Origin of the sequence: Actinoallomurus acaciae (assembly GCF_042429965.1) — a bacterium.
GTDB lineage: Bacteria > Actinomycetota > Actinomycetes > Streptosporangiales > Streptosporangiaceae > Actinoallomurus > Actinoallomurus acaciae.
This window is the reverse complement of record NZ_JBHLZP010000005.1, coordinates 1-54553: the sequence shown is the minus strand read 5'-3', so window position 1 is coordinate 54553 and position 54553 is coordinate 1. Positions and strand designations below refer to the sequence as shown.

Genomic DNA, 54553 nt, shown 5'->3' with positions numbered 1-54553 from the left:
GGAGGCGGCCGAGCGGCTCGGCGAGGACGACCGGGAGGCACGGGCGCAGGCGGCCGCCCGCGCGCGGGCGGCGGCCGAACGCCGCGAGCAGATCGCATACGCGCAGGGCGTGCTGGACATCACGGTCGGCTCGCGATCCAGCGATCTGGAGGAGGGCGAGACTCCGGAGATCCTCACCGCCGCCGACCTGCTGGGCGCCGAGGCGCTGGCCGGGCGGCAGGAGACGGTCACCCACCGCACCATCGCCGAGCGGGCCGCCGCCGACCGTAACTGGGCGTTCGGGCACGTGATCGTGGATGAGGCACAGGAGCTGTCCGCGATGGCTTGGCGGCTGCTCATGCGGCGCTGCCCGAGCCGCTCGATGACGATCGTGGGTGACGTGGCGCAGACCGGCGACGCCGCCGGCACCTCCTCGTGGGAGCGGGTCCTGCGCCCCCACGCCGATGACCGGTGGCGCCTCGCACAGCTGACCGTCAACTACCGGACCCCGGCCGAGATCATGGCCGCCGCCGCGGAGGTGCTCGCCGCCCTCGACCCCGGCATGCGGCCGCCCCGGTCCGTACGAGAGACGGGTGTGCCGCCCTGGCGCCTGGCCACCACCCCCACGGGTCTCCCGCATGCCCTGGCCGAGCACACCGCGCGGGAGGTGGCGCGCCTGGAGGAGGGCCGCCTGGCGGTGATCGTCCCGGATGCCCGCCTTTCGGAACTGGCCGCGGCCGTCACCGCGGAGGTCCCCGGCGCGGCCTACGGCGCCGACCCCGACCTGGAACGCCCGGTCGTGGTTCTCAGCGTCCGGCAGGCGAAGGGACTGGAGTTCGACTCGGTCCTCATCGCCGACCCGGCGGCCATCCTGACCGCCTCCCCGCGCGGCCGGAACGACCTGTACGTGGCCCTCACCCGTGCGACCCAGCGCCTCGGCGTCCTCCACCCGGGGCCGGCTCCGGCCGAGCTCGCCGGGGTCTTTGAACAATCCGTTGACAACGGATCGTTTAACTTTCTAGGGTGAGCGCATGACCGATGATCCGTTCATGGCTCCCGATCCGGCCGACTCCCGCGCCGAGCGCAGATATCTGGCGCTGACGAGGATCACCGAGCGGCACGCGCGCGGTGACCTACGGGAACGCTGGGAGCGGTCCCGGATGCCCATGGGCCCGCTGGACGCCTGGCGGCAGGTCGTCGACGTCGCGGGAGGTGGGCTGGCACTTCGGGAGCAAGAGCCCGGCGCGGACGTCGACGACATCGCCGCGGCCCTGACCCTGGTCCACTCGGCACGGGCGGAGGTGGACGAGCTGGAGATCGGGCTGCTGGAGATGGCGCGGGGACGCGGCATGACCTGGCAGCAGATCGCCTTCTCGATGGGGTTGGGCTCGGCCCAGGCGGCCCGCCAGCGCCACCAGCGCCTGACCGCCCGTACGGACCTGGATTGACCGGTGCCTATTGGCGGGTGCCTCATCGGGCGGCCCGGAGGCGGCCAGGGAGACGTTGACGATCGCCCCTGGCCCGGCGCAGGTGGGGCAGGGCTGCCCGGGCGAGCATGACTATGCCCGAGGCACCGATCGCCGTCCGGTCTGAGACCAGACGGCTCCGCCGTCCGTGACATTCGTCGTGCCTGTCACGAATACGCCCCTCGTCTGGTCATAGCTGGCATAAGGGCGGTCAATCGACTCGATGCCAGGCGCGCATCCCCCCAGGTGCACGCCATCCGGGCAGGCCGCGGCGCCGGTCCCCCGGCCTCGCGCCGCGGCCTGCCAACACTCCCGCCCGGCCGCCCTCGGTAGGCTTGAGGAGCAGGCGACGGACGGTATCGGGCGGGCGGTGGATGCGCGCAGAACAGCCGGGAACGGACAGCGGACTCGACCAGGCCGCCGCTGCCTTCCTGGAGGTGCGCCCGCGCCTGTTCGGCATCGCCTACCGCATGCTCGGCAGCGTTACGGAGGCCGAGGACATCCTCCAGGAGGTCTGGCTGCGCTGGCAGAAGACCGATCGCACCGCCGTGATCGACCCGCCGGCGTTCCTCGCCCGGATCACCACCCACCTGGCCATCAACCTCGCCCAATCCGCCAGGGCACGCCGCGAGACCTACGTCGGCCCCTGGCTGCCCGAGCCCGTCGACACCAGCGCCGACCCGGCGGTCGGAGCCGAGCGCGGAGAGGCCGTGGAGGTCGCGGTCCTGCTCCTGCTGGAGAAGCTCAACCCCACCGAGCGCGCCGCGTACGTCCTCCGCGAGGCCTTCGACTATCCGTACGGCGAGATCGCCGACATCCTCCGGCTCAGCGCCGTCAACACCCGCCAGATCGTCAGCCGCGCCCGCAAACGCCTGTCCGCCGAACGACGCGAACCCGTCGACACGGCCGAGCACCGGCGGCTCCTGGAGGTGTTCCTCGCCGCCGCCCGGGCCGGCGACGTCGCCGCGCTCGAGGACCTGTTCGCCGCCGACGTCGTCAGCTACACCGACGGCAACGGCATCAGGGGAGCCTCGAAGTTCCCCGTCGTCGGCCACACCCGCGTGGCGAGGTTCATCGCCGCCTTCGCCCCGCGTTTCTGGCCCGGCACGCACCTGGAATGGGTGGAGACCAACGGCAACCCCGGCGTCCTGATCTCGCGCGGCGGCACCGACCTCGCCCTGCTGAGCCTCGACGCTCGCCCGGACGGCATCCACACGCTCCTGTGGATGATGAACCCGGTGAAGCTGGAGGCCTTCGCGCGATCGCGCTCCCCCGCGAAGCCCACGTAGAACGGCCGGCCGCGGTCATGCCGGCTCGGCGACGATGATGTAGAAGGTCACGGCTGCGAGGAACGGCCCGCGGGCGAGGTGGTCCAGCCAGCGTCGCGCGTCCTCGGCGGTGAGGTACCCGGCGGCCACGGCCCGCCGGGTGGTGCGCTCAAGGCCGAGCACCCTGTCGGCGGCCTGGACGTCCCGGAACACCGGGGTCACGGGAATGACCACCGGCACGGAGAATCCGGCATCGGCCGCCAGCCGGGCGAGCTGCCTGCCGATCCTCGCGTTGCGGATCACCTGATCGGTGACGTGGCGGGTGTAGGCGCTGGAGAGCCCGCTGTCGGGATGGTCGATGGCCAGGGTGTCCCAGTCGGGTTCGCCCATGGCCAGCCGCCCGCCCGGCCGCAGCACCCGGCGGATCTGGGTCAGCGCCCGGGCGGGATCGGCCACGTGTTGCAACACCCGGTCGGTACGGGCCCGGTCGACGGTGCCGTCCGCCAGCGGCAGGTCGTGGACGTCGCCGAGACAGACCTCAACGGCGGGAAGGCCGGCGGTGCGCTCCCGGGCGGCGTCGACCATCTTCTCGTCACTGTCGACGCCGATCACCGCTCCGGCCGGGGTGACCGTCTCGGCGAGAGATCCAAGGTCAGTGCCCGGACCACAGCCGACGTCCAGGACCTTCTGCCCGGCGCGGACGTCGAGTTCTTCGAACATGCGCCGCTTGTACGAGCGGCCCGCGTCGGTCCCGGCGAGCCGGTCCAGGTAGGAGACGTGGTCCGGCGTGGTCGTCTCGAATGTCGATGAGGTCACGAACATCAGTGAACCAGCCACGCGCAGGCTCGGCCGGGAGACCGGGACGATCGGGGCGATTCACCGACGCGGCGAGCGCTCGGGGCGATGCGTCGCCGTGCCGAGGGTTCGCCGCACCTACCGTTTGCGCATGAGCAGATGGCCTCGGCGGAACCGCTCGTCCTCGCGAGGCTCGCGCAGCATCCGGCCGACCTCCACGAAGTCCGCCTTGCGGGCCAGTGCGGCCAGGTCGTCGATCGGCCACCGGTAGGCCGGCGTCACCTTGTGGTCGAACACCTCCACCGGCCCGCCCTCGGACTCGAAGAAGCCGAGCAGGAGATGGCCGCCCGGAGCCAGCACCCGGCGGAACTCGGTGAAGTACGGCGGCAGCTCCTCCGGAGGGGTGTGGATGACGGAGTACCAGGACACGATGCCGCTCAGTTCTCCGTCGGCCAGGTCGAGGGCGTCCATCGAGCCGACCTCGAAGCGCACATCGGGATGGGCGGCACGGGCATGGTCGATCATCGCCGGTGACAGGTCGACGCCGAAGGCGTCCAGGCCCAGGCCCCGCAGGTGTGCGGTCAGGTAGCCGGGGCCGCAGCCGAGCTCGGCGACGGTTCCGGCGCCGTCGGCCGCCACGAAGGCGGCGAACGCGGCGAGCACCGCGCGGTCCAGCGGCAGCCGGCTGAGCGAGTCTCGGACGAACTCGGCGTAGAGGGCCACCACGGCGTCGTAGGCCTCTGCTGTCGTGCTCAGGTGGGCAGGTCGTTCGATCACGGCGGACGACTCTAGTTCCTCGTCTCGCTACCGCATCAGGTGATCGCACTCTTCGGTGGCGCTCTCGTAACCGCCCCGGAGGAAGGCGTGGATCGCCGCCAGCTGGTCGGCGGAGAAGGTGGCCGTCAACCGGCGGCTGCGGGCGTCCATCCCTTCGTAGAACGACGCGATCCGTTCGAGTGCCGGGGCCGAGGCTTCGACGAGGACGCGGCGGCGGTCCCCCGGGTCCGGTCTGCGCCGGACGTATCCCGCCTTCTCCAAGCGGTCGATCATGTGCGTGACCGCGCCGGTGGTGCGGCCGAGCCGAGCGCTGAGGGCGCCGGCGGTGGAGGCTCCGGCCCGGTCGAGTACGTGCAGGCAGAGCAGGTCGGTCTGCGCGATGCCGAGATGCCGGGCGATCAGGTCGTTCAGGCGCCCCAGCGCCCCGGCGAGGTCTGTCATGGCCGCGATGATCCGGTCGGCCGGTTCGTCGGTCTGGTCGTCCTGCGGTTTGACGGGCATGCGCGATTCCATTTACCTTCACGATTAAGATACTTAGCTATGCAGCTACTGTATCGGATGCTTACGGGTCGGTTCCCCTTGGAAGGAGTCCTGGTATGGACGGCTGGTACGTGGACGACCGTTGCGTCAACTGCGATGCCGCCCGGCAGCTCGCGCCCGGCCTGATCGGCGAGGCCGACGGCAGGTCACGGGTTCTGCGCCCGCCGCACGATGATGCGGAGGCACGGCGACTCCACGCGGCCGCCTTCGCCTGCCCCACACGCTCGATCCACCCGCCGTCCGGTCGTCTGGACCAGGCGCTCGACCCTTTTCCGATGGCCTTGGACGACGGCGTCCTGCTGTGCGGGCACAACTCCCGGCACACCGCCGGGGCCAATTCCTACCTGCTGCCGCGGCCGTCGGGCACGGCGATGATGATCGACACACCTCGCTGGAGCCGTACGCTCGCCGAGCGCTACGCGGCGCCGGGCCGCGTCACCGACGTGCTGCTCACGCATCGAGACCACGCCGCGCACGGCCGCCGCTACGCGGACCATTTCGGCGCCCGCCTGTGGATCCACGAGGGCGACCTCGACGCGGCACCGGACGCGGACCACGTGATCCGGGGCCTCGAACCCGCGGAGATCGGCGACGGGGTCACCGTCCATCCGCTGCCCGGCCACACCAGCGGCAGCGTGCTCTACCTCGCGGATGACCGCTACTGCTTCAGCGGCGACAGCTTCTACTGGTCACGCACCACCGGTGATCTGGAGGTCGCGGACAGCGTCACCTGGTACTCCATCCAGGAGCTGGCCGCCTCCCTGGCCAGAACGGTCGGGCGGGCACGCTTCGAATGGGTCCTGCCCGGACACGGTGACCGTCACCGCCTGACCGCCGACGAGATGTCCCGGCGGTTGCAGGCGCTGGCGGAACGCACCCGGCTGCTGCGGCCCAGGCCGATCGACTTCACGGCCGTCCGATGGTGAGGGCCGCCGACGTCATGGGGGGCGGACGGGTTCCGTACCCTCCGAGTCAGAGGCAGCCCAGAACCGGGAGACGCGATGAGCCACCGGCACCCCCTGTTCGCCCGCTATTACGCCCGCACCAGCCAAGTGCTGGAACGCGGCGTCGGCGCGTACCGCGCGAAGCTTTTGAACGGCCTGTCCGGCAGGGTGATCGAAGTGGGAGCCGGCAACGGCCTCAACTTCGCCCACTACCCCGACATGGTCACCGAGGTCATCGCCGTCGAGCCCGAACCACACCTGCGTTCCATCGCCGAGACCTCCGCTCGCCAGGCCACCGTCCCGATCACGGTCGTCGACGGTCTGGCCGACCATCTCCCCGCCGCCGACGGCTCGTGCGACGCCGCGGTCGCCTCTCTGGTCCTGTGCAGCGTCCCGGACGAGGACACCGCACTCGCCGAGATACACCGCGTCCTCAGACCCGGCGGCGAGCTGCGCTTCTTCGAACACGTCCGGGCGGCGACGTCCGGGCGGCGCCGCCTGCAGAAGGCTCTCGACAGCACCGTCTGGCCCTGGTTCGCCGGCGGCTGCCACTGCGGCCGTGACACCCGGGCGGCGATCGAACGCGCCGGGTTCGTGATCGACCGCATCGACCGGCTCACCACCGAGGACACCCAGATCCCGTTCCCGGCCACACCACAGATCCTCGGCACCGCCCTCCGCCCCCCGGTGGAATAGGTGACCCGTCTCCCCACGCTCGTCGTCGTCAGCGGCCCTCCCGGAGCGGGCAAGACCACTCTCGCGCACGCGATCGCGCGGGCGGTGGGGTGCCCGGCGATCTGCCGTGACGAGATCAAGGAGGGCATGGTGCATGCCGCCCCTGGATTCGAGGCGGGCCCGGGCGACGCGTTGAGCAGGCGGACGCTGCCGACGTTCTTCGGCGTTCTCCACCTGCTGGTGAACGCCGGTGTGACCGTGGTGGCGGAGGCGGCGTTCCAGGACCGGCTGTGGCGGCCCGGGCTGGCGCCGTTCCACGGGCTGGCGCGCATCCGCATCGTCCACTGCCTGGTCGACGCGGACGTCGCGTACTCGCGGCGGCTACGGCGCTGGGAGGACGATCCGCTGCGCCGGGCACATGAGAGCACCCGGCCGAAGGACGCGGCGGCACGCCACGACGCGTTCGATCGAATCTCGGTGGACGCCCCCGGGATCGAGGTCGACACAACCGACGGCTACACCCCCGGCCTCGACAAGATCGTGGCATTCGTCAACGGCTGAGGCGTCAGAGGAGGCCGGCGTCGCGGATCTTCATGGCGACGTGGACGCGGTTGTCGGTCTCGAGTTTGGTGAAGATCCGGGTGATGTTGGCCTTCACGGTGGCGACGCTCATGTAGAGACGTTGGGCGATCTCGGCGTTGGACGCGCCGCGGGCCACTTCGACGGCGACCTCGCGCTCCCGGTCGGTGAGCCGGGCCAGTTCGCGTTGCGCGTGGGTACGGGGGAGATCGTGCCGGGTGGCGGCGGCGATCAGCCGGCGGGTGACGCTCGGTGAGAGGACCGGCTCACCCCTGGTCACGTTACGGACCGCCTCGATCATCTTGGCCGGCGGTGTGTCCTTCAGCAGGAAGCCCGCGGCGCCGAGTCGCAGGGCCCGGAGCACCATGTCGTCCGCGTCGAAGGTGGTGAGCACGAGGATCCGAGGTGGAGCCGGGCGCGTCAACAGGTGCTCGGTGGTGGTCAGGCCGTCCTGGACGGGCATCCGGATGTCCATCAGGACGACGTCGGGCCCGAGTTCGTCGATCACCCGCATGGCCTCGCGGCCGTCGCCGGCCTCGCCGACGATCTCCAGGTCGGGCTCGCCGCCCAGGATGAGGCGCAGCCCGGTCCGTACCATCGGGTCGTCATCGACGATCACCAGTCGGTTCACGATCTCGGAATCTCCCAGGGCAGGCAGGCGTCGAGGACGAAGCATCCGCTCCGGAGGGCATGGCTGAGGCTACCGCCCGCCATGCGGGTGCGTTCGGCCAGGCCGACCAGCCCCAGCCGCCCGCCCGGTCCGGGGGACGCCCCGGACGCCGGGTTGCTCACCCGGATGCGCAGGCCCTCTCCCGGCCGCCCGTCGAGTTCGGCGGTCACCCGGCTGCCCGGTGCGTGCTTGCGCGCGTTGGTGAGGGCCTCCTGGAGGATCCGGTAGGCGTGCCGGCCGGTCTGTTCGGGGAGCAGGTCCCGGTCGGCGATGGTGTCGGCCACCTCGACCCGCTGGCCGGCGGCCCGTACCTCGTCGACCAGGGCGCCGAGGTGGGCCAGGGTCGGCTGCGGAGCCGCGACGGCGCCATCGGACCGTAGCGTCCCGAGCACGGTGCGCAGCTCGTTCAGCGACCGGTGCGCGTTCTCCTGGATCGCCTGCGCCGCCCCGCGGATCTCCTCGGCGGTGAGGTCGGTCCGGTACGCCAGGCCGCCGGCGAGCATCGACAGCAGCGAGAGCCGGTGCGCGAGGATGTCGTGCATCTCCTGGGCGATCTTGGCGCGCTCCGCCAGTCTCGCCTGCTCGATCCGGGACAGTTGCTCACGCTCGGCGCTCACCTCCGCCTCGCGGCGCGAGGCCGCCAAGTCGCGGCGTCCGCGCAGATAGAGGCCGAAGACGGTGAGTCCGCCGAGGACAGCGGTGCCGGTCGTCAGGGAGACGACGGTCGCCTGGTCGACGCCGAACCGGACCGAACGCGCCACCAGGCACAGCCAGGACACGATCGCGACGGGAATGAGCTCACGCCGGCGCCGACGCGTGCTCAGGGAGACGTACGCCACCTGCGCCGGGCCGGACGCGATGTCGGAATAGCCGGTCAGCAGGCTGGTCGCCAACGCGATCTGCCAGGGCCGGCGTCGTCGCCAGCGCATCAGGACCAGCCCGATCAGGCCCAGCGTCAGGTCGACCAGCGCCGGAACGAGCCGGTCGTGGTCGCGGGAGACGGTCGCGGCCCACGTGGACGCGTAGAACATCATCGGAAGGACGGCGCACAGGTAGCGCAGCGCGACACCCGTACGGTCGAGGGGCGGCTGGTTCTGCGTGTGGTCCTCCACAGCTCGCAGCCTAGGGACGTCCTCGCCGGTGGCGTTAGCGACTCAGGTCGATCGCCGGCCGACCCAGGTCTACGCATGTCGGCGGTGAGCCAGGCCTGCGCACGGCCGCGTTCGACCTGGGTCCGATGATCCGTCGTACCGCCTCCGATGGACTGAACGCATGATCGAATTCAGTCACGTCAGCAAGGCGTACCGAGGCGTACAGGCGCTCGACGACGTGTCCTTCACCGTCGGCCCGGGGTGCGTCACGGGCTTCCTCGGGCCCAACGGCGCCGGGAAGTCGACGGCTCTGCGCATCCTGACCGGGCTCGCCCGCGCCACCTCCGGCTCGGCCACCGTGTTCGGCCGGGCGTACGCCGAACTGGACAACCCCGGAGCGCGCGTCGGCACGCTGCTGGACGCCGGCGCCCTGCACCCGGGACGTACGGGACGGGAGACCCTCACCCTCGGCGCGATGATGATCGGCCTGCCGAGGGCACGGGTCGGCGAGGTCCTCGATCTGGTCGGACTGACCGACCGGGAGGCCGGCCGGACCGTCGGCGGCTACTCGCTGGGGATGCGGCAACGCCTCTGCATCGGCCATGCGCTCCTCGGTCGGCCCGAGGTCCTCATCCTCGACGAGCCCGCCAACGGCCTCGACCCCCAGGGCATCCACTGGATGCGCGTGCTGCTCCGCGGGCTCGCGGACTCGGGATGCTCGGTGCTGCTCAGCTCGCACCTCCTGCATGAGATCGAGCAGGTCGCCGACCGCGTCGTGATGATCGGACGCGGCCGGATCCTGACGCAGGGCACCGTCGCCGAACTGGGCCGAAACCTCGAAGAGACCTTCCTCGAACTCACCGCGAACGCCGACCGGAGCGCCTCATGACCGATACTCACGGCTCTTCCGTCCCCTTCCACCGGCTGCTGGGAGTCGAGACGCGCAAGCTCTTCGACACGCGCAGCGCCAAGGTCATGACCCTGGTCCTGGCCGGCCTCACCGTCGCGGCCATCACCGCCCGCGGCGTCGAGGCCGGTCCGCGGCCCCAGACACTGGCCGGCACCGCGGGGGTCGGCTTCGGCACGCTCCTCCCGATACTCGGCATCCTCACGGTGACCGGCGAATGGAGCCACCGCACCAATCTGACCACCTTCACACTCGAACCTCGACGCCACCGGGTGTCGGCGGCCAAGTGCCTGCCACCGTTGATCACAGCCGTGGCCGCCTCGCTGTTCGCCCTGCTGGTGACGGTGCCGGTGACGATCGTCGTGGCCCGGGTCGAGAATGCCCCGGCCGACTGGAACTTCGGACCGCTCGCCATGCTGGGCTGGACCGCGACGAACGTTCTGATGGTCGCGATGGGACTGGCCATCGGCATGCTCCTGCTGAACGCCCCGGCCTCGATCGTCTGCTACCTGTCGACACCCGCCCTGGGAAACCTCGTCGGCCACCTCGGCGGCACCGGCGAACTCCTGGTCCGCTGGCTCGACCCGAACACCACGATCGGCCCGCTGGCAAAGGGCGACATGTCCGGACCCGACGCCGCCCGCCTGGGCGTGTCGATCATCTTCTGGATCGTCATGCCGATGACGGCCGGCCTCATACGCACGATCCGCAAGGAGGCGAACTGACTCTCCACGCTGCGCGGGCGGTGGATGCATGAGCGCATGGCGTACCGGGAGGCCGCGAGCATCGGCGCCGATCAACCCGCGGTGGCCTGGGTCAACGCTCTGCCGATGCCTTGGCCGCGGGCGCTCTCATCCACCACGACGTCTTCGATCCGGCCGCGCAGCCCCGATGGGATCGGGAACATGACGAGTGTCAGCATGCCGACGACGCGATCCTCGCCGCGAGCCATGAACACGGTGTTCGTCGGGCACTCGACGATGCTCGTCACGGCGGCGTGATCGAGCGGCTCGGCCGAACGCCTCGGTGTAAGGCTCGACGCCGTCTGTCTGGACCATCCGCTCGGCCATCAGGTGGCTAGTGGATGCCATCGCGCCAGTGCTCGGCCGTCATTCGCCACAGGACGTGCGGCCGGAGCGGGTGGTCTTCGTCCAGCAGGGGGTGGTCGAAGTCGTCGGCGGGGTCATTGGTCATGCCGATGCGCCTCATCACCTTCTGGGATCGCAGGTTGGTGCGGCTCGTGAATGAGACCACCTCGGCGAGTTCGAGGTCGTCGAAGGCGAAGGTGAGCGCGCGTTGGGCGGCTTCGCTGGCGTAGCCATGGCCCCAGCTGGATCGGCTCAGCCGCCAGCCGACCTCCACCGCGGGGGTGAAGTGCGCCTTGAAGCCCGGCACCGAAAGGCCGGTGAACCCGATGAACTGCCCGGTCTCGGCGATCTCCAGGGCCCAGAGCCCGAACCCGTACTCCTCGAAGCGGGTCTCGATCCGGTCGATCATCGTGTCGCTCTCATCCCGGGTGAGCGTGGCCGGGAAGTGCTCCATGACCTCGGGGTCGGCGTTCAGCGCGGCGAAAGGCTCCCGGTCGCCGTCTCGCCAGCGCCGGAGCACGAGTCGTTCGGTCTTCAGCATCGATGTTTCAGGCACCGAGTGACCGTACAAGATGCCCGCCCTCGGGTCGGAGCGGTTCGGCGGGTTCTGTGACGGTGCGGTCCTACGCCTGCGAAGGGATCGCTCCCCAGTGAAGGGACAGTCCGGTGGCGGCACGATCCGCGGTGATCTGCATCATGCTGCCGAGAATCGTCGCCCGGTCCGCGACCAGGGCCGTCCCGTCCGGCCCATAGGTGATCCGGTCGCTGACCAGCACCGGCGCGCCCTCGTCCTCGTCCAGGTGCCGGGCCATGTCCGCGTCGAGTACGTCAGGCCGGATCGTTTCGGATGCCCGGGCCACCACGATCCCGATGTCGGCCAGGGCCGCGTACAACGAGGTGGTGGTGAAGTCCACGTCACGCAACAGGTCCGCGTGCGGCGCGCGTACCCAGGAGATCTGATGAATCGCCCGGCGGCCGGCGAAGGCGCGGACCCGCTCCAGCCGCAGCCCGGTCTCGGTCTCGCGGGCCCGCAGCCGCGCCGCGATGGGCGCGGGCACGCGGCGCTGCGCACGGGCGACCACGATGGTGCGGACCTCGTGACCCTGCTCGCGCAAGTCGTCGGCAAAGCTCCGCAAGGATCCCAACTCGTACGCCAAATGGGGCGGTGTGACAAAGGTGCCCTTGCCGGGGCGCTGGACGATCAGCCCCTCGGCGCCCAGTTCCCGCAGCGCCTGGCGCAGCGTCATCAAGGTGACGCCGTACGCCGCGCTCAGCTCGCGCTGTGCGGGCAGCGCCTCGCCCGGGGCGTAGTGGCCGTCGCGGATCTTCGCGGCGAGGTCGGCGGCGATGGCCCGGTAGCGTGCCATGCTGTTCTCTCCTCTTCTTCGCCCGTCGGGCCGCTTCGACTGTCGCCGGCGACGCTCATCGTACGGCGGCCGACCCGGAAAGCGCGTCCCGCAGTGACGCCACGAACGCGCCGACCTCGGCCGGGCCGGCTCCGTCGAGGATGCGGCGCATGACGGCCGCGCCGACGATGACGCCGTCGGCGACCGCCGCCGCCTCGGCCGCCTGTTCGGGCGTGGAGATCCCGAAGCCCAGGAGGACGGGCAGGTCGGTGACCTTCTTGACCCGGACGGCAAGGGCCGCGGCGGACGGGGCGAGCCGGTCGCGTTCGCCGGTCGTGCCCATGACCGAGACCGCGTACACGAAGCCCCGGCTGCGCCGCCCGATCTCGGCGAGACGGTCGTCCGGCGTCACGGGCGAGGCGAGCAGGCTGACCTCGACGCCCGGCACGCTCAGCCCGGCCAGCTCGTCGAGCGGCAGATCGGGCACGATCAGCCCGGTGATCCCGGCGGCGCGGAGGGCGTCGGTGAATCCCGGCCGCAGCGCGATGTTGGCGTACGTGCTCGCGATGAGCGGGACGCCGACGGGCGTTGTGGCCAGTTCCGCCAGGACGGACGCGGGGGTGGCCCCCCGTGAGAGCGCCGCGTCGGACGCCTCCTGGATGGTCGGGCCGTCCACTGTGGGGTCGGAGAACGGTAGCCCGACCTCGATCAGGTCTGCCCCGGCGTCCTCGAACGCGGTCAGATAGGCGACCCAGTCCGGCCCGACGCCGGCGGTGATGTAGGGCATCAGCAGCTTCGTCACAGCTCCGCCTCTGTCATGAGGGTGGTGACGTCCTTGTCGCCGCGCCCGGAGAGCGTGACGAGGACGGTCGAGCCGCTGGGCAGGACCGATGTCCCGGCGGCGCGGATCACCCAGGCCAGGGCGTGCGCCGACTCGATCGCGGGCAGTATCCCCTCGGTCCGGGCGAGCCGCACGGCTGCCGCGATCGCCTCCGCGTCCGAGACCGTGACGTAGCGGGCGCGCCCCAGATCCCGCAGGTACGCGTGCTCGGGTCCGACGCCGGGGTAGTCCAGCCCGGCCGCGATCGAGTGCGCCTCCCTGATCTGCCCGTGTTCGTCCTGGAGGAACAGCGACTGGAAGCCGTGCAGTACGCCGATCTCGCCGTTCGAGGCACTGGAACCGCCTTCGGCCTCGACGCCGACGAGCTTCGCGTCCGTGTCGACGAAGCCCGCGAAGGTACCCGCCGCGTTGCTGCCCCCGCCGACGCAGGCGACGACGTGGTCGGGGACGGCGGCGGGCAGTTCGGTCGCACACTGCCGCCGGGCCTCGTCGCCGATGACGCGCTGGAACTCGCGCACCATCGTCGGGTAGGGGTGCGGGCCGACGACCGAACCCACGCAGTAGTACGCCTCGTCGGCGTCGGCGACCCAGTCGCGCATCGCCGCGCTGGTGGCGTCCTTGAGCGTACGGCTGCCGGTGGCCACCGGGACGACCTCGGCGCCCAGCAGCCGCATCCGGAACACGTTGTGCGCCTGGCGTTCCACGTCCCGCTCGCCCATGAAGACCTTCACGGGCAGCCCCAGCAGGGCACCCGCCGTCGCGGTGGCGACGCCGTGCATGCCCGCGCCGGTCTCGGCGATCAGCCGCGTACGACCCATGCGCCGGGCCAGCATCGCCTGCCCCATCACATTGTTGATCTTGTGGGAGCCGGTGTGCGCCAGGTCTTCCCGTTTGAGCAGAACGGTCACGCCGAGTTCGGCCGACAGCCGCAGGGCGGGCGTCAGCGGGGTCGGCCGACCCGCGTGGACCGAGAGCAGCCGGGCGAGGCCGCCCCGGAACCCGGGGTCGGCCCATGCCTCGGCGAACGCGTCCGCCACCGCCTGGCAGGCGGGGATCAGCGACTCCGGGACGTATCGCCCGCCGTAGTCGCCGAACCGTCCCATGGTTCGGCTCACTGTTATAGAACTCATGGATGAGTTATAGAACAGTTGTCTGGATCCCGGCAAGCCGGTCCCCGGTCGGCGGGGCCTGGGCTTCACCGCCGGGACGCCGTAGGCGCTTCTGGAGGCGCACCCGCCCGCAAGCAGGCCGTGGCGGCGTAGGCGTCGTGGTTCGCGAGTTCTTCGATTTGGCCGGCTGCCGGTTTCATGATTGGCGGGCGTGACCTACACCGGAAGCCGGGCGGCGGGCGGCGGGCGGCGGGCGGCGATGCTGCCCGCCCGCCGCGCTTCACCCGGCCGAGGCCATCGCAATCCGCAAATGGGATTTCCCGTTTCCCGAACAAGGCCGGGCCGACTCTCATGCCCTATCGCGCGACTCTCCTGAACTGCCGCGCGCCGGCTTTCAATCCGTTTCCCCTCGGCTCCATTCGTGGAGAAACGGCCGTTGATCGACTAGTGGGCGTAGCGGCGCTCGCAGGCCGTGTGGACGGCGGTCGCGTCGTCAAGGCAGACCCAGACATATGCGGCACCGCCGACAACGTCCGCAGGAAGTGTGGTCGGAACCTCGACGATCGCGTCGCAGTGAGTACTACTGCTCCTGGGGCCGAGCGATCCGCCGGCAGCATCGTAGGCGCTGAGCCACGCCCTTCTGCAGCCGACGGCCCGCATGTTCCCGTCGAATCCGACCGACCGGCCGTAGAAGGTCAGGGTGCCCCCGAGCCAGCTACCGGAGCCGTCCTTGACCACGACCGTTTGGGCCGGGTAGGTGGCGGTAGAGGCTGAGGCGGCCGGTGCGGTCAGGGCCGTGGACACGGCCAGGCCTGCCATGGCGGCGAGGGTGAGAACAGATCGGCCTAACGTCACGCGAGGCTCCTTTGGTGGCGAATGTGCGAGATGACGCCATAAGACTGCCCGCCGCTCTTGCATTTGTCCAGGATGCGAAGCGGCCTTCTCGCCACTGAATGCACGACGTTTCGACGGCCGGCCCGGGCCAGAGAACCGCCGATATTGAGCCGTTGTTTTGATCGCATCGCGTGGCGTTCAAATGCCACTGCTTCCGGTTGTCGTTTTCGGGCGAGGCGGTGCATCGAGGTCGCCGTCGGGCGGTCAGGAGGGGCTCTTCGGGCTCCCTGCCATGGCCTGGATGCTTTCTATTTCCATTGTCCGAACATTGCGGAGACTTCACGATGTCGGGGGCCCCCTGCGGGTCGACCGATTCGCGCGGGTCACCCACCACCGACCGGCGCCCGACGCCGGTACGGCTGATCGGCCGCAGGGTCCGGGATGACGGGGACACCGAGGTCGCCCGGCAAGTCCGATACCCGGCTGGACCTGGACCATTACCTAGAGACGCTGGTCCGCGCCCAGCCGCCCACGAGCAGATGTCCTACCGAGGCCCTCGCCGAACGCGAGGAGGGGCCGGCGTCGCCATCGCCTCGAACGAGAGCCTCAGCGGCTTCACCGACCCCCCCTGCGCCGCAATCGTCGGCCGCCTCATCCAGACCCGCGCGGTACGTGACTGCCGACGGACACCGAAGACTGAGCCTGATGCCGATTTCGTGATGGATTTCCTGGCCGCGACTTTTGGGGCTTCCGGTCAGGCGATCCAGGGAGGCGTGATCTTGTTGCCGGTGTCGCCGGTGGTCCAGGCGTGAGCGTCGGCGGGAGCCGTGACGATGGCGGTGTAGCCCTGAGGGCCGGCGATGAGCTGACGGGTGGCGTGGGCGGGCAGGACGGCGGTGTCGCCGGGGCCCGCAGTGGAGGTTTCACCGTCGAGTTCGATGGTCGCCTCCCCTTCGAGGAAGGTCCAGATCTGTTCGACGTCGAAGACGTGGACGGGGCCCTTCACGTCGGGCTTGACCTCGGTGCGCCAGATCGCGGATCGCGCACCGCCCAGGGTCGGCGAGGCGAGGGTGGTCATGACGGCGTTCGGGGTCTCAGATCGACGGCTTTCGGCATGACGGACGAGCGTCACGGTTCACATCCCTAGTATAGACAAGGTTGTTGTCTATATGGTTAACGAGGTTGTCCATCATGTCAAGCGATCTGCGGGGCTTTGAACTGCCGCTGCGGCTGCTACTGGGATTTCGGATGCTCATCGACGAGCTGCACGAGGAGCTCGCCCGGCAGGGCCATCCGCAGATGCGGCCCATGCACGGGTTCGTCTTCCAGGCCGTCATGCGCGCCGGCGGCCCGTACGGGACCACGGCCGCCGACCTGGGCCGGGCGCTGGGCGTCTCCAAGCAAGCGGCGGGCAAGACCATCGACACGCTGGAGGGCCTCGGCTACCTGCGCCCGGGACACGATCCCAACGATGCACGCCGTAAGACCTACACCCTGACCCCACACGCCTATGACGCACTCGAGCGGTCGGAGCAGATCTTCGAAGACCTACGCGACCAGTGGGCCGAAACCATCGGCGAGGACCGTCTGAGAACCATGCTGGAGGACCTACGCAAGGTCACACCACCCGACGCGTTCCGCCTCGACACCCCGCAGTGGTTCAACGCACCGTAGCGACCCCTTCGAACGGCACCAGTCCGATCCCGAGCGGGTTGGCGATCCTCGAAGTCACAGGACGAGGCCAGACAGCCCATTCTCGCGGCGACCCAACGGGCATCCACGGTGGGAACAACCCCGCTCGGGGATGGTCCGGCGGCCGATCGTCTAGCACCCGGCACGCCTGGTCGGCCCCGCGCACGTGGGGCCTCTCGCATGACCGTCGGCAGCGAGGGCGCCGGGCCCCTATGGGGTATCCGCAGTCGAAGAGGGGCCCGGGGTGAGAGCCCTCAGGTACTCCGCATCGAGGATCTGATGGAACCGTCGCGCTCTGCGGCTCTCGGCCGTGTCGGTTCGAAGGGCGCGGGAGTCGGCCCAGAAGTTCCGGCCCGGTGTCGCCCGGAACATGTGGGCGGCCGCCTCCCGAAGGTGAGTCTCGGAGAGCTGTCCCAACTCGTACCTGCTCTCCCAATAGGACAGGATCAGGTTCACGTACATCGCTTGCCGTTGCGCGACGGGATCGGTCGCCGACGAGTACGGTCCCCAGCGCTCCAGGTAGGCCGGGTCGTCCATCGCCATCTTCAGCAGGTCGGTATGGATCAGCCGGGATGCGTGTTCGCGGTTCGCCTTCGACTCGCGAGCCTGCAGGACGAGAGAAACGGCCACACCGCCGAGCGCGAGTACGGACAGCAGGGCGGCAGCAGCCCCGTAAGTCTGTCCGATGTCACCGCGTCGCGCCCACGAGTATGCGCTGCCGCCGAAGAGATCGAGCGCGAGCGGCGAGACTCTCGAACGGCCTGTCACGAGTCGCCTCACCGGCCCGCTAGGAAGGCTCGCGCGTATCCGCCGGCACGCCCGTACGCGTAAGGAAGCTCGCCAGGTCCTCGCCCTTCTCCCACAGCGCCGCCATCTCGGCACGGCATGCGGTCGTGATCTCCGGATCCGCCAGCAGCTTCGCGCCGGTGACGATGCCGTCCTGGTCGTACCGCACCTGGTACGTGGTGTGCCTCCCGAGCAGGATGATCTCCGGCAGCGAGCCGGACGTCTCCCACGAGGCGACTGCCGATGGGGACAACACCCGGATCCGCTCGCCCAGGTCGGCGCGGATGCGCAGGACGTACAGCTCCCACCACAGGTAGTCCGACAGCGGAAGCTCCACGATGCGCAATCGCCGCTGGATGATTCCCTGCGCATCGAGTCGCCGCTGATGCTCGGCGATGCCGTCACGCATTTCGTCGGCGAGCGCCAGCGAACGTTCCCGATCGCCCATGGCCATCGCCCCCCAGCTGGGCACATCGGGTTCTTGGAAGACCTGGCGGCGCTCCAGCTTCCAGGAGGAGTCAACCTGCCAGAAGCGGGCGTCGAAGTCCTCGAAGTATTCGTCGAGTTTCAGTTCCTGGCCGATGAGCTCCGCGACGCGCTCAAGCATCAGGGATGTCGGGTTTCGCAGCGATGATCATGTTGCGCGGGATGACCACCAGACGTTCGTCGGATACGACGCTGACTCCGGTGGGCAGCCGACCCGCGTACTGCTCGGTCATGTCCCGGCCGATCACGGCAATGTCTCCGTTGTCCAGTTCCCAGATGTCCGGGCACGAGGGAGTGGCGTTGGTACCGCCGAGCTCTAATGCGGACTTGCCCAGCCGTCGTCGGAAGCTCGCTGCCGGGTCGGCTTCCCAGGGTCGCTCCACGTCGGCCTCCGCTGTTCGCTCACTGAGTGGCTTCTTGAGCATCGCAGGGCAGTCAGGCCCGGACAACGATTCCGCGCCAGCACGGATGCGCACAGCCGACGTAGACGTCAGCCCACAACGATCAGAGGACCAGCATGGATGACCGGGGGAGCTGCTCGACTCTGCCCCCGAACGCTCAATCACCCCCTAACAGGGCAAGTCGGCCACGCACACGCGGGGATGTGCCTACGCCCTCGCAAGCTTGAACGGCGTCCCAGCCGTCGGCCGCACGCGAGGACAGTCCTTTAAACGGCCCTCTTTAAACGTTGCGTCGCTAAGGCCTGAGTGGACTGGCGAGTCGTGATCAGTCCACGCCGGATGCGCGAATGCCTGACCGCCGTCACCTACGTCGGCGTACGGGGCCGGCGGCTGCGAACGCTGTACGCCTGCATGTACTGCTCCGCGCTCCGTCCCGCTGAGGCGGTGGTCCTGCGCAAGGGCGACTGCACGCTTCCATCCACAGGCTGGGGAAATCTGATGCTGATGGGCAGATCTTCCAGACCGAAAGGGGCGGCATACGTCGACGCCTCGCCAGTGGTACTTGCAGGTTAGCCACGCGACGTACCCCTGCCGGAACACGACCTTACGGCCGGCCGGTTCTCCGCGAGCCTCGCAAGTTGCGCCGGGTGTCTGGCGCCCACATACTGCGGTGTGTAAGAGCCGGACCACGGAGGTACAGCGATCAATACCAGGGCCATCCACGCCGCCGCGTCATCCGCGCGACTCGCCTGAGCCTGGATCTTCTTCCACCCGTCCAGTCTGGAGCAACAGCCCATAGGAAGGGCTGAGCCCAGGCCTGTACGGGTTGCTTCACGGCCTTCGCGCGCGGGACGCCGCGGCTGCAGCGTTCAATCGTCGCAGCTCCGCGTGGAGGCCTTCTTTCATGCCTGTTTTCTCCGGTGGCCGCCGTATCCCGGCGCACCCGGTTCGTCCTTCGTTCCGTGATCCGCGCTTCGCCCTCCTGCTGGTCGGCCAGTCGGCCGGCTGGGTCTGCAGCTGGGCGGCGTCCCTTGTCCTGTGGGGATTCGCCGCCTACCACTTCGGCGCCGACCCGGCGGGCGTCTCGCTCACGGCTCTGTGCTGGTCGGGTCCGCCCGTCGTACTCACCGCGTTCACCGGCGGTCTCACCGACCGGTTCGGCCCGCGGACCATGCTGATCATCGGCTACACATGCTCGGCCGCCACGTCGCTGGGGATGTCCGTCTCGGGATCGCTGACGTCCCTGGACATCATGGCACTCGCCTGCGGTGCCGCCCGGTCGCTGTGCAGCCCCGCGAGCAGTGCGCTCCCGACACGAATCGTCGAGTCCGATGACTTGCTCGCCGCCAACTCCCTCCTCGGCGTCACCGCCTCGATCGGACAGGTGGCGGGGCCGCTGGCGGCCAGCGTCCTCATGGCCACCGCGGGATTCCGGATCGCGTTCACCGCCGACGCCATCATGTACCTGGTGGGCGCTCTGGTCCTCATCCCGCTTCCGGTTCTCCCGCTGCCGGAGGAGCCACGGAGTGCCGGGACAATGGCCACCAGGCGTCCGGCGTACGGGCTGTCGTGGTTCCGTACCGCCACGGCGGGCGCGGTCGCGGTAGCCCGAGAGCCGAGACTGTGCGCTATCGCGCTGGCCCGGATGGGGGTGGGCTTCACGTCCGGGGCGTTCCTGGTCATCGAGCCGCTTTACACACGGCACGTGCTGCACCAGCCGTCGTCCCAGTTCGCACGGTTCGAGGCAGCGATCGGTATCGGAGCGGTCGCGACCGGCCTGCTCCTCCCGGCCATTCGCCGCCGAGTGCCGGGGACCCGGTCGCCAATGTGGCTGCTGACGGCAGGAGCGGTCAGCTGCGGGCTGGCGGCGGCGCTGTTCACGGGCACGCCGTGGGTTCTCGTTGCCTACCTCGGTGCGTTCGTCTGGGGTGTCTGCGGCACCGTGTTCTACGCGGTCGCGGCCACGACCTTGCAGCGGCTCGCCCCAGCGGGGAAACTGGGCCGGGTCTCGGGTGTGATCTCCACGGCCGAATCCACAACGGAGAGCCTCAGCATGCCGGTGGCGGGCACACTCGTGGCCGTCGTCGGCCTCCAGCCGGGCGCGCTCCTCTTGGCAGCGGTAGCCGTCACGACCGGGGCGGCATGCCTGCTGGGGATGGCCGAAAACCCGACGACGCGCTCGTGCCCGATCTCTACGCACAGCCGGGAATGAGCGCGCCACCCGCTGAAGGCTCCTGAGTCACCTGGGTCAACGAGGCTGAAACGCCGTAGTCGATTCCGACGGCACAGGGGCCGGAGGTGGTGACATGCGGCGGCTACACGCCCGGCAGAGCGCCGGGTTTTGTACGGAGGCGCCGGCTCTTACGCTTGCGCGCGATCGGGCGTGCTTCCCAGCTCGCCCCGGTTAGCCCGATGAGAGCCGCCGCAGGGGTCCCCGTGTCAAATCCGGCACGGCGTGGTGCCTTCATAGGGTTCAGCAGCCCTGGCTCGCCTCGCCTTTCGCGCCGTTGGACCGGCGTTTCTGACCGGGACCGCAGGAGCCACAGGCGGGGCGCGACCAGGCCACCGATCCCGCTGATAGTAACGATCTGTACCCGTCCGGCCCAACCGGTTCGTGCCGGGAAGGCGGATCCAGAATTCGAAACTGGGTAGGCTGAGCTGGCGAGTGAGATCAAGGTAGGCCGACCAAGCCTCCTCATCTGATTTTCCACACGGGAAGAGTCACACGTCCCCTCTTCCCCGCAAAGCACGCCCACAAGGCTCGCCGCCACTCTGCCTGAGTGGTGGCGAAGCTCCGCGCACGTCCACTGCCTGATCATCCCGTCCGCCTTCGTCCCGCCCTCCGGGGAGCGGGCCAGACCCCAGGGGTGCATGGCAGAGCTCCCGGCGGAAGAACGACTTTGCACCCCTGGGGTCTGGTCTGCTCGGCTTGTTCTGAGACGAAGGCGGGCGGGATGACCAGGCTTCCACCTCAACCACCCACCCAGCGCCCCCTTGGTCGGCACGCGCCATCCCGGAGCCTGAGGCCCCCGCCGGAGGCGCTGGCGGGTCAGCCGGATCGGCGGCTGTGGCGGATTCGCCGGTACCACATTGAGGCCAGGGCGGGAACCAAAACCACCAGGCCAAAGGGATTCCCGGTGAGGACAGCGAGCAGTATCACCAGGGCAGCAATGGCGACGGTTCGGGCGATGTCCACGCGGAGCGGTGCCAGCGGCCGGTAGTAGAGCCGAGGTCCCAGGATTCGATCGTCGAGTCGCATCAACGCGCGAACTGGGTTCCCTATGCGCGGCATGCTCATACCTCCGGAGTCCGGTGAGTCAACGATAGGCCGCAGTGCTGGCCTGTTCAGGCGTTTGGGAATCGTCCGGAGCCGGCCGTCCGATCGGCGTGGCCGGAGCGGGCGACCTGCGGCGGCCGCGGTGGCACGGAGGCGAGTGATCTTTACAACGTGCTCCAGTACGCGGTTGAGCTGGAAGAACTCGGCTCCAACCCGATCGATCGGGTGCGGTGGAAGCCGATCAAGGTGGCCGAGGCGATCGACCCGCGTGTGGTGATCAATCCAGCTCAGGCGCGGGAGTTGCTGGCGGCCGTGACGTACATCGGAAGCCGTGGCGGGGGACGACGGCTGATGCCGCTGTACGCCTGCATGTATACGCCGCCGCTTCGGCCGGCCGAGGCCGTGGCGCTCCGCAAGCAAGATTGCCACCTGCCCAAGCAGGGACGGGGCAGGCTCACGCTCAACGCCTCGCGCCCAGAGGCCGATAGGTGGACCGACAGCGGCTCGTCCCACGAAGAGCGCCAGCTCAAACACCGAGCGCATCAGGACGTGCGAGTGGTCCCGATTCCGCCGATGCTGGTGAGCATCCCACGGACGCATATCGCAGAGTTCGGCACGGCGGAGGACGGCCGGCTTTTCCACAGCGAACGGGGAAAGATCATCGGCTCCACCTCCTACGGCCGGGTCTGGGCGGACGCGTGGGCCTACGGCCTGTCGCCCGAACGTGTCGCCTCGCCCATCGCGCGCCGACCGTACGACCCGCACCATGCCGCCGTGTCTCTAGGGTCAGGAGTAGTTGACCGACCGCCGGATCGAGGCCGCTCTTGGCCACTGACCGTCTCATGGTGAAGGGGGCCGCGTTCGTCCCCCGGCCCCTTCACGCGTCCGGGGCGACCTGCGAGAACACCGGAATTCTCATCCCGCATATATCCCGCAAACACCAACTGGAGCTTGCATTTGACGGGCATCCGGCCGCATAGAGACGATCAAGAAACAGAACAGCCCCGGACCGCATTGATGCTGGTCAGGGGCCGGTTCAAGGTGGGTGGCGGGTCCAGGATTCGAACCTGGGTAGGCTAAGCCGACGGATTTACAGTCCCGCCGCGCAACTCCTCTGACCTGCGTGTTCATGCCAAGGCGGCTCGATTTCGGCCCGTATTCGGCCCGAGTGCTGTGGCAGTGGGTCGCGACCTTCGCTTGGTGCGGCAGCAGACGAGGGCCGGCTTACAGCGCCGGAGAGCAGACCTCGGTCACTCCAGGGTCTCTTCCCAGAAGGTCCCGAACAGGCTGCATTGCACGGTTCGGGTGGTTTCCCGGATCCAGTAGGAGCAGAGGACGATGTGCCCCTGGCCGTCTCTTGAGCCCGGGATCCGGGCTTCCCAGAAGTTGGGGTCGCCGAAGTTCGGGACGCGTCTGGCGAACAGGTACGGATCCTCGTACAGCCTCGTGATCCAATGGGTCACGCCGCGCTGAACAGCCTTCGACGGAGATTCGAGATCGACCCACCAGCGGAAGGCTTCGTTGAACCCTTCGAGCTCCCAGTCGGGCGGTCGCTTATCCAATGTCGGCTAGCCTCGCGAGGAATTCCTCACGGCTGTCTCGTTGGCGAGGTCTGTCCCGTTGAGCGTGGGCTTTGGCGAGCCACTCGTCAAGCGCCTCTTGGTCGACCTGCGGGCGTTCCTCTTTGGCGTCCTCGGCTTCCTTGTCCTGGAAACACTTCCTGATCCAGTCGGGCTCGATCTTGACGCTCTTCTCGCCCGTGACCTTCCGCATGCCGTCGGCGGCTTGCCAAGGATCTTCGCCGTGAGTGAGGCGGATCAAGTCCCCGGCACTCAGCTTCCCGTAGCGGCTGACCACATACCCGATCGTGTTCAGCTCCGCTTCATCCAGCTCGCGGGGCAACAGGCTTGCGTCGGGGATCCTGTTGGCGTACTTCTCCTCCGCCCAGAGCGTCGATACGACCGGCCCCATGTCCCAGGCCATGATCGACTCTGAGAACAGCGGCACGCCGAACGCCGTTAGGTGATGCCCCTGGCAGTAGTAGAGAAGTTTGTGCAACTTCGTCGTGGACAGCCCGGGGAGGCGGTCTCGTAGGACCGCAGCTACGTCCCGCGCTGAAACTGGCATGGGCTCATGGTAAGCCTCGTTCTCGTGTGACTGAAGATGCATTTCATCACCCCGCGCGTCTCGAACACTAGTTCAAGTATGCGCCCTGCCTATGACATGTAACCACGCACTGAGGCTGCCTGACCTGCGCAAACCACCTCTTAGCTCCTGTATGCACCAAAGTTCAAGGAGCGTTCTAGTGACTTTCTGAGCACGGACAGTGGAACCGCGCCCCTGGCTGTCGCGCCGAGCGCTGAGATCGAAAAGCAGCGAGGCGGCCTGTGTGGAGTCCCCCGAATGAATCCCCGCCGGGTGACCTCCATCGGCGGGACTTTCTTGCGACGACGGTGATCATGTCAACGTACGGCGTGATCTACCGTGACCGCTGGCGTGCGCGTCGATGACTGCCGTACCACCGTGAAGCCGTCGATCGGCGGGCCTGCGGGTTGCCCCAAATTACGACTTAGAACGCCCTGGTCAACATGGCGGTGTTAACCGCTGCGGGCTTACGTGCGCACCCTTCCAGCCGGTCTGATCTCTACATCGCAGCACCACGTCGGCTCTGGGAGGAGACGCGCCATGACGATCACCACGGGGACGGGCCGGGCCTTAGCGCCCCTGCGGCCGTACGCTCGTCGACTCCTGACCGCGTGGTTCGTCACGGTTCCGGTGCGCCTCGGTCGTTTGCTGGAGGAGAGCAGCCTGCCGAGGCTCCGGGTCGTCCGGGCGGTCTGGCGCAGCAACCACGTCGCGGACTCGGCGGACGGTCCCCACTGGCGGCCGCTGTCCACTGGCACGAACAACCCTGTCAAGGCGGCCCGCGATTACGTGGCCCGCAGGCTCCGCCACGTGGTCAGGACCGACCGGGAGCACGTCGACGACGTGGTCCTGGCCGCGTCTGAACTCGTCACCAATGCCATCCGGCACACGCGGGGCGATGGCCCGTACTGGATCGGGGTCGCCGCCCACTCCCGGTGGACGCACCTGTACGTCAGCGACACCGACATCGCGGTGCCCAAGCCGACGCCCACTGACGGACTGGCCCTGTCCGGCCGCGGTGTGCCGATCGTCGAGGAACTCGGCCTGCTGTGGTTCGTGGTCGGCGTGTACGGCAAGACCGCGCACGTCGTGATCCCCCGTACGGGCGAGCGGCTCACCGACAAGGAACGCGAGGCGCTCCTACGGCTGAAGATCGTCTGAGACTCGTCCCGGCCGCTAAAACCCCTTGAAGCGGCCAGGACGACGCAGGAGACCGCCGACTACTCGAGCCCCCCGGGCGGTCCTGCGGAGGGGACGCCGGCGCCTTGGGCGGGGCCGGCGTCCCCTCACCTACCGAGATCGACCATCGCCCTGCGGGCGTTGGTAGTGCGAACTCCGACTTAACCGATTTCTGAAAGCGACAGTGACTCGGCATGCCGAACACCACCATCACCCTGAACACCGACGCTCTGACCAGGGCCAGGCTGGTGCCCTACATCGCCTCCTGGAGCAGCGAACGCCTTACCGAGGCTCGTCTGATCGCCGACGACACCGGGATCGCCTACAAACGTGAGCGGCCCAGCGACCGCGATGACCATGGTGTGCTGTGGATGCGCCACACCAGTGCGCCCGGCGTGGGCACGCCTCAGTACAAGTGGGTCCATCCTTATCGGCAGCGCCGGGCCATGGGGCAGTTGCTGTGCCAGGTCTGCGGCGGTCCCGCCGACCGTGATGAACGCGGCATCTTGTGGCTGGTTGGACGGGCCGAGAATCCATGGTCGGGCGCGGAGATGACCGCACAGCCCCCGGTCTGCCTGCGCTGCGCCGTACCCGCGAGCCGAGCCTGTCCCCACCTTCGTGGGCGAACACTGGCGCTGCGGGTGGGCCACGCCCCGATCGTCGGTGTCAGGGGCACCCTTTACCTGCCTGGGCCTAGCCGCCCGGTACGCGTCGGACCGGCGAGCCTTCTCTATGGCGACCGGCTAATCAGCTGGCTTCACGCAGTCCAGCTCTTCCGCGAGCTGCACGATGTCACGGTCGTTGACCTGAATGAGGAACTGGCCACTACGGAAGAGCGGCCGTGTCTCCCCTGAAGACCGACGGCGCGAAGATCCGGGAGCTCCGTGAGCGAAAGGCGCTCAGCCTCACCGAATTCGCCGCGATGGCGGGCTACGCGCTCAACAGCGTTCACCTGATCGAGGTCGGCAAGGCCAACGGCGGCCCCAGATTCATCCGCACCGCCGTACGCATCCTCGAATGCGAGGTCGAGGACATCGCCCACCTCACGCCCAAAGGATCCGAGTGAGTCATACGAACCGCTGTACGCCGGCCGGGCCGGGGAGGCCGTACGGCCAGCGCCGCTCTGTACGCCACGGCCTCGTGCAGCTCCCGTACGCGGAACTCCCCGGTGACATCGAGATCCGCGAGGACGGCAAGAGTGGCTTCAAGGCGCGGAGATCCTCCGAACCGGATCGGTGTCTCGGCTTCCCCCAACCGACCCCCGAGCTGGCTCGCGAGATCGCCTTGACCACCCTCAACGCGTACACGCTCCTGAAACGCGCCGACGACTGCCTACGCGGCCCTGACGGCAGAGTGCCGAGGCATCTCAGTACGAGCGGGCCTGCGAGGAGGTCGACGTCATAGGGGTCCCGGACAGCGGTTGTCTTCGGCTAGATAACGAGAGGGCGCCCCGCTACGACGCGGAGACGATCGTCACCGGTTCGCTGGCCAGGCGCCGGTGTTCGGGTTCTTGGACGATGAGCGCCGCCAGTACCGCGACTTCGGGCACGATCTCGGTCATCGGCCATGGTTTCGCGGGCTGAGCCGCAGCCAGCACGAGACGATGTGCGCCTTGATCGGCACCGAGCCCGCCGAAGAGGCACAGGGGTGACGATCGTGTCAGTGGACATGTAGGACAGGGCAGGTACGGTCCTGAGAGTGAGCACTGACGAACGCCCCGACGAGCTGAGGACCAAGGTCTTCGGTGAGCGCACGATCTACGACAACCCGTGGGTCCGCCTGACCCTGGTCGATATCGAGCCGCCGGACGGCAACCGCTTCGAGTACCACGTCGTACGCCTCCAGCGCGTCGCCGTCGCCCTCGTGCTGAACGAGGCGGACGAGGTGCTCATGATGTGGCGTCACCGCTTCGTCGACGACTCCTGGGGCTGGGAGCTCCCGGGCGGGATCGTCGACAAGGACGAGGACGGCGCGGCCGCGGCGGCCCGGGAGGTACGGGAGGAGACCGGCTGGCAGCCGGCCCCGCTCGAACACGCGGTCAGCTTCCAGCCGATGGTCGGCATGGTCGACACCCCGCACGAGATCTACGTCGGCCGCGGTGCCGAGCTGGTCGGCGAGCCGACCGACCTGGAGGAGGCCGCGCGCATCGACTGGATTCCGATGAGCGCCGTCTTCGACCTCATCAGCAAGGGCGAGGTTCTCGGCTCCGGGTCGCTCGTCGGCCTGCTGTACCTGCTCGCCCAGCGAGGCCGTAAGACCGGCTCCTAGGCTGCGAGGCCGACCCTCGCGATCCGCCTGCGCTGCCGGACCGAGCCGACCTGGTTGGCCAGCAGACGAGCGCCCCGAATTTGCGTACGGGCCTCGTCCAGATCGCCCCGCGTGGCGTGGGCCTGGGCCAGGTCACATCGCAGGCCGGCGGTCGCCCGTACGAACGAGTGGTCCATCTGGTCGAGAGCCGTCGTCAAATAGTCGATCGCCTCGGTGTCACCGACCTGGGCGAGGCAGTGCCCGCGCCAACGCGCGTGGTGGGCTTCGTTCAAGGCGATGAACGGCAGCGCCGGATCGTCGGTCTCCGCCGGGAGATGAGCCGCCGAGCGGTCGAACGTCTGGCGGCACGCGTCGTTACCGAGCGCGGCCTGTGTCTCGGCCTCGACGGCGTCGAGCCAGGACACCAGCAGCCGCGGACCGGCCTTGGCGGCGAGCGACTGAGCATCCCGTACAAGGCCCAGGGCCTCGGTGAGCCTGCCGAGGTCGTGCAGCGTGTAGACCTGCTCGCCCATCGCGTGCGCGAGCAGCACCGCCGAGCCCGCCTCGCGGGCGGCGGCCTTGGCGACCTCGTAGTGATCCCACGCCTGCCGTACGGCCCCGACGTCGAGCGCCTGCCAGGCAGCAAGAGCGCCGGCGTCGGACAGGACCGCCGACAGCGCCGCCCGTACAGAGGGCTGGAGGCTGTAGGTCACGAGTTCGTTCAACGTCGTGATCACCGTACGGGTCTGCTCCAGCAGCGAAGCCGCACCGAGCCGGCGATCGAGCAGGCGGATGTGGTGGACCTGGTGTTGCATCTGCCGGATGAGCCCCATGTCGACCCGCCGGGCGGTGGCGATCCGGTGGCGGAGATCATCGGCAGGACTCTGCACATCATCGGAGGGCCCGGTATCGGTGAAGCCGAGCTCGTCGTCGGTACGGCCGTAGGCGAGCCGGTAGAGCCTCTTCCAGTCCTCGCCGGGCGTGACGCGCCCGTTCTCGTGCCGGGAGATCGTGGTCTTGAGGCTCTTATCACTGCCCAGGGTGATGCCGACCTGGGGAGCGCAGCGCCGAAGAACCGCCATGAGGCGAGGCACCTTCCACCCGAAATCCGCGCGTGCCCGCCGCAGCGGTGTCATCTCCGGCGCGTTGTCGTCGTCCCACGTCACAACCTCAGGATCACTCAACGAGGCCGACTGGCCCTCGTGGTTAACACGCCCTTGTTAACCAATGCGTGCTTCCGGCCGTTCTCCGCGAGGCTGTGTCATCCCAGTAGCCGGGCGTAGGGCGCAGGGGGGAGACGCAGTGGGGGACACAGAGCCTGGATCAGGCGTCACGACGGAGGTCATCGCGCTGTGTGTGGAGGCACTCGTCATGGCTCTCACGCAGCGCGGTCTGTACGCCCACGCGTGCGCCGGCTCCATGGTGGTTGCGAAGAACAGCGCCGCTGACCCAGACGAGGACGACCCACTCGCCTTGATCAGCCCCGGCATGCGCCAGACGGTCACCTGCCAAGCCGACGAGACCGGCCAACTCTCCTGGTTCTGGGCCTGGTCTGGGCCAACCCCTGACGCACCGCCCGAACTGGAGTACCTCGGCCCGGCCGGCCACATCGGCGAGACGGCCGACCGCATCGCGAACGTCCTCCGTGTGGAGAACGCCGGCCTAGAACCGATGACATGACGAAACGGACTCGCGGCCGGAGATCAGCGCAATGGCAACGTGAGGCATCGACGCCTGCAGGCGCAACGCGACCTGACATCCTGCACAGTGCAGAGTTGTCGTGCACCGAGCATGGATACTGCTGTCCACGCCGTACGTCACCGTCGAGGGGAGGCACGTGGCCAGGCCCAAGAGCAGCGACGCCATCTACCTGAAGATCGCCGCTGCCCTACGTGAACGCATCCGCAGCGGCGACCTCAAGCCTGGCAACCGTTTCCCCTCCGAGGCTGAGGTATCCGCGGAGTTCGGCGTCGCCCGCGGCACCGCCCGCGAGGCCCTCAAGAAGCTGGAGGACGACGGCCTCGTGGATACCGTGCCAGGGATCGGCCGCATCGTCCGTAGTGACCAGGAGGCGGACAAGACGCCGCGCTACCGGCGCATCGCCGACGAACTCATCGCCGCCATCGAAGCCGGCGAATACCCGCCAGGCTCCCAACTCCCCAGCGAGTCACAACTCGCCGAACGATTCCAATCATCACGCAACACGATCCGCTCCGCACTAGGCGAACTCAACGGCCGCGGCCTCATCAAGGTAGTCCACGGGAAAGGCCGGGTCGTTCTCAGCAAGCCGCAGTGAGCAAGCCGACCGTTGCAACTGCTCGGCTGAGCCGCAGATCCCCCGTATCCGATCCTTGATCGGTGCAGTTTCTTCACAGTTCTCAAGGACGCCCCGCTACGCGGGCCGCCGGCGGTCGGCCGCACTCGGGCCGGGCGCGCGGCCTCTGCGGGCCGACCCGTCCCGAACCGGCCGACCAGCAGCAGGGGGCACCTGAGAAGCCGTAGGAGAGTCCAGTCGATCCCGTCTCCACGCTGCACGAGTCTCCCGGCCACGTCCGGCGCGTCAAGACCAAGCCGCTACGCGGTCGACAACGTCGAGGCTTAACCCGCCAGCCGCAGCCTTGGGGGCATGGCAGCTACGAGGAGGACGGGGAAGGGATGGAGATCCGAGGTTGAGGCCGTGACGATCGCTGAGGGTGGTGTTGGTCCGTAGGGGCTCGGGCGATCGGCTAACGCGGCGCTTCCGGTCCTCGGGCCGTGGCCGGCCCTGCGGTCCGGGTCCCCTTGTTCTCGGACACACGTTCACTGCTACCCAGACCGGTGTTCGGTACTGGACTCAGGGGAAACGCTTGAAGAGTCGACCAACGTCCCGCGTCGGAACCTCTACCGTGCTGGATCCTTGACGTTCATACCACTTGTCGCGGTATGAAATAGGATGTCCAGCTGACCTGACAGTGAGAAGCAAGACCGACTTGCCATTGTAGTTAGCGGGACGCATATCCCGAAGCACTTGCGATAGAAGGTCGGGATCAAGGCCGGACGCTCTAACCTTCTCTCCAAAGAAGCTCATGTAACCGTCCAATGAGCCTCCATGTGCGCCAAATTCATGATCTATTCCGGTAATCCAAAAGTCATTATCACGTACCGGTGTACTGCCATAGAGTCGCTGTATACGGTCAGCGTCTTTTTTGTCATCAGCGATCCCGATGACAACGTAGCCGACGACGCCATCGCCGTCATTAGCGATAGCCGACAGCGCCTTCATGATCCGTTCGAATCCGCGACCGTCGAAGCCCTTTTCTGCGTCGAGGGAGTGCAACCCCTGCTTTAGTTCGAACAGACTGTGTTCGGCTAGCGCCGCCCGCAGCAATCGATGAATTCGCGTCTCATTAGCCTCTAGTAGTACGTCACGCTGACCCATCGCAGGAACGGTAAGATCTCGTATAACGCCCGCCACAGCAGAGATGTTGTCGCGCTTATTCTCTGCGGACCACGTGCCGCCCCCGGCGGTAATGTTGAAGACGCGATCGCCGATGCCTTCCAGGGATCTTATAAGTCTAGCTTCGTCCGATATTACGCGATTCTCGCGAATCAATAGCGTGTAGAGCGCTAGGAAAATCGTAGAGTAGTAACGCGGAACTCGCTGTCTCGGAGACCGAAATACTAGCTGAGAAAACGTCTTTCCTGACTTCTTGAGGATTGTTTCGAGCACGTTATGCACGTACTCGAAACGACTTCGAATAAGTTCTCCCCCTTCGCGCTGCACGGCCGCTTCAATGCGATCACGCCTCCGTTCCTTCGAGTCTCCTAGCTTGATCCCATAATATTCGTCCAGCGTTTCAGAGGCGTAACGGGGCACCGAGTCAAGGATCATTGTGGCGAGAAGGTCTGCAACGATCTCTTCATCTCGCGACTCTCTTACCTGATCCCTTTCGAGAATCTTGTTTCGGACCCAGAACACATCTTCGATGTACACTCCGGGGCCAGTCGGATCGCTCGTAATGCTGATCGAGGGCATACTTGTAAGCTGAACCAAGTCACGTACAGAGGTATCGCCCCTGACAAAAGAAGAGACTTCTCGCACCAAGTCCGCAAAATTAGAGACGGCGCCCGCTTGCCGGATCTCTTGCCTTGATAGATACCGACCGTTCGAGTTGATGCGCCGAAATACTTCCTCCACCAGATTCTCATCCGGTGCGCGATAGGTCGACATGGGAAGCACATAGTTGGCAATACTTACGCACTCGCGCCGATCTAGGATTGGCTCTCGTTGGGTAAGCTTGCTCTCATCGCGCCGCAACTTGGTCTCGGCGAGGGTTTCCAGATCGAAAAAGTAGCCATCGATTGGATACTGATTTTCTATAAAAGAAAAGATCGAGTTGAGCCGTTGCAGACCGTCGATGATCTCTAGAGTTGTCTTCTCGTTTATGGTGCGCTCGGCCGTTAGTACCAAAGGCACCGGCAATTGCTTTCTGAGAGAATCAATAAATGCAGCCTTCTCGGGAATTGCCCAGACGAGCTTTCTTTGATATCTCCTATTTACTACAAATGAATGGCTTACATAGCTATTGTACAACGTTTGAATGTTCTCGCCTCGAACAATCAGGTTGCTGCTAAGTTCAGCCATTGAACGTCCTTGCATGCTTGTCTGCCTGTCGGCGTGTCGAGCGTCGATGCAGGCTCATTCGATAACAGTAGGCTCCAGCGTGAGAACTTTACCAGTATGTGAGACTCATGAACAGGTGCCACCGCAGCGTGCACGACTTGATCACCGCTTTCTCAACGAGTTGGCCGCTTATGGCTGAGCGGTCGTCGCCACGTCGGGAAAGACGCCTCGCGAACCTGGCGGGATTTATGTCATCTCCGCCTCGCTCGGGCGAGTTGCCGAGATTGGCGCAGGCGGGTGATCGGCAGGAAGCAGTCTCCGTCCGACCGGGCTACCGTCGAGCCGCAGAGGGCCAGGTCCACCAGCCCGCGTGCGTGCAGTTAGCGTGCAACTGGCCAGGTTGAGCGGAGCCATTGGCGGTCACGCGCTAGCTGTCGCAGCCGCAGGTCAGCGCCGCTGACGACCGACCTCCATTTCAATTCCTAACCTGAGCGCGCCGTTCGACGCGACGCTGGCCGACTTCCTGATGCGTGCCCACCGCTGATCTGGCCGTAGGACAGGATGGGCGCCATGGTGGAGATCAGCCCCTTGACTGAACCTGACCGCACCGGCTGGGACGTGCTGGCTCGTGGTCACCATGCCTACTTCGGAACCGAGATCGGCGACGACGGCTACGAACAGACCTGGCAACGCGTACTCGACGGGGAGCAGACACGTGGAATCGCCGCTCGACTGGACGGCAAGATAGTCGGCATCGCGCACTACGTGTTCCACGCCAGCATCTGGAGAACCGGGGGGAGATGCTATCTGGCGGACCTGTTCGTGGACCCCGACGTGCGACGGCGGGGCATCGCAACGGCAATGATCAAGTGGGTGGCGAGGGACGCCGATGAGCACGGCTTTCCACGCCTTTACTGGAACACGCTGGAAAACGCCCCAGCCCGCGCGCTGTACGACAAAGTGGCCAACTGCCAAAAGGGCCTCATCTACTACGCCTACCGGCGCGGCGCGAACTAGACCTCCACCCAGCGCTGAGGGTCGACAAGGTCTAGGAGTGGAGCGCCGGATGCTAACGCCTTTGCTAACAACCGCTCTGGACGACCCTGGAGGCGTCGGGACTCTTCCGGTGCAGGAGACCAGCTCAGGAACCGAGCCTGGATGGGCATGGACATGGCTAGCCTCACTCGTAATGAGTAGGTCGGATCGATCCGAAGAGAGTCCGAAGCTACAGCCATCCTGATGGCAGCGTTGGTGAGAGCGGTCTTTTCCACAGACGCGCGCGGGCCTTCGTCGACCGTTTTCTGGCCTCGGCCGGATGCCGTTGGTTGCGCCAGGGGGAATTCTTTAATGCGTGCGAGCAGCAAGTCCCTCAATCCGACGCTTCTGTCGGAGTGAGCCGGTGCGGCCGACAAGGATTTGCGCTGTTCGGAGATGTTCGTTTGCCAGATCGCGCTCGCCGTGGACGAGCAGTGCGCTTGCCAGGTCGATGCGGACGCCGGCCTCGGCGCGGGCGTAGGTGCCGGTCACGGCTTCGAGGCCCTTGTTCAGTTCTTCGAGGGCGTCTTCGTCTCCGAGCCTGGCGAGGCAGTTGCCGCGCCAGCGGGCGAGGTGGGTGTCGCTGAGCACGAGGTAGGGCAGCGCGGCGTCTGGTTCGGACGGCAACAGGTCGGCGGCTTGGTCGAGGTCGGTACGCGTGGCGTCAGCGTCTCCGAGGGCGGTGGCCATTTCGGCTCGTGCGGCGGCGAGCCAGGTCTCCATCAGCCTCGGCACGGCGCCCGACGATTCATGGTGCGCGTACTGGACCAGTTCTCCGGCCTGCCGGGCATCTCCCATGTCGAGCAGTACGTACGCCTGCTCGGCTGTGGCGAACGCGAGCAAGGACGGGTCCTCGGCTTCTCGGGCGGCGGACTTGGCGCGCTCGAAGTGCTCCCAGGACTCACGTGGGGTGCCGACGTCGAGGGCCTGCCAGCCGGCCAGGGCGGAGGTGTCGGCGAGGACCTTGGCGAGCATGCGGCGGATGCCGGGGCGTACGGCGTGGCGGGTCAGCTCCTCGATGTGGGCGATGTGGGCCCGCATCTGGTCGCGGATGAGCTGGGCGCCCTGGCGGGCGTCGAGTCGGCGGATGCTGTCGGTCTGGGCCTGGAGGAGGTTGACGACCTCGGCGTCGACCGATGATGCGCGCGCCAGTTCGGCGGCGAGTCCTTCCGCCGGTTCGGGCTCGACGGCCTCCGGATCCTCGATGAAGCCCAGCTCGGCCGGCGAGCAGCCGTACACGTCGCAGAAGAGCTGTTGGTAGAGCGGGCTGACGGAGCCGTGGCCGTTCTCCCAGCGGGCGATCTGTCTGGCCAGGCTCTCCGGCTGGGGAAGTGTCTCGTTGCGTGCCTTGGCCGCTCGGCGCAAACGTGCGTCGAGTTGGATCTTGGTCCAGCCGTGGTGCTTCCGGCGGGCGCGCAGCGGGGTCAGCGGCACTCCTAACCGAACAGGTCACACATGTTTACGTGCCTGTCATTGTGCCGGATACCGGTGACAGATCAAGGGATGACAGTCACCCACTGTCATGAGGTGTCATCTACTGCTCGGCGTTCAGGGCGAGCAACCTGATGGGTGTCGGCAGCGAGGACGCCGACACACCGCCGAAAGAGAAGGGCTTGACAGGTGTTCGCCTCAGACCGTTACCTATACATGTGCTACCTGGCTAGCAAACGAACGGAGGTGAGCCGCTGATGTTCACGCAGCCGAAGAAGTGGCCGCGGTACCTGGCCGGCGCGATCGTCGTCGTCTTCGTGTTCAAGAACCCGGCCGCGGCGGCTCACCTGGTGAACCACCTCAGCGGGCTCGTCTCTCAGGGCGCGGCCGCGCTGTCCCGGTTCGCCTCCGCTCTGCACGTCGGCTGATCCGGTGCACAGCCACCAAGCACGGCACCGGATCGCCGTTCCCGACCGATCACGACGCCGATTCACCTGGAGGTTTCGCGTGAACGCGCATCCGAGCAAGCTCACCACTCCCGATCTGCGGGACGAGTGCCTCGACGGCGCTCAGTGCCTGTTCGACGCCGAGCTGCACGACGGCCCGGACCCCGTCGAGCATCCCGACGCCCGCGCCGCTCGCGAGGACGTCGCCAAGGACATCTGCGCCACCTGCCCGGTTCAGGTCGCGTGCCTTGAGTACGCGATCCGGACCCGCCCGGTCGGCGGCGTCTGGGCCGGGCTCACGGCCGAGGAGATCGCCCAGCTCGCGGCGCGGCGTGCCGTACGCGAGCAGCTCGCCGACGTCTACCAGGGGGTGGCGTGAGCATGAGCTACACCGCAACCGACCTGGCCGGGCTCCTGTGCGTCGGTGCTCAGGGCTGCCATTCCGACGAGGCCGCCGTCGGCCTGCTGGTCGAACACGACACCTGGTTGCACCGCAGCGACTTCATCCGTACCTGCGTCACCGTCGAGACCGACCTGTTCACCGACGAGGACGAGGTCGCGGCCTTCGTCGACTGGAGCGCCGCCGTCCGCGTCCTGGACGCCGGGGGCCTGCCCTGCTCGACCAGCGAGGCCGCCGTACTCCGCATCGCCGCCGGCCTGGCGGGGGTGCCGGTCAACTTGCGGGCGATGCTCGGAGGGCTCGACGTCCGCAACGTTCAACTCGTCGCCGAAGCCGTCATGCACGCCAACGGCACCCCCGCGACGGCTCGTACAGAGAAGGGCGGCTCTCGTGGCTGAGCCCTTCACCGGCCCGTACTTGACCGCCGTACGCGTCGGCGCGCCGACGGACGTACGGGCACGAGAGCTGACCGAGCACGAGCAGACCGCGGTGTCGGTCGTCGCCGGGCTGGTCGCAGCGCTGGGCCTGCTCGGGTTCGTCAACAGCTTCGCCCGCGTCGCGGCGGCGGCTCACGACTCGTTCGGGCGGCTGGCGTTCACGGTGCCGGTCGGCGTCGACGTCGGGATCGCTGTGTTCTCCGCGCTCGACATCGTGCTCGCCCGGCTCGACATGCGGCTTCGGTGGCTGCGGCTGGTCCCGTGGTCGCTGACCGGCGCGACCGTATACCTGAACGTCGCAGGGGAGACGTCGGTGTTCGGCGTCGTCGCGCACGCCATGTTGCCCGCGCTGTGGGTCGCTGCCATCGAGGTCGCCGCGCACGTCGTACGGGTCCGGGCCGGGCTGGCCGCCGGAACGCGGATGGACTCGATCCGCCTTTCGCGGTGGCTGCTCGCGCCCGTCCGCACCGTACGGCTGTGGCGCCGGATGGTGCTGTGGGAGACGCGCTCGTACCCGGCCGCGCTGGCCCTTGAGCGTGACCGCGTCCTGGCGCTCACCGATCTGCAGGACGCGTACGGACGATTGGCATGGCGCTGGAAGGCACCTCGGCGGACGAAGGCGCTCTACCAACTCGGCGAACTGGCCCCTGCTGCCGAGGTTCCCGCGCTGCGCTCGTCCGGGGACCGTACGGCCTCGTCGGAGCAGACCAAGGCCAAGCCAAGGCGCGGACGGTCCAGCCGTTCGCCGAGGGCGCGGTCTCGGACGAGGCGCCGGACCGTCCCGGACGTCGATGGCCTCATGTCCGCCGGACGGCGCATCGCCGCCGAGGCGCAGGAGCGCGGCGAGCCCCTCACGCGAGACCGCCTCGCCACGGCGCTCCGGCAGGCCGGGACCTCGGCAGGCAACGAACGCGTCGGTGCGCTGCTCGTACGCCTCAAGCGCGAGCCCGCCGACGCCGCCAAGACGGAAGGGCCGCGCCAGTGAGCGACAGTCAGCACGCCGCAACGCACAGCGGTATGGGCGATTTGATCCCGCTGCGCCGCAGGGCCGCACTCGACGTCCAGGACACGCACTACGAAGTCGTCCTGGACGAGGACGAGACGCCCGCTGGAGAGACGGTCCTCGTCGAGCCGCCTGCTCCCGTACGGGAGCGGCGTCCGGTCATCCCGCCGGAGCTGCGCGGCTGGACCAAGCTCCGGTCCGCTGCGGAACACACGCTCGGGCGCTGGGCGCATCAGCTCGCCTACCACGCCGTACGCGCGCCTCGCTACGCCGTGCTCGGCTGCTTCTGGGCGTCGGTCGGAGCGGTCCGGCTCATCGGGCGGCACCTGCGCTGGTGGTGGGTGGCCGAGCAGTACGGCCTGCGCCAGGGCGCGGCCGACCGGAACGACCCGGAGATGTGGATAAGGCTGCACCGCGAGGTCAAGGCCACCCGCACGTGGCGCGGCATCGTGCTGTTCGGCGAGGCCGTCGGCGTCGCGCTGGCGGCCGGAGCGGTCGTCAGCGGACCGGGGTGGCTGCTGGGCCTGGCGCTCGCCGGCGGCATCCCCGTTCTGGCGCGCATCGGCCGCCCGGCCGACCGCCGCATCATCTCGGCGGCGATCGTGACGCCGAGGTTCCGCAAGCTGAACCCGGACATCGTGCTGCGCGCCTACTACGCCGCCCGGCTCGGCGACCCCGACAAGCCAGGGCAACAGGTCCAGTTCGGATCCACGATGTCGCGTGACGGCAACGGCTCGCGCGTCCTGATCGACCTGCCCCACGGCAAGGGCCTGGACGACGCGGTCAAGGCCAAGCCCGCGATCGCCTCAGGCCTGGACGTCTCGCTGTCGCAGGTGTTCATCACCCGCGATCCGACGTCACATCGTCGGCATGTGCTGTGGGTCGCCGACCGTGACCCGCTCGCCATCCCGGCCGGGCGTACGTCGCTGCTGGCCTGCAAGCAGACCGACATCTGGGCACCGGCACCGTTCGGCCTGGACGAACGTGGCAACCGCGTGTCCATCGAGATGATGTGGAACTCGATTCTCGTCGGTGCGCAGCCGAGGCAGGGCAAGACGTTCTCGGCCCGCGCCCTGGCGCTGTATGCGGCGCTGGATCCGTACGTGAAGCTGTCGGTCTTTGACGGGAAGGGCTCGCCGGACTGGCGCAAGTTCCGCCTGGTTGCCGACCGCTGTGCCTTCGGCCTGGCGATGACCCGCGACGGCGATCCGGTCGAGCTGTTCATCGACTCCCTCCGTGGGATCAAGGCCGACGTGCAGGACCGCTACCAGCGGCTCTCGGAGCTGCCGGTCGACGTGTGTCCGGAGGGGAAGCTGACGCGGGAGATCGCCCGCGACCCGCGCTTCCGGATGCCGGTACGGCTCGTCGTGATCGATGAATTCCAGGAGTACTTCGACCTGCCCGACGCCGAGGCGTCCAAGGAGGTCGCCGGGCTGCTGGTGTTCCTGGTCAAGGTCGCGCCTGCGGCCGGTGTCATCGTGCTCGGCGCGACCCAGAAGCCCAGCGGGATCGGTACCGGGCAGGTGGCCCAGCAGTTCAACGCCTTCCGCGACAACCACCAGATCCGCCTCTCGCTGCGTACCGGCTCCTGGCAGGTCTCTGACCTGGTCCTGGGCTCCGGCGCGTACTCCGAGGGTTTCGACTCCTCAACCCTGCTCCCCGACTACAAGGGCGTCGGGATCCTGCGCGGAGCCTCCGACGCGACGCCGACCGTACGGACCTACCTGGCGGATGCGCAGGACGCGGAGAAGATCCTCACCGCCGCCCGCGCATACCGGCAACGTGCCCGCACCCTGTCGGGCATGGCCGCCGGTGAAGACGTCACTCGCGAGACCCGCGACGTACTCGCCGACGTTCGCGAAGTCTTCGGCCCGGGTGAGCGTGGCCTGCACTGGCAGCAGATCGCCGTCCGTCTGGCCGAGGCTCATCCGGAGCATTACGCCGATCTGACCGCCGAGGCGATCTCGGCTCAGGTACGGGCGTTCGGTGTCCCGTCCGTCGACGTGAAACGCGACGGCGTGACCCTCAAAGGCGCCCGCACGGATGCGATCAACGCCGCACTCGACCGCCGCGCCATGACGGCCGACCGGTAGCGGCACACCCGCGACCGGTAGCGCCCGCGCTACCCGGCCCGCTACCCGCCTGACCTGCGGCAATAAACACAGGTCGCGGGTAGCGGCCACCACCCCGCGCGCCCGAAACCAGCCCAGAAAGGCCGCCCATGATCCTGCTCGCCGCTACCACCACCGCAACCGACTCATCGAGCGGACCGATCCTCGCCTTCGCCCTGGTCCTCGGCATCGGCATCGGCATCGGCATCGGCATCGGCATCGGCATCGGCATCGGCTACGCGATCGCGTGCGTGATCTGGCCGTTCCGCGCCTGCCGCCGCTGCGGCGGAACGGGCCGCTTCCTGTCCCCGACCGGCCAGTCCTGGCGGCACTGCCCGTACTGCGCGGGCACCGGCGCGACGCTCCGCCTCGGACGCCGGATCTTCAACCACCTCGCCCGGCTCCACGGCCGCGACCGCTCGCAGAGGCGCCGATGACCAGCGCCAGAGATGCGAATGCGGCCCGGCGCACAGCCACCAAGCACGACGCCGGACCGCCGCCCCCAACCGATCACAAAACCGAAGGAGGCCCTCCCATCATGACCCACACCAGCACACGCGACCACCAGAACGCCCGCCAACGCACGGTATGGCTGCTCCCCGAAGACGGCGTGATCGACCCCGTCGCCATCGAACTCGCCGCCACGGGCGAGCGCTCTGTCGCGCTCACCGAATCCGAACGGCGCATCGCCGCCAGCCTCATCCTCACCGCCGGCGGCACGCCGAACCTGATCGCCAAACGCCTCCACATGGCCCACACCAACGCCCGCGCCCTCGCCGACGAAATCACCGCCGACCGCTCAGCCGCCTAACGCTCTCGTCCCGCCACCCTGCTCGGGTGGCGGGACACCGGCCCGACCCCTGGAAGGGACAGGCAACCCATGTCCAAGCCCCGCGCACTCCACGCCATCGACGGCGACCCACACGAGCCGTACGAGCCCGAACTCGCGCCGCCGCACAACATCGGCGCCGAACAGGTCGTCCTCGGCGCGGTGATGCTCTCACCCGCCGCACTATCCGAAGTCCGTGAACTACTCGACGGCAGCGAGTTCTACCGGCCCGCACACGCCCGGATCTGGGAAGCCATCACAACCCTGGCCGACCGGGACGCCCCGCACGACCCGCTCGCGGTCGGCGCCGAACTCGGCTCCGACCTGACCGTCACCGGCGGCGCGCCGTACCTCCACACGCTCATCGCCCAGGTCCCGGCCGCGACCAACGCCGGTTACTACGCCTGCATGGTCCGCGACCTGGCCTACGCCCGCAAAGTCATCGAAACCGGCACCCGGCTCATCCACCTCGGCCACGCCGCGACCGGCGACGACACGGCGAACCTCCGCGGCGCCGTCACCGCCGAAGTCGCGACGGTCACCGCGCCCAACTCGTACGGATGGCCGGAGCCGACGCCGCTGACCTCGACCACGACCGGCCTGCCGACCTTCCCACTGTGGACGTTCCCGGACTGGCTCGGCGAGTACGCCGCCAGCCTCGCCGAGGTCACCCAAACCCCACCGGACCTCGCCGGTTGCCTGGCCTTGGCCGTACTCGCGGTCGCTGCGGGCGGGAAGGTGTGGATCCAGGCCCCGGCCTGGCGAGAGCCGGCGAACCTGTTCACCGTCATCGTGCTCCCACCCGGCAACCGCAAGTCCGAGGTCTACCGGGCCATGTGCGCCCCGATCAAGGCCGCCGAGCAAGCACTCATCGCCGACGCCGAACCGCTGATCGCCGAAGCCGCGATCGCCCGCCGGATCGCCGAGACCAACGCCGAACAAGCGGCCAAGACGGCCGAGAACGCCGCGGGCCTCGACCCAGCTCAACGCGCCCTGGCCCTCGCCGAGGCCGCCGAAGCCAAGCTCCAACTCGACGCCACGGTGATCCCACCGAAGCCACGGCTGTTCTCCGACGACGCCACCGTGGAGGTCCTGACCTCCCTGCTGTGCGAGCAGGGCGGCCGGATGGCCGTGCTCTCACCCGAAGGCGAGATCTTCTCCATCGCCGCCGGCCGCTATTCGGGCACCCCGAACTTCGCCGTCCTAAAGAAAGGCCACGCAGGCGAAGAGATGCGCGTCGACCGCATGGGCCGCGACGCCGAGCACATCGACGCCGCCACCGTCACCCTTGGCGTCTGCACCCAGCCCGGCGTTCTGGCCGAACTCGGCGACACACCTCAGTTCCGCGACCAAGGACTCCTCGGCCGCCTCCTGTACGCCGTCCCGGACAGCCTGCTCGGCCACCGTAAAAACAAGCCCGACCCCATGCCTGCCGACCAGGAAGCCACCTACCAGACCACCATGAAGGCCTTGGTCCTGTCCCTGGCCCACCTGGTCGAACCCGCGACGCTGACCTTCACCGCCGAGGCTCACGACGCCATCACCCAGCTCCTCGCCGACACCGAACCCCGCTTCCGCCCGGATGGCGACCTGGCCCACATGACCGACTGGGGCGGCAAACTCGTCGGCGCCACCGTCCGCATCGCCGGACTACTCCACCTCGCCAAACACCTCCGCGACGGCTGGAGCAAGCCCATCACCGCCGACACCTTCGCCGACGCCACCGACATCGGCGAGTACTTCACCACCCACGCCAAAGCTGCCTACGACGCCATCGGCGCCGACCCCGCCACCGCCGACGCTAAAGCCCTCCTCGACTGGGCACGCAACACCGGCCGGACCCGCTTCGCCGCCCGCGACGCCCAACCCCCACTCCGCACCCGATTCAAGAAGATCACCGACCTCGACACAGCCCTGCGCGTCCTGGAAACCCACGGCTGGATCCGCCGCCTCCCGATGCCACCCCGAGCCGGCCGAGGCCGCCCAGCCGCACCGACCTACGAGGTCCACCCGGCCGCGCTGGAGGCCATCCGATGACCACCACACCGCGCCGCCGCTACGTCACCAAACCGGAGCCACGCCCGGAAACACGTAAGCGAAAAGCAGCACAAACAATTCTGCTGATTTTCGCTTACCCGCTTCACCACGCCCGCCCGCCTCCGCCATCCGATCAGCGAACCGCACCGTGACCAGCGAACAGCCACCAAGCACGCGCCGGCCACGCCAACCCGACCGATCACAACGCCCGGAGGCGACCCGTTCCATGAAGACCGCTGAACGCATCCGCGACAAGCTCACCCTGGCCGACGTCTGCGCCGAACTCGGCATCTCCCGCTCGACCTTCTACGACTGGCGCGCCAAGCAAAAGGCCCCACGCTGCATCACCCTGCCCAACGGCAGCCTCCGCATCCGCCGCGGCGAGCTCGACCGCTGGCTCGACGCATGCGAAGAGGCCGACGCCTGATGAAAAACATGACCTACGACGCTCGCGTCCACGAGACCAGCATCCACAAGGGGTCTCGGGTCACGACCTACTACGTCCGGTGGAAGGTCGGTCCCAAACGCTGGAGAAAGGGCTTCCGGAACAAGGCCCAGGCCGACAGCTTCCGGTCCTCACTCGTCGCTGCTGCCCGCAACGGCGAGGCGTTCGACATCAAGACCGGCCAGCCCGTGGCATGGGTCCGTGAAGAGAACAGGGTCAGCTGGTACGCGTTCTCTCTCGACTACACCGCCACCAAGTGGCCGTTCGTCTCGCCGAACCACCGGCGCGGCATCGCCGAAGCCCTCACGGACGCCACCGAGGCACTCTTGGCGACCAAGAAGGGCAGTCCGAGCATTCCGGAGCTACGTGCCGCGCTGCGCGGTTGGGCCTTCAGCGAACGTCTCCAAAAGGGCGGGGATCCGCCAGACGTTCTCCTTCCGACCCTGCGATGGCTAGAACGAAACACCATCGACATGGCCGAACTCGACCCGGAAGGCAGGGGACCGGACATCGCCCGTTCGGTCCTCGACCGACTGAGCGTCAAGCAGGACGGCACGCCCGCCGCCGGCAGCACTGTGTACCGCAAGCGCGTCACCTTCAACAACGCGCTGGAGTACGCCTGCGAACGTCGGATCTTGACCGGTAACCCGCTCAAGCGCGTACAGCGAGCCAGGCCGCGCAAAGTCAGCACGCTGGACATGCGCGTCGTCGTCAACCCAGAACAAGCGGTGCGGCTCCTAGCCGCTGTCGGGCAACAAGGCAAGCGAGGTCAGCGCATGGTGGCGTTCTTCGCCGTCATGTACTACGCCGCCCTCCGCCCAGAAGAGGCCATCGACCTCCGACCCAAGCACCTCTCTTCGCTGCCTCCCGAAGGGTGGGGCGAGATGCGTCTCACCCACGCGGAGCCACGTAGCGGCTCTCGGTGGACAGACAGCGGTCGTCCCCGCGATCGCCAACCGCTGAAACATCGCGCGCTCGGCGAGACCCGCTCCGTCCCTATCCATCCCGAGCTCGCCAGGATCCTTCGCGAGCACATCGAAGAGTTCAAGGTCCAACCCGGTGCTCGGCTCTTCGTCGGTCCGCGTGGCGGAATCATGACCGACAGGACTTACCTTGGCGTGTGGCATAAGGCACGCGAGAAGGCGTTGAGCGGTCGGGAAGCCGCCTCACCGCTGGCTGAGACACCCTATGCTCTCCGCCACGCTGCAGTATCGACCTGGCTCAGCGCAGGCGTCCCACCTGCCCAGGTCGCTGCGTGGGCTGGCCACAGCGTCGCGGTCCTCCTCCGCGTCTACACCAAATGCATCTCAGGCCAAGAAGACGAGGCAAAGCGACGTATCACGGAAGCCACACGCTTTAGAGGCGCTCACGCGACGGCCCGAAGTAAGTCGCTCGCGAAGACGGAAAACGCCATATAGAAGTTTACATCTGAACCAACTCGCCCGGCCGCATGCGACCGCAGGCCAAACAGCCACTACAAGCGAGACCTCTCGTCAGTTATCTCTGATGAGAGGTCTCGTTTGATTAGATATCCACATGCCTCCCCAGACGCATCTCGGGTGCGACTCTCGCCCGCTCAGTGGTTGCCGGTAAGTACTCTCTCTTCGTCATCCTGCAGGCGTCCCGCTACGCGAGCCGCTGGCGTGCGACCTCTGCGGGCGGTGCCGTCGCGAGTCCCGTCGGCCTTCGCACGGAGTGAGAGTTCTGTGCGAATCGCCCCCTGTAGTCCGCCAAAATGCGCCGGGTTATGAGAAGTCCTCCTATTTACCGCTGTTGCCTTCCCGCGTGCTGACTCGAAAGTCCAGCCGGTACGTGGCGAACTCGCAGGTGACACTTGCGCCTGCCGCCTACGCAGCCCCTGTTTGCAGCCGTCGAGACGGGTATCGGGGCGCGGGAGTGTGCTCATTTTCACGCCCACAGGGCGTCCACCGAAGGGACGTCAGGGACTCTTACGGAGGACATCACGGAGATCGGCCCCGTCGTCTCGGGCCAGGAGGATGCTGATCACCTTCTGCGAAGTCTCGACCGCAGTCGGATCCCCCGCAACCCCCAGCTGCAAGATCGCCCGGATACTATCGAGAGAGACTGTCAGCCACCAGGTATGGCGCTCCAAGCTCACCCAACGTTCTAGAACTGTCAAGGATGCCTGTAGGTGTTCCGCAGCGAGACCGGCGGCCTTGGCGAGGACGGCTGCTTCTCCCTGTACCTCTCCAGCGAGTGACAGCGTAGTGAGCAGCTGCGCGAACGACCATTTGGGTTCGAACAGCCCGGAGGCGAACCAGTGTCCGAACTCCGCTAGTTCACGCGCGTCGGCACCCTGTTTCACCGCACCGACGCGAAACTCCCAGAACGCGCGGAGTCGAACGATGACCATCGGGTCTGGCAGGGCTGTGGGGTCGAGACTCACGCCTATGCGCCACATGAGATGTGTGGCGACCTTCGGAGTCAACTTGGCGTAGTAGCGCTGGAGAAGGCCATCGTGACTGTCCGGGCTCAGATAGCCGTTCCATAGCCTATTGATCAGATGGCCGCCGATCTGCGCGACCAAGGACTCTTCGACGTGGTAGTCGTCAATCGCTTCAAGGCGGTCGATTGCCATGCTGTATCGATTGGTCAGGAGATTCCAAGCCACGTCTGTGATTCGACCGCCTCCGAGATAGGCGCCCCATGCGGCGTCGAGAAATTCGTTCTCTTCAACGTCCAGCGGGAAGATCGACTCGACACGTGCCGCAGCCCATTCTGGATCCAGCCAGGCAAGGGGCGGGAACAGTTCGCCGTAGATGGAGCGGACCGACTTGGATGGATCGATAGCGGGATCGAGATGTTGGTCGAGCAACGCGAGGACGGCGGAGATGTCGGTGTCAGGAGAGCGTCGACGCAGGCTCAGGCCGTAGCTGATTACGGCCCGTATAGCTTGCGGGCGCACGAGGCCCAGGGCGAGCCCCATAAAGCCGCCATAGCCTTCGGCGGTCGCGCCGGCCTCCCGATCGGTGTCTGGATCGGCATCGGCACAGCTGTCAACAATGACAGCCCACACTCGTGTGTCGAGGTTGGCCGAGATGGGGCTAGGTCCCGGGTTTAGTCCACCCATAAGCAGCCTGAGCATGTCCAAGCGCGGTTGTCGCCACTGACGGAACGCCGGGCCGCAGTCGAGGGCGGCCAGTTCCTCCTTTGCCTGCTGGTTGATCCACTCGCACAGCTTGATGACGGCATTCCAATCGAGGACAGCATCGTTCGTACGTGCCTGGTAAAGCCCGCTGATGACCTCGCCGATGTAGACAGCTGGCAGGCCAATGAAGAGATCGAGGTCAGCGGAGCGACGCTCGGCGTCTCCTTGCACGGCCGAACTCAGCGCGCCCCGCAGTGATGCTTGGCTCGGTGCCCCCCAGCGGTTCGGCGGTGCTTGCCAGGTTCGCAAGAACTCGACGAGCGTGGCCGTCGGCATCGCGGCGAGCTCAGATGGACTGATCGGGCTCTCCTCCCCCCAGACGGCGAAGGGCTCGGGCAACGCTTCGGTCGGATTCGGGGCGTCACCGTATTCGGCCACGAGTGCTTGGTAGCGGGCATTCCACTCCGGCGGGAGGACGGACTGTAGTGCAGCGAGCCGATTACGTTGCCATCGGGCGATCCACTCACGCGACTCCGGATCGAGCCCGGCCGCCCGTCTAGGCGACTTTCCGTCAGCTTTGGCTACGTCTGCTGCATGAGGTCCCGCATCGATACTTCTGAGGAGGCGCCGAACGTCACCGGTGTCGAGACCATGGGCGGCTACGCGGGCGAGGAGAAGGTACTCGCGCTCGATATAACGGTTCGAGATCAGCGCGGGGTCGATCAAACGTGTGGTCGTAAGTTCTAGGTTTTGTTCGGTGTGTTGCGCCAGCAGCCACAGAGAGATGCGTTGAAACAGTGTCCAGTCGTGCGATTCCAACTCCCTGATTATCTCGATGATCTTTTCTGGGTGGGCATCTGTCAGCGAGGTTGCCGCATCGCGGACAGCGTCCACGAGGGATTGCCGAACATCAGTTTCGGCTCGGAGGCTGCCGCTACTTTCGATGTTCGGTCGCCAAATGAGCGACGTATCGCGGCCAGAGACGGCCGCTCGCTCCGAGTCGCTGCGAATCACCTCGGCGAGTACGCGACATAGCATCGCGAGGACTTGCACACCAGCCATCTCCACGATGCTGGGTATATGCTCGCGAAGAATTGTGCCATACTCGTACGCGTCGACGCTGGACGACGGCCCGTAGTCGGTTGGCACGCGATCGAGAAGAGCTTGAGTAAGTGCCACAGCTTCCTCGACGTGTTCACCACGGCACATGGAAACAATTAGGGCACCAGCTTCATGGGGAATCAGGACACCATAGCGCGAGCTGATCGCGCTGACGATCTTGGGAACAAGCTTCGTAGCTGATTCGGGTGGACATGCGAGCGCGATTTTAATTAGATCGTAGTTGACGCGAGCATTCTCAGTCGCTGGAATTTCGATAGCCACATCGACCACGTCAGTCGGCGCCTGCGGCGCCACTCGGACGAGGAATCGGGATTCAGGCCACGATGGTAGCTGAAGCGTGCCGGCGTCCTCATCAAGCTGAGGTGGCGGCGGCGCCTGGAAGAAGCCTTCCGCCTTCAACGGCTTTATCCATGCAGTAGTTGCCCTGGAGAAGAAGTAATTCGATACAGCGTAGCTGCCCGGAAAGTTGTTCCGGATCGACTTCGCGCTTTCTCTCGTGGGAGTGGGTATCGCCAGGAGCTTATCGAGGCGCTCATATACCTCGAAATAGCGAGTTTCGAACCTTTCCAGTATGGCATCGAGTACCAATTCGAATCCGGCAACCAGCGCAAAGAAGGCCGGGCCGGGTGGTCGAGGCACATCCAATGCTGAACGGTGCGCTCGCCTGGCCAGCCCATCGGAGTTATCTTCCCTGGCGAGTCCGAGCCAGAACTCTGCGACGGGGTCGTCGAGAGGAATTTCTAGCTCCCTCAAGACAGCTTCGATCTTGGCGCGATGTCTGTCCTTCGCGCCCGCACCGGCTTTGGGCGGTTCGAGAACTGAGCGGACCGCACTCTCAACCTCTCGCAGCAGGTGACTAACAAGGTGAGTAACTGAGAGCCGCAGTGGTCGCTCGGCGAGAAGACCACACGCGTCCCGGAAGAACGCCGCCGGGCCAAGCCCTACCTGCTGCCCAAGCCGACGTGCCACCTGCTCTTGCCTCGGAGAAAGCTCAAACCTTGCCGAATCTGGCCACGTTGCGTCTGATGTCACCAGGTCTCCAAGTCCAAACGGTCCAACCATCTACTAGCATCGCACGGCGGCGAACGAAGCATTGGCGACAAATGAAGCTACCCGACTTACGGTTATGAGCTTGCTGCGGCTCAGTCGAGGCAGCGCGGAAATACGTACAGCGCTAGCGCCCAGGCAGACTCCCGAAGGCGCGCCCAAGCACGCGTTCGGCTGCACCCGGTACGACGGCCATGGACAAACCGACGACGAAAGTCGTTGGCTGACCCCCGCCGCACTCGACCCGGTTGGGGCTGAGCAACGCCATCCCTGCGTTGGCCACCAAGGGAGTTGAGGCGACCGCCTCGATACCTCGCGCGCGGTCCAGTGTGAGCAGGCCCGCCACGATGCGGTGACCTGGTCCCTGCCCAGTTTCCTCCAGGTCGCCACCGCTCGGGCGCCTTCCGAAAGTGGACCCGTATTTGACCCGACCAGCCGCCGACGACCGTGGCTCGCCGGACGTAGTCGGACAGGAGCGAAACAGCCCCTCACCGGTGTCAGCGCTGGTGGGGGGCTGTTTGAGGAGGTGTGGCGGGTCCAGGATTCGAACCTGGGTAGGCTAAGCCGACGGATTTACAGTCCGCTCCCATTGGCCACTCGGGCAACCCGCCGTCACGTCGTCCGTAACGACGCTCTGAAGGATAGCGGACTCTGAACCCTAAGGTGACATCGGATTCCCGGCCTGCTGGTGGTGGCGTCGGAGGGGCCTGTGGGGCGCGGTCTCACTACCCTGTCGTTGAGATCGTCATTCTCTGTGAGGACGCAAAGTGGCAGACAGCTCTTTCGACATCGTGTCCAAGATCGACCGGCAGGAGGTGGACAACGCTCTCAACCAGGCGGGCAAGGAGATCTCGACGCGGTTCGACTTCCGGAACGTGGATGCGGGGATCCGGTGGGCCGGGGAGAGCATTGAGGTCCAGGCCAACAGCGAGGAGCGGGCGAACGCCGTGCTCGACGTGTTCAAGGACAAGCTCGTCAAGCGGAAGATTTCGCTCAAGTCCATCGACGCTGGGGAGCCCAAGGCGTCCGGGAAGCTCTACAAGCTCACGGTCGGCCTCAAGGAGGGGATCTCCCAGGAGGACGCCAAGAAGATCGGCAAGATCATTCGGGATGAGGGGCCGAAGGGGGTCCGGGCGCAGATTCAGGGGGACGAACTTCGGGTCACCTCCAAGAAGAAGGACGAGCTCCAGTCGGTGATCTCGCTGCTCAAGGGCAAGGACCTCGACGTCGCCTTGCAGTTCACCAACTACCGCTAGCCGACCTCGGCCGGCGCATCGGGTCGGGCTCGCTGGTCCTGAAGGTGCACCGCGACCCGATGTGCCGCCCGGGCGAACTGAGAGCTACCGGTGTCGGCAGCCTCGGGGAAGCCAGTGGCCCGCTATCCAGACTCGGCGGACCCTTCCGCGCACGCGCCTTCTCTCGTAATGCCCCCGTACGTACCTGTGGCAGCGAGGACGGGCCTCACCGCCCGTCGTCGCCCGAGACACGGACACCGCGCCGGTGCGGGTCGTCGCGCCGGCCGGGCCTCCCACGAGCGTGGTGCCGGCCGCGAAGACCAGCCCTGCCGTGGCAAGCGTCATGTGCTCCCTGACACTCACGGATTACCTCCTCATGATCCAAAGCCGACGGGAGAATCCAGAGCACGAAACAGAGAAGCCCGGTGACACACGGTCACCTCACGCGCATTCTGCCCCACGCAAATCATCCGAAAACGCCGCATTCGATGTCCCGCCAAAGGCTTGACCTGGGCTTTTCGTCAGCGTGGCAGCGCGTCCAGCACGGTCGGCCAGGCGCCGGAGAGCGGGTCGATCAAGGCGAAGTGACCGACCCCGGGGAGCTCGCGCAACGGTGCGCCCCGGCGCGCGGCATAGGAGCGGCTCACCTCGATCGGGACGCGGTCGTCGGACGTGCCGTGCAGCAGCCGTACCGGGGCCGCGGGCAGGGCCAGCCGGGCCGGGTCGGCGGCGGCGTACCGGTCCGGCACCTCGGCGGGTGAGCCGCCCAGCAGCAGGTCCGCCGCGCCGTCGTCCAGGTTCAGGTCGCTGCACATCAGCAGGTCGAGACAGCCCGCCAGCGACACCACGCCCCGCAGCCGCGCCGACGGGCGGGTCGCGGCCCACACCGCCAGGTGGCCGCCCGCCGAATGGCCCATCACCACCGGCGGCATCGCGGCGTACGGCTCCAGCAGCGACGGCATGGCGTCCAGCGCCGCGGCGACGTCGTCGAACGTGCCCGGCCAGCCGCCGCCCTCCTGGCCCGTACGGCGATACTCCGGGATCGCGACCACGTATCCCGCCGCGGCCAGGGCGCTCGCCATCGGGCCCGTGTGCCTACGGTCGTACGCGGACCGCCAGAAGCCTCCGTGCAACACCACCACGAGCGGCGCCTCGGATCGGGACGGCAGGCGTACGTCGATGACGTGGTCCGGATGCGGGCCGTAACTCAACGTCAGGTCCGGCGGCGACGCCGGCCGTGTCAGCACTTCCCGTGAGTCGGTCATCCGGCCAGGCGGGAGCCGTCGGTGACCTCCAGCCGCCGGGCCAGCTCGGTCAGGTCGAGGCCGAGCGTGGCGGCGAGCGCGGAGACGGTGAAGAAGGCCGGTGCGGCGATCGCGCCGCGTTCGATCTTGCGCAGGGTGTCGAGGGAGATGCCGGCCTCGGCGGCGATGGAGGCCGCGCTGCGCGGACCGCGGGCCGCGCGCAGGATCTGGCCGAGGGCACGGCCTCGGTCGCGTTGGTCCTCGGTCAGCGGGGTACGCACCATGGACAGATATTATAAGGCTGGTATTAAAATCTACCCATGGTGACTCTGAAGAACCAGGCGGAACTGGACCAGATGCGGGCGGCGGGGCAGGTCGTGGGCGCGACCCTGCGGCGCGTGGCCGACGCGGTCGAGCCCGGCGTCAGCCTGGCCGAGCTCGACGCGGTCGGCGCCGCCTGTATCAAGGAGCACGGGGCGGATCCCTCGTTCCTCGGCTACCACCCCCAGTGGGCCGATGCCCCCTACCCGGCGACGCTCTGCCTGTCGGTCAACGACGTGGTCGTGCACGGCCTCCCCAACGGACGGCGGCTGAAGGACGGCGACATCCTGTCGATCGACTGCGGCGCGATCGTCGGCGGCTACCACGGCGACGCCGCGGTGACCGTGCCCGTCGGGCGGGTGGACGACGCGGCCGAACGCCTGATGAAGGTCACCCGCGAGGCCCTGACGGCGGCGATCGCGATGGCCGTGCCCGGCGGGCGGCTCGGCGATGTCTCGCACGCGGTGGAGAGCGCCGCCCGGCCGTACGGGCTGCTCGAGGGCTGTGGCGGCCACGGCATCGGCACCGCCATGCACGAGGACCCGCACGTGCCCAACACCGGCCGGCCCGGGCGCGGCATGCGGCTCCGCGAGGGCCTGGTGATCGCCATCGAGCCCATGCTGATCGAGAGCGGTGCCGACGCGGGCCGTACGCTCGCCGACGGCTGGTCGGTGGCCACCGCCGACGGCAGCCGCGCCGCCCACTTCGAGCACACCGTCGCGATCACCGCGGACGGCCCGGAGATCCTCACCCAATGAGAAACCGCCCCGTACGAGACGGGGCGGTTCTCGGGTGGCGCGTCAGCAGGAGTGCGTCCAGGAGCACTCGAGGTTCTGCGCCGAGGAGCGCGCGGTGGACCGCACGGCGGAGGTCGCCGCGGACGGGCCGCCGGCGAGCCGGACGGCGATCTTGTCCTGGAGGTCGGTGGGAGCACCGCCCTGGTAGCCGTTGAAGATGACGGAGAAGATCAGCGGCTGGCCGTCCGGGTCCTTCACGTACCCCGACAGCGCGCTGACGCCGGTCAGCGTGCCGGTCTTGGCGTGTACGTTGCCCGCCGCCGGGGTGCCGACCATGCGCGAGCGGAGTGTGCCGCCCACGAGCTCGTCGGACTGGCCGGCGATCGGGATCGCGTTGTAGAAGACCGGGAACCAGCTCTTGTGCTGCGCGGCCCTGAGCACGTTGCTGATCTGCGTGGCCGTCGTGTAGTTCGAGTGGCCGAGCCCCGAGCCGTCGGTCTGCTTGACCTGCGAGGTGTCCACGCCGAGCGTCTTGAGGTACTTGGCGACCACCGGCAGGCCGGCGGTCCAGCTTCCGTGCCCGGTGACCTTGCGGCCGATCTCCTTGACGAGTGTCTCGGCGATCATGTTGTTGCTCAGCTTCAGGTACGGGGTCGCGATCTTCGACAGGGGGATCGACTGCCGGGTCGTGACGACCTTGGCGCCCTTCGGCGTCGTGCCGTGCGTCGTGTCGCCCTCGACCGTCACGCCGTGGGCCTTCAGCGCCCGCCGGAAGACGTCCGCGGCGTACAGCGCGGGGTCCTGGACGGTGGCCAGGTCATCGAACGTGCCGTCCGCGGGGATGGAGCCGCTGACGACGATCGTGTTGGTGCCGACCGTACGGTCCACCGACACCGTCGAGGCCGATCCGGGGGCACCCGTGGTCGCCTTGTCGTCGATCGTGACCACGCCCGTGTCGGGGCTGAGCGAGACCTTCGGCGGCTGCCCGGGCGAGGTCGGCGTGACGACCACGTCGACCGTGCCCACGTCGAAGACGTCGTCCGGGGCGACGGTCAGCGCGGAGATCTCGGCGGCGTAGTAGTAGGGGAAGTCGGTCGGGTCCCAGTCGGGTCCGAGGCGCGGGCCCTCGAACCAGCTGTCGTCGGCGACCAGGCCGCCCTTGACCGTCTTGACGCCCTTGGTCGCGACCTGCGCGGCCAGCCGGTCGTACGCGGCGGCGCCCAGCGTGGGGTCGCCGGTGCCCTTGAGATAGAGGGTGCCGCCACGCAGGGAGACGTTCGTACGGAACCGGTAGCCGGTGCCGAGGATCCCGAACGCCGCGGCGGACGTCTCGATCTTGTTGTTGGAGGCGGGAACGACGCGCGTGTCGGCGTCGTGGGAGTACAGGACCGCGCCGGTACGGGCGTTCCGCACGGTCACGCCGGCGGTCGCGCCGCTCAGGCGGCTGTCGGACAGGATCTGGTCGATGTCGGTCTTCAGATCGCCGGGGGCGGCCGCACGGGTCGAGGCCGAGCCGACGGCGGCCTGGGCCGGAACGGCGACGCCGGAACCGGCGATCACCCCTCCTGCGAGCAACAGGGCCAATCCGGTTGATCTTCGCATGACGGACGATGGTAAAAGGTCTTTACCGATCAGTGGCGGCGATGGCCGAAACCGGTATCGGCAGGTGACCAAAGTCATGCGTTCCGCACGTGTTCGCGCTGCGGCCGCGCGGCCCGGCCTTGACCCTGACGCCGCCGGAGGCTCGACCATCGGCGCAGGAGCGAGCGAACCGACGAACACGCGCGCCTGATCGAAGAGGGTCCCATGAGCGAGTACACCAGTCCCGTCCCCATGCCGGCACTCGGCGCGTCCGCGCCCGCGGTCTACCGGGAGTTCTACGGCATGCCGATGTTCGTCAACGTCCCCACTCGCGACCTCACGGCCTCGGCGGACTTCTGGATCCGCGGGCTCGGTTTCATCGACCTGTTCACCATCCCGGATCGCCTGACCCACCTGCGGCGCTGGGCCTTCCAGGACGTCCTCCTCGTGCCCGCGGAACGAGTCGCCGAGACGCCGACGATGAGCATCAGCTTCGCGTGCGTTCTCCGCCAGCTCGACGAGATCGCCGCCCGCTGCGAGGACCTCGCGCCGGGATGCACCAGCGGGCCGACAGAGATGCCGTGGAACTCCGTCGAGTTGACGATCGTCACGCCGGAGCACGCGCGGGTCGTGATGACGGCCGCTCAACCGCTCGATCCGCACAGCGCGCGAGCGGACGACCTGCGGGCGATGGGCATCGAGATCCCGAAAGGCTGACAGGTCGCGTGCCCGTCTCGCGGGATCCGGCCCCGGCGAGGTGAGCGACACTGAGGGAATGACCAGTGACGCCCGCGCGCGGGAACCCACCGGCGAGCACGGCCTCACCGTCGGCCGGACGGCCGCGCTGGTCGGGGTCAGCGTGAAGACCCTGCACCATTGGGACACGGTCGGTCTCGTACGCCCGAGCGGGCGCACCTGGTCCGGGTACCGGCTGTACTCGGCCGAGGATGTCGCCCGGATCCACCGGGTCCTCATCTACCGGAACCTCGGGTTTCCACTCGCCGAGATCGGCCGGGTCCTCGATGACCCGGACGCCGACGCGCGCGGTCACCTGAGCCGGCAGCGGTCACTGCTCCTGGAGCGCATCGCCGGCCTGCGGAAGATGGTCGGCGCGGTCGATCGCATGATGGAGGCGTTGGACACCGGGATACGGCTGACTCCCGAGGAGCAGGTCGAGATCTTCGGTGCCGACTGGCGGCCCGCTTGGGTCGAGGAGGCCGAGGAGCGCTGGGGGGACAGCGCGCAGTGGACGCAGTACGCCGAGCGCGTCGCCTGGATGACGGCGGACGACTGGCGAAAGGTCGCGGCGGCGGCCGAGGCGCTGAACGCCGTCCTCGCCGCCGCCGGGCGTGCCGGCGTCGCGCCCGGCTCGGACGAGGCGAACGCCCTCGCGGAGCGGCACCGCGCGTCGATCGCGACGTACTTCGACTGCACGCACTCGATGCACGTGTGCCTGGGGCGCAGGTACGTCGGCGATCCCGGGTTCGCCGCGCACTACGACGCCCTCGCTCCGGGCCTGGCCGCCTGGCTGCGCGACGCGATCTTCGCCAACGCCGAGGCTCATGGCGTCGACCCCGGCTCCGCGAGGTGGGAGTGAGGTTCGGGTGCGCCGGATGCGGTGCCGTGCTGACCGCGCCGGTGTCGCGGGTCGCGCTCCCCGTCCACGCGCACCACACGTACGGTCATCGGTTCCTGCCTCCGCTCATGGCGGCCGGAACGTTCGCGGTGGATCCGGAGCCCTCCGGGCCGCCGTGGCGACCGTGGGACGACGTGGACGCCGACGAGGCGGCGGCCCGTGGCGTGTACGCGCCGGTGCACTCCCTGTCGTACGGACCACGGGGAGCCGTCGTGATCGCGCCGGGCGACGTCCGCGGCACGGTCTTCGTGCCGGAGCGCGGCGACGGTTGCCTGGGGCTGGACGGCCGGGACGGCCCGAACCTCGCGTGTGCGGGGTGCGGGCGGGCGGTGGCGACCCGCGTGGACGACTGCTCGTACTGGCAGGCCGTATGGCTGGACCCGCGGGCCGTGCGCCGCCTCACCGGCGACGACCCTTCGCGTCGGCCGGCCGGCTGGGACGCCCTGCCGGAGGGTGTGCCGCCGCTTGAGCCGTCCGGAATGTGGAGCCCGCTGTGGGACGCGGCGGTCTCGGCGGCAATGGCCCACCTGCTGGCGGTGTCGTCGGGCGTACGAGTGCACCTCCCGGACGGGCCGGTCGCCGAGACGTTCGGCCCGGCGCTCGACGCGCTGCTCCCGCCGGG

55 protein-coding genes, 1 tRNA gene and 2 pseudogenes are annotated in these 54553 nt (G+C 67.9%); 33 read left to right on the top strand and 25 right to left on the bottom strand.

Features of this window, described 5'->3' with window-relative positions:
* From ACFFNX_RS02105 to ACFFNX_RS02095, 3 genes are all read left to right on the top strand, one after another.
* A partial coding sequence (locus ACFFNX_RS02105; RefSeq protein ID WP_378194147.1) for an ATP-binding domain-containing protein occupies positions 1-1006 on the top strand: 1006 nt, incomplete at its 5' end.
* A gap of 4 nt (positions 1007-1010) precedes the next feature.
* Positions 1011-1427: a DNA-binding protein gene (locus tag ACFFNX_RS02100; protein ID WP_378194144.1), complete on the top strand. Its 417-nt coding sequence runs from the start codon at positions 1011-1013 to the stop codon at positions 1425-1427.
* 392 nt (positions 1428-1819) lie between these two features.
* Positions 1820-2734: an RNA polymerase sigma-70 factor gene (locus ACFFNX_RS02095; protein WP_378194141.1), complete on the top strand. Its 915-nt coding sequence runs from the start codon at positions 1820-1822 to the stop codon at positions 2732-2734.
* Between the two features lie 15 nt (positions 2735-2749).
* On the opposite strand, the gene ACFFNX_RS02090 is transcribed toward ACFFNX_RS02095, so the two are convergent.
* The 3 genes from ACFFNX_RS02090 to ACFFNX_RS02080 all read right to left on the bottom strand — a co-directional run bounded on the left by ACFFNX_RS02090 (position 2750) and on the right by ACFFNX_RS02080 (position 4786).
* On the bottom strand, positions 2750-3529 hold the full coding sequence (locus tag ACFFNX_RS02090) for a methyltransferase domain-containing protein (RefSeq protein ID WP_378194138.1): 780 nt from the start codon (positions 3527-3529) through the stop codon (positions 2750-2752).
* Positions 3530-3646: 117 nt separating this feature from the next.
* Entirely contained in the window at positions 3647-4285 is a 639-nt protein-coding gene (locus ACFFNX_RS02085) for a class I SAM-dependent methyltransferase (protein ID WP_378194135.1), read from the bottom strand.
* A 27-nt stretch (positions 4286-4312) separates the two neighbouring features.
* Entirely contained in the window at positions 4313-4786 is a 474-nt protein-coding gene (locus ACFFNX_RS02080; RefSeq protein ID WP_378194132.1) for a MarR family winged helix-turn-helix transcriptional regulator, read from the bottom strand.
* Between the two features lie 95 nt (positions 4787-4881).
* Between ACFFNX_RS02080 and ACFFNX_RS02075 the strand changes: the two genes are divergently transcribed.
* The 3 genes from ACFFNX_RS02075 (at position 4882) to ACFFNX_RS02065 (ending at position 7005) form a co-directional block, all read left to right on the top strand.
* Complete coding sequence (locus ACFFNX_RS02075) at positions 4882-5751, top strand: 4Fe-4S domain-containing protein (RefSeq protein WP_378194129.1); 870 nt, start codon at positions 4882-4884, stop codon at positions 5749-5751.
* Positions 5752-5826: 75 nt separating this feature from the next.
* Positions 5827-6465 carry a class I SAM-dependent methyltransferase gene (locus tag ACFFNX_RS02070; RefSeq protein WP_378194127.1) on the top strand — a complete coding sequence of 213 codons (639 nt, stop codon included), beginning with the start codon at positions 5827-5829 and terminating at the stop codon, positions 6463-6465.
* The gene (locus tag ACFFNX_RS02065; RefSeq protein WP_378194124.1) at positions 6466-7005 is read left to right on the top strand and encodes a P-loop nucleotide/nucleoside kinase family protein; all 540 of its coding nucleotides are present in this window, start codon (positions 6466-6468) and stop codon (positions 7003-7005) included.
* 4 nt (positions 7006-7009) lie between these two features.
* On the opposite strand, the gene ACFFNX_RS02060 is transcribed toward ACFFNX_RS02065, so the two are convergent.
* Positions 7010-7654 carry a response regulator gene (locus ACFFNX_RS02060; RefSeq protein WP_378194121.1) on the bottom strand — a complete coding sequence of 215 codons (645 nt, stop codon included), beginning with the start codon at positions 7652-7654 and terminating at the stop codon, positions 7010-7012.
* Positions 7651-8805: a sensor histidine kinase gene (locus tag ACFFNX_RS02055; protein WP_378194118.1), complete on the bottom strand. Its 1155-nt coding sequence runs from the start codon at positions 8803-8805 to the stop codon at positions 7651-7653. The genes ACFFNX_RS02060 and ACFFNX_RS02055 overlap by 4 nt, the downstream gene beginning before the upstream one ends.
* Before the next feature lie 160 nt (positions 8806-8965).
* Here ACFFNX_RS02055 and ACFFNX_RS02050 point away from each other — a divergent pair, with 160 nt between their 5' ends.
* Together ACFFNX_RS02050 and ACFFNX_RS02045 are read left to right on the top strand one after the other, a co-directional pair.
* A complete protein-coding gene (locus ACFFNX_RS02050) occupies positions 8966-9673 on the top strand; it encodes an ABC transporter ATP-binding protein (RefSeq protein ID WP_378194115.1) in 708 nt (235 codons plus the stop codon).
* Positions 9670-10416 carry an ABC transporter permease gene (locus ACFFNX_RS02045; RefSeq protein WP_378194112.1) on the top strand — a complete coding sequence of 249 codons (747 nt, stop codon included), beginning with the start codon at positions 9670-9672 and terminating at the stop codon, positions 10414-10416. The genes ACFFNX_RS02050 and ACFFNX_RS02045 overlap by 4 nt, the downstream gene beginning before the upstream one ends.
* A 71-nt stretch (positions 10417-10487) precedes the next feature.
* On the opposite strand, the pseudogene ACFFNX_RS02040 reads toward ACFFNX_RS02045, so the two are convergent.
* The 7 genes and pseudogenes from ACFFNX_RS02040 to ACFFNX_RS02010 form a co-directional block, all read right to left on the bottom strand.
* Positions 10488-10688 (bottom strand): annotated as a pseudogene (locus ACFFNX_RS02040) (GNAT family N-acetyltransferase); the annotation flags it as partial.
* A gap of 80 nt (positions 10689-10768) precedes the next feature.
* Positions 10769-11335, bottom strand: coding sequence for a GNAT family N-acetyltransferase (locus tag ACFFNX_RS02035; protein ID WP_378194110.1), 567 nt, complete (start codon positions 11333-11335; stop codon positions 10769-10771).
* 67 nt (positions 11336-11402) lie between these two features.
* A complete protein-coding gene (locus ACFFNX_RS02030) occupies positions 11403-12146 on the bottom strand; it encodes a GntR family transcriptional regulator (RefSeq protein WP_378194108.1) in 744 nt (247 codons plus the stop codon).
* A 55-nt stretch (positions 12147-12201) separates the two neighbouring features.
* Positions 12202-12927: a tryptophan synthase subunit alpha gene (gene trpA / locus ACFFNX_RS02025; RefSeq protein ID WP_378194105.1), complete on the bottom strand. Its 726-nt coding sequence runs from the start codon at positions 12925-12927 to the stop codon at positions 12202-12204.
* On the bottom strand, positions 12924-14069 hold the full coding sequence (gene trpB / locus ACFFNX_RS02020) for a tryptophan synthase subunit beta (RefSeq protein ID WP_378194102.1): 1146 nt from the start codon (positions 14067-14069) through the stop codon (positions 12924-12926). Before trpB ends, trpA begins: the two co-directional genes overlap by 4 nt.
* 450 nt (positions 14070-14519) lie before the next feature.
* On the bottom strand, positions 14520-14894 hold the full coding sequence (locus ACFFNX_RS02015; protein ID WP_378194098.1) for a hypothetical protein: 375 nt from the start codon (positions 14892-14894) through the stop codon (positions 14520-14522).
* Positions 14895-15663: 769 nt separating this feature from the next.
* Positions 15664-15987 (bottom strand): cupin domain-containing protein, encoded by a 324-nt coding sequence (locus tag ACFFNX_RS02010; protein WP_378194095.1) that lies wholly within the window; start codon positions 15985-15987, stop codon positions 15664-15666.
* 113 nt (positions 15988-16100) lie between these two features.
* Here ACFFNX_RS02010 and ACFFNX_RS02005 point away from each other — a divergent pair, with 113 nt between their 5' ends.
* Positions 16101-16583, top strand: a complete 483-nt coding sequence (locus ACFFNX_RS02005) for a MarR family winged helix-turn-helix transcriptional regulator (protein ID WP_378194092.1) — start codon at positions 16101-16103, stop codon at positions 16581-16583.
* Between the two features lie 228 nt (positions 16584-16811).
* Here the strand turns inward: ACFFNX_RS02005 and ACFFNX_RS02000 are convergent, their stop codons facing one another.
* Genes ACFFNX_RS02000 through ACFFNX_RS01990 form a run of 3 tightly spaced genes read right to left on the bottom strand, consistent with a single transcriptional unit; the run spans position 16812 to position 18256 of the window.
* Complete coding sequence (locus ACFFNX_RS02000) at positions 16812-17369, bottom strand: DUF6082 family protein (protein ID WP_378194089.1); 558 nt, start codon at positions 17367-17369, stop codon at positions 16812-16814.
* A gap of 19 nt (positions 17370-17388) precedes the next feature.
* Positions 17389-17994, bottom strand: a complete 606-nt coding sequence (locus ACFFNX_RS01995) for a DUF6879 family protein (RefSeq protein ID WP_378194086.1) — start codon at positions 17992-17994, stop codon at positions 17389-17391.
* Complete coding sequence (locus tag ACFFNX_RS01990) at positions 17987-18256, bottom strand: hypothetical protein (RefSeq protein ID WP_378194150.1); 270 nt, start codon at positions 18254-18256, stop codon at positions 17987-17989. The genes ACFFNX_RS01995 and ACFFNX_RS01990 overlap by 8 nt, the downstream gene beginning before the upstream one ends.
* Positions 18257-19178: 922 nt before the next feature.
* Here ACFFNX_RS01990 and ACFFNX_RS01985 point away from each other — a divergent pair.
* Complete coding sequence (locus tag ACFFNX_RS01985; RefSeq protein ID WP_378194083.1) at positions 19179-20486, top strand: MFS transporter; 1308 nt, start codon at positions 19179-19181, stop codon at positions 20484-20486.
* 1236 nt (positions 20487-21722) lie between these two features.
* Positions 21723-22400: a site-specific integrase gene (locus ACFFNX_RS01980; protein WP_378194080.1), complete on the top strand. Its 678-nt coding sequence runs from the start codon at positions 21723-21725 to the stop codon at positions 22398-22400.
* A 401-nt stretch (positions 22401-22801) separates the two neighbouring features.
* On the opposite strand, the gene ACFFNX_RS01975 is transcribed toward ACFFNX_RS01980, so the two are convergent.
* Together ACFFNX_RS01975 and ACFFNX_RS01970 are read right to left on the bottom strand one after the other, a co-directional pair.
* Positions 22802-23113 (bottom strand): hypothetical protein, encoded by a 312-nt coding sequence (locus ACFFNX_RS01975; RefSeq protein WP_378194078.1) that lies wholly within the window; start codon positions 23111-23113, stop codon positions 22802-22804.
* Entirely contained in the window at positions 23106-23678 is a 573-nt protein-coding gene (locus ACFFNX_RS01970; RefSeq protein WP_378194075.1) for a Panacea domain-containing protein, read from the bottom strand. Before ACFFNX_RS01970 ends, ACFFNX_RS01975 begins: the two co-directional genes overlap by 8 nt.
* A gap of 558 nt (positions 23679-24236) precedes the next feature.
* On the opposite strand from ACFFNX_RS01970, the gene ACFFNX_RS01965 reads away from it, so the two are divergent.
* The 4 genes from ACFFNX_RS01965 (at position 24237) to ACFFNX_RS01950 (ending at position 27143) form a co-directional block, all read left to right on the top strand.
* Positions 24237-24857: an ATP-binding protein gene (locus ACFFNX_RS01965; RefSeq protein ID WP_378194072.1), complete on the top strand. Its 621-nt coding sequence runs from the start codon at positions 24237-24239 to the stop codon at positions 24855-24857.
* Between the two features lie 212 nt (positions 24858-25069).
* Positions 25070-25729 (top strand): hypothetical protein, encoded by a 660-nt coding sequence (locus ACFFNX_RS01960; protein ID WP_378194069.1) that lies wholly within the window; start codon positions 25070-25072, stop codon positions 25727-25729.
* Positions 25717-25941 carry a helix-turn-helix transcriptional regulator gene (locus ACFFNX_RS01955; protein WP_378194066.1) on the top strand — a complete coding sequence of 75 codons (225 nt, stop codon included), beginning with the start codon at positions 25717-25719 and terminating at the stop codon, positions 25939-25941. The genes ACFFNX_RS01960 and ACFFNX_RS01955 overlap by 13 nt, the downstream gene beginning before the upstream one ends.
* 632 nt (positions 25942-26573) lie before the next feature.
* Positions 26574-27143 (top strand): NUDIX hydrolase, encoded by a 570-nt coding sequence (locus tag ACFFNX_RS01950; protein WP_378194063.1) that lies wholly within the window; start codon positions 26574-26576, stop codon positions 27141-27143.
* On the opposite strand, the gene ACFFNX_RS01945 is transcribed toward ACFFNX_RS01950, so the two are convergent.
* The gene (locus ACFFNX_RS01945; RefSeq protein ID WP_378194060.1) at positions 27140-28204 is read right to left on the bottom strand and encodes an NsdA family TPR-like regulatory protein; all 1065 of its coding nucleotides are present in this window, start codon (positions 28202-28204) and stop codon (positions 27140-27142) included. The two genes, ACFFNX_RS01950 and ACFFNX_RS01945, sit on opposite strands and share 4 nt — an antisense overlap.
* Before the next feature lie 220 nt (positions 28205-28424).
* Between ACFFNX_RS01945 and ACFFNX_RS01940 the strand changes: the two genes are divergently transcribed.
* Complete coding sequence (locus ACFFNX_RS01940; protein ID WP_378194057.1) at positions 28425-28802, top strand: hypothetical protein; 378 nt, start codon at positions 28425-28427, stop codon at positions 28800-28802.
* A gap of 100 nt (positions 28803-28902) precedes the next feature.
* The gene (locus ACFFNX_RS01935) at positions 28903-29418 is read left to right on the top strand and encodes a GntR family transcriptional regulator (protein ID WP_378194054.1); all 516 of its coding nucleotides are present in this window, start codon (positions 28903-28905) and stop codon (positions 29416-29418) included.
* Between the two features lie 537 nt (positions 29419-29955).
* On the opposite strand, the gene ACFFNX_RS01930 is transcribed toward ACFFNX_RS01935, so the two are convergent.
* On the bottom strand, positions 29956-31746 hold the full coding sequence (locus ACFFNX_RS01930) for a GmrSD restriction endonuclease domain-containing protein (protein WP_378194051.1): 1791 nt from the start codon (positions 31744-31746) through the stop codon (positions 29956-29958).
* 549 nt (positions 31747-32295) lie between these two features.
* On the opposite strand from ACFFNX_RS01930, the gene ACFFNX_RS01925 reads away from it, so the two are divergent.
* Complete coding sequence (locus ACFFNX_RS01925; RefSeq protein WP_378194049.1) at positions 32296-32742, top strand: GNAT family N-acetyltransferase; 447 nt, start codon at positions 32296-32298, stop codon at positions 32740-32742.
* Positions 32743-33069: 327 nt separating this feature from the next.
* On the opposite strand, the gene ACFFNX_RS01920 is transcribed toward ACFFNX_RS01925, so the two are convergent.
* Positions 33070-34194: an NsdA family TPR-like regulatory protein gene (locus tag ACFFNX_RS01920; protein WP_378194046.1), complete on the bottom strand. Its 1125-nt coding sequence runs from the start codon at positions 34192-34194 to the stop codon at positions 33070-33072.
* Positions 34195-34448: 254 nt separating this feature from the next.
* Here ACFFNX_RS01920 and ACFFNX_RS01915 point away from each other — a divergent pair, with 254 nt between their 5' ends.
* The 10 genes from ACFFNX_RS01915 (at position 34449) to ACFFNX_RS01870 (ending at position 43317) form a co-directional block, all read left to right on the top strand.
* On the top strand, positions 34449-34619 hold the full coding sequence (locus tag ACFFNX_RS01915) for a hypothetical protein (RefSeq protein ID WP_378194043.1): 171 nt from the start codon (positions 34449-34451) through the stop codon (positions 34617-34619).
* Positions 34620-34698: 79 nt separating this feature from the next.
* Positions 34699-35016, top strand: a complete 318-nt coding sequence (locus ACFFNX_RS01910; RefSeq protein ID WP_378194039.1) for a WhiB family transcriptional regulator — start codon at positions 34699-34701, stop codon at positions 35014-35016.
* Positions 35017-35018: 2 nt separating this feature from the next.
* Positions 35019-35435 (top strand): hypothetical protein, encoded by a 417-nt coding sequence (locus tag ACFFNX_RS01905; RefSeq protein ID WP_378194036.1) that lies wholly within the window; start codon positions 35019-35021, stop codon positions 35433-35435.
* Positions 35428-36459 carry a DUF2637 domain-containing protein gene (locus ACFFNX_RS01900; RefSeq protein ID WP_378194033.1) on the top strand — a complete coding sequence of 344 codons (1032 nt, stop codon included), beginning with the start codon at positions 35428-35430 and terminating at the stop codon, positions 36457-36459. Before ACFFNX_RS01905 ends, ACFFNX_RS01900 begins: the two co-directional genes overlap by 8 nt.
* A gap of 32 nt (positions 36460-36491) precedes the next feature.
* Positions 36492-38570: a hypothetical protein gene (locus tag ACFFNX_RS01895; protein WP_378194030.1), complete on the top strand. Its 2079-nt coding sequence runs from the start codon at positions 36492-36494 to the stop codon at positions 38568-38570.
* Positions 38571-38698: 128 nt separating this feature from the next.
* Positions 38699-39025 (top strand): hypothetical protein, encoded by a 327-nt coding sequence (locus ACFFNX_RS01890; RefSeq protein WP_378194027.1) that lies wholly within the window; start codon positions 38699-38701, stop codon positions 39023-39025.
* Positions 39022-39399, top strand: coding sequence for a hypothetical protein (locus tag ACFFNX_RS01885; RefSeq protein WP_378194024.1), 378 nt, complete (start codon positions 39022-39024; stop codon positions 39397-39399). Before ACFFNX_RS01890 ends, ACFFNX_RS01885 begins: the two co-directional genes overlap by 4 nt.
* A gap of 69 nt (positions 39400-39468) precedes the next feature.
* The gene (locus ACFFNX_RS01880) at positions 39469-41454 is read left to right on the top strand and encodes a DUF3987 domain-containing protein (RefSeq protein WP_378194021.1); all 1986 of its coding nucleotides are present in this window, start codon (positions 39469-39471) and stop codon (positions 41452-41454) included.
* Positions 41455-41680: 226 nt separating this feature from the next.
* On the top strand, positions 41681-41881 hold the full coding sequence (locus tag ACFFNX_RS01875; protein WP_378194018.1) for a helix-turn-helix transcriptional regulator: 201 nt from the start codon (positions 41681-41683) through the stop codon (positions 41879-41881).
* A gap of 8 nt (positions 41882-41889) precedes the next feature.
* Complete coding sequence (locus ACFFNX_RS01870; RefSeq protein ID WP_378194015.1) at positions 41890-43317, top strand: tyrosine-type recombinase/integrase; 1428 nt, start codon at positions 41890-41892, stop codon at positions 43315-43317.
* Positions 43318-43838: 521 nt separating this feature from the next.
* Here the strand turns inward: ACFFNX_RS01870 and ACFFNX_RS01865 are convergent.
* Positions 43839-47099, bottom strand: a complete 3261-nt coding sequence (locus ACFFNX_RS01865; protein WP_378194012.1) for a hypothetical protein — start codon at positions 47097-47099, stop codon at positions 43839-43841.
* A 607-nt stretch (positions 47100-47706) separates the two neighbouring features.
* Positions 47707-47788: transfer RNA gene (locus ACFFNX_RS01860), tRNA-Tyr, on the bottom strand.
* Positions 47789-47944: 156 nt separating this feature from the next.
* Here ACFFNX_RS01860 and ACFFNX_RS01855 point away from each other — a divergent pair.
* Entirely contained in the window at positions 47945-48433 is a 489-nt protein-coding gene (locus tag ACFFNX_RS01855; RefSeq protein ID WP_378194010.1) for a YajQ family cyclic di-GMP-binding protein, read from the top strand.
* A gap of 500 nt (positions 48434-48933) precedes the next feature.
* Here the strand turns inward: ACFFNX_RS01855 and ACFFNX_RS01850 are convergent, their stop codons facing one another.
* Both ACFFNX_RS01850 and ACFFNX_RS01845 read right to left on the bottom strand, forming a co-directional pair.
* Positions 48934-49677: an alpha/beta hydrolase family protein gene (locus ACFFNX_RS01850; protein ID WP_378194007.1), complete on the bottom strand. Its 744-nt coding sequence runs from the start codon at positions 49675-49677 to the stop codon at positions 48934-48936.
* Positions 49674-49940 (bottom strand): helix-turn-helix domain-containing protein, encoded by a 267-nt coding sequence (locus ACFFNX_RS01845; protein ID WP_378194004.1) that lies wholly within the window; start codon positions 49938-49940, stop codon positions 49674-49676. Before ACFFNX_RS01845 ends, ACFFNX_RS01850 begins: the two co-directional genes overlap by 4 nt.
* Positions 49941-49976: 36 nt before the next feature.
* Between ACFFNX_RS01845 and map the strand changes: the two genes are divergently transcribed.
* Positions 49977-50735 (top strand): type I methionyl aminopeptidase, encoded by a 759-nt coding sequence (map, locus tag ACFFNX_RS01840; protein WP_378194002.1) that lies wholly within the window; start codon positions 49977-49979, stop codon positions 50733-50735.
* A 42-nt stretch (positions 50736-50777) separates the two neighbouring features.
* Here the strand turns inward: map and dacB are convergent, their stop codons facing one another.
* Positions 50778-52316 (bottom strand): D-alanyl-D-alanine carboxypeptidase/D-alanyl-D-alanine endopeptidase, encoded by a 1539-nt coding sequence (dacB, locus tag ACFFNX_RS01835; protein ID WP_378193999.1) that lies wholly within the window; start codon positions 52314-52316, stop codon positions 50778-50780.
* A gap of 204 nt (positions 52317-52520) precedes the next feature.
* Here dacB and ACFFNX_RS01830 point away from each other — a divergent pair, with 204 nt between their 5' ends.
* The 3 genes and pseudogenes from ACFFNX_RS01830 to ACFFNX_RS01820 all read left to right on the top strand — a co-directional run.
* Entirely contained in the window at positions 52521-53012 is a 492-nt protein-coding gene (locus ACFFNX_RS01830) for a VOC family protein (protein WP_378193996.1), read from the top strand.
* 58 nt (positions 53013-53070) lie between these two features.
* Positions 53071-53892 (top strand): MerR family transcriptional regulator, encoded by an 822-nt coding sequence (locus ACFFNX_RS01825; protein ID WP_378193993.1) that lies wholly within the window; start codon positions 53071-53073, stop codon positions 53890-53892.
* A pseudogene (locus ACFFNX_RS01820) lies at positions 53889-54553 on the top strand (hypothetical protein); the annotation flags it as partial. The gene ACFFNX_RS01825 and the pseudogene ACFFNX_RS01820, both read left to right, overlap by 4 nt.

What these genes read in the sequence shown, in the direction of transcription:
- ACFFNX_RS01870 (WP_378194015.1), top strand. Translation starts at nt 41,890, where the DNA reads ATGACCTACGACGCTCGCGTCCACGAGACCAGCATCCACAAGGGGTCT.
- ACFFNX_RS01915 (WP_378194043.1), top strand. Translation starts at nt 34,449, where the DNA reads ATGTTCACGCAGCCGAAGAAGTGGCCGCGGTACCTGGCCGGCGCGATC.
- ACFFNX_RS02005 (WP_378194092.1), top strand. Translation starts at nt 16,101, where the DNA reads ATGTCAAGCGATCTGCGGGGCTTTGAACTGCCGCTGCGGCTGCTACTG.
- ACFFNX_RS01970 (WP_378194075.1), bottom strand. Translation starts at nt 23,678, where the DNA reads ATGCCAGTTTCAGCGCGGGACGTAGCTGCGGTCCTACGAGACCGCCTC.
- ACFFNX_RS01985 (WP_378194083.1), top strand. Translation starts at nt 19,179, where the DNA reads ATGCCTGTTTTCTCCGGTGGCCGCCGTATCCCGGCGCACCCGGTTCGT.
- ACFFNX_RS02050 (WP_378194115.1), top strand. Translation starts at nt 8,966, where the DNA reads ATGATCGAATTCAGTCACGTCAGCAAGGCGTACCGAGGCGTACAGGCG.
- ACFFNX_RS02045 (WP_378194112.1), top strand. Translation starts at nt 9,670, where the DNA reads ATGACCGATACTCACGGCTCTTCCGTCCCCTTCCACCGGCTGCTGGGA.
- ACFFNX_RS01880 (WP_378194021.1), top strand. Translation starts at nt 39,469, where the DNA reads ATGTCCAAGCCCCGCGCACTCCACGCCATCGACGGCGACCCACACGAG.
- ACFFNX_RS01905 (WP_378194036.1), top strand. Translation starts at nt 35,019, where the DNA reads ATGAGCTACACCGCAACCGACCTGGCCGGGCTCCTGTGCGTCGGTGCT.
- ACFFNX_RS01895 (WP_378194030.1), top strand. Translation starts at nt 36,492, where the DNA reads ATGGGCGATTTGATCCCGCTGCGCCGCAGGGCCGCACTCGACGTCCAG.
- ACFFNX_RS01875 (WP_378194018.1), top strand. Translation starts at nt 41,681, where the DNA reads ATGAAGACCGCTGAACGCATCCGCGACAAGCTCACCCTGGCCGACGTC.
- ACFFNX_RS02070 (WP_378194127.1), top strand. Translation starts at nt 5,827, where the DNA reads ATGAGCCACCGGCACCCCCTGTTCGCCCGCTATTACGCCCGCACCAGC.
- dacB (WP_378193999.1), bottom strand. Translation starts at nt 52,316, where the DNA reads ATGCGAAGATCAACCGGATTGGCCCTGTTGCTCGCAGGAGGGGTGATC.
- ACFFNX_RS01930 (WP_378194051.1), bottom strand. Translation starts at nt 31,746, where the DNA reads ATGGCTGAACTTAGCAGCAACCTGATTGTTCGAGGCGAGAACATTCAA.
- ACFFNX_RS01825 (WP_378193993.1), top strand. Translation starts at nt 53,071, where the DNA reads ATGACCAGTGACGCCCGCGCGCGGGAACCCACCGGCGAGCACGGCCTC.
- ACFFNX_RS02015 (WP_378194098.1), bottom strand. Translation starts at nt 14,894, where the DNA reads ATGGCAGGCCTGGCCGTGTCCACGGCCCTGACCGCACCGGCCGCCTCA.
- ACFFNX_RS02100 (WP_378194144.1), top strand. Translation starts at nt 1,011, where the DNA reads ATGACCGATGATCCGTTCATGGCTCCCGATCCGGCCGACTCCCGCGCC.
- ACFFNX_RS02080 (WP_378194132.1), bottom strand. Translation starts at nt 4,786, where the DNA reads ATGCCCGTCAAACCGCAGGACGACCAGACCGACGAACCGGCCGACCGG.
- ACFFNX_RS01850 (WP_378194007.1), bottom strand. Translation starts at nt 49,677, where the DNA reads ATGACCGACTCACGGGAAGTGCTGACACGGCCGGCGTCGCCGCCGGAC.
- trpB (WP_378194102.1), bottom strand. Translation starts at nt 14,069, where the DNA reads ATGGGACGGTTCGGCGACTACGGCGGGCGATACGTCCCGGAGTCGCTG.
- ACFFNX_RS01890 (WP_378194027.1), top strand. Translation starts at nt 38,699, where the DNA reads ATGATCCTGCTCGCCGCTACCACCACCGCAACCGACTCATCGAGCGGA.
- ACFFNX_RS01995 (WP_378194086.1), bottom strand. Translation starts at nt 17,994, where the DNA reads ATGCTTGAGCGCGTCGCGGAGCTCATCGGCCAGGAACTGAAACTCGAC.
- ACFFNX_RS01885 (WP_378194024.1), top strand. Translation starts at nt 39,022, where the DNA reads ATGACCAGCGCCAGAGATGCGAATGCGGCCCGGCGCACAGCCACCAAG.
- ACFFNX_RS02010 (WP_378194095.1), bottom strand. Translation starts at nt 15,987, where the DNA reads ATGACCACCCTCGCCTCGCCGACCCTGGGCGGTGCGCGATCCGCGATC.
- ACFFNX_RS01830 (WP_378193996.1), top strand. Translation starts at nt 52,521, where the DNA reads ATGAGCGAGTACACCAGTCCCGTCCCCATGCCGGCACTCGGCGCGTCC.
- ACFFNX_RS02075 (WP_378194129.1), top strand. Translation starts at nt 4,882, where the DNA reads ATGGACGGCTGGTACGTGGACGACCGTTGCGTCAACTGCGATGCCGCC.
- ACFFNX_RS01945 (WP_378194060.1), bottom strand. Translation starts at nt 28,204, where the DNA reads ATGGCGGTTCTTCGGCGCTGCGCTCCCCAGGTCGGCATCACCCTGGGC.
- ACFFNX_RS01925 (WP_378194049.1), top strand. Translation starts at nt 32,296, where the DNA reads ATGGTGGAGATCAGCCCCTTGACTGAACCTGACCGCACCGGCTGGGAC.
- ACFFNX_RS02030 (WP_378194108.1), bottom strand. Translation starts at nt 12,146, where the DNA reads ATGGCACGCTACCGGGCCATCGCCGCCGACCTCGCCGCGAAGATCCGC.
- ACFFNX_RS01965 (WP_378194072.1), top strand. Translation starts at nt 24,237, where the DNA reads ATGACGATCACCACGGGGACGGGCCGGGCCTTAGCGCCCCTGCGGCCG.
- ACFFNX_RS01960 (WP_378194069.1), top strand. Translation starts at nt 25,070, where the DNA reads ATGCCGAACACCACCATCACCCTGAACACCGACGCTCTGACCAGGGCC.
- ACFFNX_RS01845 (WP_378194004.1), bottom strand. Translation starts at nt 49,940, where the DNA reads ATGGTGCGTACCCCGCTGACCGAGGACCAACGCGACCGAGGCCGTGCC.
- map (WP_378194002.1), top strand. Translation starts at nt 49,977, where the DNA reads ATGGTGACTCTGAAGAACCAGGCGGAACTGGACCAGATGCGGGCGGCG.
- ACFFNX_RS02095 (WP_378194141.1), top strand. Translation starts at nt 1,820, where the DNA reads ATGCGCGCAGAACAGCCGGGAACGGACAGCGGACTCGACCAGGCCGCC.